The following is a 57,671-nucleotide window of genomic DNA, read 5'->3' as shown; positions in this document are numbered from 1 at the left end:
GATCGCGCTGCGGATCGGGATGTTCTGCAGGTTCGGGTCGCTGCTCGACAACCGGCCGGTGGCGGCGCCGAGCTGATGGAAGGTCGTATGCAGCAGGCCCGTGCGCCCATCGATGAGCGCCGGCAGTGCGTCGACGTACGTGCCTTTGAGCTTGGCGACCTCGCGGAACTCAAGCACCTTGGCGGCGATGTCGTGCTCCGCCGCGAGCGGCGCGAGCACGTCGATGCCGGTGGCATAGCCGGTCTTGGTCTTGCCGCCGTGCGGCAGCGCGAGCTTCTCGAACAGCACGTCGCCCAGCGCCTTAGGCGAGTTGATGTTGAACTCGTGACCGGCGATGGCATAGATCGCCGCCGACGTCTGCGCCATGACGTGCTCGAGATGCGCGCGGATGCGCGCGAGCTCGCCGAGATCGAGACGGAAGCCGGCGCGCTCCATCGCCGCGAGCACCGGCGCGAGCGGCTGTTCTATATCGCGCAGCACCACGTCCATCTCTGCCGCGGTGATGCGTTCGCGCAGGAGCGGTGCGGCGCGCAGCAGCGCGTCGGCGGCCGATGCGTGGACCGCCTCGAGCGCCGCGGACTGCTCGAAGAGATCGTTGCGCGCGGTCTGCGGCGCCGCTGGCGTGTGGATCGCGGCAGCGCCCACGAACGCGAGCGTGTCGGCGAGCGGAGGATCGACGCGGCCGCCGTCGAGCAGACCGTGAGCTAGCTGCGCATCGAACGCCACGCCGGCAAGCTCCAGATGGTTGGCGGCCGACCAACCGGCGAGCGCTTTGCTGTTGTGGACGATCTTCGTCGCGCGTTCGTCGGCCAACAGCTGCGCGAGCTGTTCGCGCACGGCGGCGTCGTGCAGCGCGAGCGCTGAAGGAATGGCATCGGCCTTGCCGGCTTCCGATGAGACGGCGAAAGCGAGCGGTTCGGGGCTGCGCCAGTCGCCGAGCTCGGGCAGCGTGGTGAGCGCCACCTCCGGGGCTCGCCGTGCCGCCGCCAGCGCATCGAGCGCCGCAAATCGGTCGGCGATCACGCGGTAGGCAGTGGGAATGATGGCGATAGCCGGCGCCGATACCTGCGCCGCTGCAGGCGAACCGCCGTCGGCAGCGTTGGTTTGCGACGCGGGTGGCGACGACCGGCCCGGCATCGAGGTCATCAGCGATCTGAACCCGAGCTCGCCGAAGAGCTCGTTGCGGGCGCTCGGATCGCCGGCGCGCAGCTCGCAGTCCTCCCAACGAAGGGGGATCGCCAGATCCCGTTTGGCGGTCGACACCTCGCGACAGGCGCGGGCTTGATCGGCGTAGCGGGTCAACAGCTCGCCGATGCGTTTGGGCGAGACGTCGGCCGCATGCGCGAGCGCTTCGTCAAGCGATCCGTACTGCGCGATAAGGCGCGCGGCGGTCTTCTCTCCGATCCCGGGCACGCCGGCCAGATTATCCGATGGATCGCCTTTGAGTCCGCGATAGTCGGGGAGCTGCTGGGGCGAGAGCCCGTAGCGTTCGCGCACCGCGGCCTCGTCGTAGCGCGTCATGTCGGAGATGCCGCGGCGCGTCACGACCACGGTCACGTTGTCGTCGACCAGCTGCAGCAGGTCAAGATCGCCCGACACGATGATCGTGCGCAGTCCCTCGCCCGAAGCGCGCGTGGCCAATGTGGCGATGCAGTCGTCGGCCTCTTCGCCCTCGACTTCGACGATCGGGATGCCGTATGCGGCGAGCACGCGGCGGACGATCGGGAATTGGGAATCCAGATCGTCGGGCGTCGCCGGGCGGTGCGCTTTGTAGTCCGGATAGGCCTCGAGGCGCTCGGGCGGTATGCCGGCGTCCCAACACGCCACCACATGCGTCGGTTTCTCGTCGTTGAGCACGCGGTTGAGCATGCGCTCGAAGCCATAGACCGCGTTGACCGGACGGCCGTCCGGCGCGGTCAAAGGCGGCAACGCGAAATACGCCCGATAGACGAGCGCGTAGACGTCGATGAGCAGCAGCGTGCGCCCGCCGGATGACATCGCTTGCCTAGGTCTGGGCTACGGCGAGTACGACAAGCGCGCGACCGTGATCCCCATTGGAACGCGGAAACCAAGCGACAGGTCGACCGGTTTGCCCGGGTCGAGCAGACCGCCGATGGCGAAATTCGGGATGTGGATATCGCCGCCGTCGAGGGCGCGGTACTGCGCCAGCGTATTCTGATCGATCAAGACGAAATGCTCGGGCGACATCGCTTGCGGGATAGGGTCGTGATTGGTATAGGTCACATCCATGACCAAGATCGCGTTGTTGTAGTCGTTGGCGTTCTGGGATGCGTAGATGTTCTCGTTGTGGAGGACGAATGAGCTGGTGTCGACCGTGATGCCGGCCAACGTGGGATTGGGCGTGGTCTTGCAGCCAACGAGCACCAGCGCGACCACGACGGCGAGGAGGAGCGCGCGTGCAGCGCGGATGTGTGAATGTTTCATAGAAGCGGGCTTTTCGGCGGTGTCATCCAGCGGGCCTGTGCGCGAGGTGCGCCCGATGCGCGCGGCGCGCAGGACCGATCCGAGAGAACGACCCGCGCCCGAAGAACACGTGTTGCGCAAGGCGGCGCGCTAACGGCGAGGCGAACGCAGCGCACGCGAGTTCGAGCATGCGTTCACCGGAAATCCTCAGCAGCGCGCGCAGCGCTCGGCGCGCGACGAAGCGGGACGCGAACGCGCGACCGTCATAGCGTGCGAGCGCGCCGCTTTCGGGCCTGGCCAGATGCTCGGGAATGACACGCACGGCGATTTCGGAGAGGCGCACGCATCCGTCGAGGCCGCCGGCGGTCAACGGCGACACTGCGCCTGCCGCGTCGCCGACGAGCAACCCGCGAGCGCACGCGATGTCTGCGAGCAGTCCGTTGGCGGGGATCAGCCCGCCGCGCCGCTCGCTTCGACGCGCGCGCGAAAGATCGAGGATGCCGCTCTCGCCGGCGAACGACCTCAAGGAATCGCTCGGCATGACCCTATCCGCGTCGCCGGCCAGCCCGACGTGCGCGCTCGTGCCGGCGTGCGCCATCCACGCGATGTATCCCGGAGCAAGGCGCGGATCGAGCACGCAGTGCAAGGCCGGCGGCGCGGCCGGCGGCGCATCTTCATACACGTCCTCGATGCCCGACAGAAACTCGCGGTTGCTCGACAACCCAAGTCCGGTCGCCACCCGCGAGCGAGCGCCGTCGGCGCCGACGATGAAGCGCACCGCGATTTCGGATCCGGTGGACAAGCGCAGCATCTGCGGCGACGTGGGAGATGCCCCAAGGTAGCGCGTGCTCGGCCTGAAGCGCACGCCGGCGCGCAGACAATCGTCGAGCAGCCGGCGGTAGATCCCGCGCATGTCGGCGATCCAGAACTCGTCGCGCGGGCTTGCGAATTCGATCGACCTGCGCCGCGGAGAATACAGGACGGCGGTGCGGATCGCAGGTCCGAGACAGGCGCTCGGCAGATCGAAATCTTCGCGTGTGGTGCGCACGAAGATGCCCGTGGTGCGCACGAACTCGTCGACCGCGCGATGGGCGTCGATGAGGAGCACGCCGACACCGCGGCGCGCCAGCCCGCGTGCGCACCACAGTCCGGCAAGTCCTGCGCCCACGACGGCGACGTCGTATCGTTCCAGGCGAAACCGCCCTCTCTTCTGGCTATGCTTTGCAACGCAAAGCTCAGGCATCATTTGCTTTGCAAGGCAAAGTAACCTGCCTGGCTGGATGGATGCGCGCGCGCCTGAGGGAAGCCCAGTGCTGATGCACATCGGCGGCTTGCCCACCCTCATGATCTTCCTCGCGCTGGCGCTCATCTTGGTGGTGGCGCCGCTGGCAAGTGCGCTGCTCGCACGGCGCGCGCGCAGCGGCGAACGCGCCAGGCACGCCCGCTACGCGCGGTCCCTGCTCATCCTGTGGTCGATGACGTGGCTCTCGATCTACGCGCTCTCGCTCTGGGGCCAGCGGCCCGCCGACGTCGGGTGGGTGCCGCCGGACAATCCGATCTACCCCTACCTGCTGGTCCTCACATTCATCGGCGTCTTGGCCGTTCTGGGCGCACGCGCGATCCGCTCGGTCGATCCAGGGTACGCGCAACGCATCCGGCTCATCGCGCCCGTGACCGCGCGGGATTGGTTGTGGTACGTGCCGGTCGCCCTGTCCGCCGGCATCTGCGAAGAATTCTTATATCGCGGCTACGCGCTGCACGTCGTCGCAGCGCTCACCCACAGCCTGGTGGCCGGCGTCGTCGTGTCGACGGCGGCGTTCGGCATCGCGCACATGTATCAGGGGCGCCGCGGCGTGATCGGCACGACCGTATTCGGACTCGTCTTCGCATTCGTCGTGGTCGTGTGGGGCTCGCTCTGGCCGTGCATGATCGCGCACGCACTGCAGGACCTCATCGGTGGCGCCCTCGTGTCGCGCCGCCTGGCCTCGATGCCCGAGGCGAACCCCGACGAGCAGCTCCCGGCCGAGCCCGCCGCCTCCTAGAGAAGCCGTGGCTGCGCCGCGGGGCCGTCGCCCTCATGCGATATATCGTCTGGAACGATGTCGCCGGTGAGCGGCGCCAGCATGCGACGCATCTCCATCGCGTTAAGCGCGGCGCGGCCCAGATGATGGTTGTTGAAGAACACGAAGGTGGTCTGCGCACCAGCGGCGACCTCGCCGATGCGCGGCAGCCACGACTCGAGCTCGCGCTCCGAATACTCGTAGGAGTAGCGTTCGTGCGACGCACGCTCTTGCCGCCACCATTTCTCGTAATTGCGCCCGTGGAAGCGCACGTACCCGATGGACGACGTCACTTCGGCGCCCGGCCGAAGCAGCGAACCGAATTGCGGTTCATCGACGTTGCACCAACCGAGATCCAGCTCGCGCAGGCGCGCGAGGATGTCGGGCCGCTGCCAATCGCGGTGGCGGAACTCGCAGACCAGCGGGAGGCGCGGCCACCACTCGCGCAGCTCCTCGAGCCGACGCCGGCCGTCCGCGGTCGGGCGGAATCCGTGCGGGAATTGCGCTAGCACGGCTCCGAGCTTATGGGCCGCAGTGAGAGGTGCGACGCACTCGGCAAAACCGGCAAGCTCGCTCGCCAGCGGCTGCGCATCCGCGGGCACGTGCGTCACGCTGCCCGGCGCCTTCACGGTGAAGGTGAACGATGCCGGTGTGCGGGCCGCCATGCGTTCGAAGAGCTGCGGCGCGGGAATAGCGTAATACGTGCTGTCGATCTCGACCGCGGTGAAGCTGCGCGCGTAGAACTCGAGCATCTGCACGCTCTTGGTGCCCGCGGGATAGAACGGCCCGACCCAATCGCGATACGAGAATCCGCAGGTCCCGACGAGGATCGTCACGCGCTGCGCATTCCGGCGATGGCGGTGTCGATCGCGGCGTGGTGCATCGCCACGCGCGCCGGCAGCGGCAACTGCGCAGGCGACTCCGGCACGAGCGAATGTTCGCTGTGGCGTTCGAACAGATAGATCGAGAAGAAGCCGACGAGCGGCGACAGCGTCTCTTCCGCGGGCTCGACGCAGCCGTCGATGAGCGCCCGGCCCTCCACGGTCGGCGCATCGCTGATCGGCAGGCCGATGGCGCGCACCGCGGCGACGATGGCCGAGCACACCGGCGCGCGGCCGCCACGCACGTGCTCGTACAGGTAGAAGCCGGGCGCCTCGCTATCTTCGTGGAGATCGATGCCGCAGTCGAAGCGCCGCCCGTCAAGCGTCCAGCGGACGAGCTCCGCCTCGTACGGCGCCCGCTCGAGCCCGAAGGTGCGGTTGAGATCGATGCCGAGGTCGTTCACGCGCGTGCCCGCGACGAAACCGATGGGGTTGACGCAGGGCAGCGCGGTGATGCCGATGTCCTGCGGCAGCGCGGGCCGTTCGAGAAACGCGACCAACGCCTCGACGCCCGCCGGTTCGTCGCCGTGGATGCCGGCGCTGATGACGACGCGGGGCCCGTGCGCCGGACCGCATTCGAGCGCGAAGACCGGCAGCGCGTAGCCCGAACGGCGCAGCACGTCGACGACCGAAAGACGTACGTCGGAGCGGCGCCCGAGCTCCTCGAGGCGCCGAATGATTTGCGTGTAGCGCCCGATCGCCATCGCACGCGGCATGACATCGGCCTTCAGTAGGTCCCGTATGCCATCCTTGAGAATACCGCGTGGCCCCACACCCGTCCGGAGGAACCGCCGCCAGTGACCTACGTGATCTGCCAACCGTGCATCGGAGTCAAAGACAAGTCGTGCATCGACGTCTGTCCCGTCGACTGCATCAAGGGCACGGACGAGGATCAGATGCTGTTCATCGATCCGAGCACGTGCATCGACTGCGGCGCGTGCGTGGCGGCGTGCCCGGTGACCGCGATCTACAACGAGACCGAAGTCCCCGAGCAGTGGAAAGAATACACCAAGATCAACGCGGACTATTTCAACAAGTAAGCCCGGGTCTTCTTAATCCTGCGGCTCGGATGTGAACTTCAAGTAGGCGTCGGCGTCCTTTGAGGATCTGCGCCCGCCTTCGACCATCGCATAGCGCAGCGCCAGTCCGCCGGCGAGCACCAGTATCGGCTTGACCACGTCCCACAGGCTCGACGTGCGCGTGCTCGGCAACGCCAGCGGCGCCGCGATGCCTGCTCCCTGCACGCCTTTTTCGAAGATGTCTTTGAGCGGCGGCTCGCGCAGCGGTTTCGCGAACTCGCCGACATCGGACAGCCAGACCGCCAGCGCGATCGCTTCCGCCAACGATGCCATGCGCTCGGCGTTCGCAAGCCGCTTGCGCGCGCGCACCGAGCCGACGCCGAACAGCTCGGCGAGCAGCGCGATGCCGGCAGCGCCGGTGGCCAGCGATGACGACGCGAACAGCGCCGGCAGAAACGGCGACTTGGCCCACATGGGGATGCTCGAATGGCTCAGCAGCACGCCCGTGTAGGACCCGACGAACAGCGCAGACGGAAGCCCCAGCAACGCCGCGGCGGTGCGCACGAAACCACCAGCCCCAGCGAGATTGACCGCGGCGGCACCGGCCGCCGCAGCCGAGAGCGACGTCATGCCCCACACGCCGGCGTTCATCGGCGACGTCGGTTTGAACACCCGCAACATATGATGGAAGCGTTCGGGGCGGCCGAGATGGCTGATCAGAAGGGGCGCGCTGATGCCCATCGCGATGGTCGAGACCGCGTAGCCGAGCTTCGCGATCTCACGGTCGTCCTTGTGGCCGCGCAGCGCGGCGAGCGACGACGCCACAAAAGCGCCCGCACCGATGCCGCCGACCCACAGATAACCGATGACCGACCAGCCCCAATCCGGCGGCTTGAGGACGGGCTGGTCGTAATAGTTGGACATCTCCATGCGCGTCAGTCCGAGTCGAACATGAGCGCCATGGTCGCCGCTACGACGATCGCGGCGCCCAGGCCCCACAGATAGCCCTTGGCCATGGCGCGCTTAGGCGAGCGCGGATAGCGCGGGAGATTGTACTTCTCCGGTTCGTCGAGCAGCAAGAAGAACGAGTTGAGGCCGCCGAGCGCGTGGTCTTGCGCGGGCATGCCGTACAGCTGGGCCTTGCTCTCGCCGCGCGCTTGCAGGACCTCGACGCGGCGCGCCGCGTACTCGCGCAGCTGATCGACCTCGCCGAAGAGGATCGAGTCCGTCGGACAGGCTTTGGCGCACGCCGGTTCCATACCGTCCTTGAGCCGGTCGTAGCACAGCGTGCACTTATGCGCGGCGCCATCCGTGTTCGGCGCGGCGTGCGCCGTCTCGATGACGCCGAACGGGCACGCGACGACGCAATAACCGCAGCCGTTGCAGATGTCCTGCTGCACGTACACGGTGTCGAATTCGGTGCGGATGAGCGAACCGGTCGGACACGCGTTCTCGCACGGCGCATCCACGCAATGCTTGCACACGTCGCTGTTGAACAGCCAGCGCATCGCGCCGCGCTCGTCTTGCTGCTCGATGAATTGGACATGGCGCCACGTCGTCGCACCGAGCGCGACGGTGTTGTCGTACGACATGCCGGTGAATTTCTGGCCGTCCGCGGGCAGCTCGTTCCACTGTTTGCAGGCGACTTCGCACGCCTTGCAGCCGATGCACACCGACGAATCGGTGAAAAAACCCATCGGCCGCGCTTGAGGCGGCGGCTCGACCCGTTCGAACGCTTGGAAAAAGCTCATGCGGATTCGGTCTTTGGCGCGACCGGTGCGGTCGTCGCTCCGGTGCGCCTGCCGGCGCGGACGTTACAGGTGATGGCCTTCACCTCGTAGATCGACACGTTAGGCTCCAGCACGAGATGGGTGAGGTCATTGGGTGTGTCGCCCTTGGTCACCCCCATGTAGCTCCAATGCACCGGCACTCCGATCTGGTCGATCAGCTTGCCTTGGATCTGCAGCGGGTGCATGCGCGGTGTGACCAGCGCCCGGCCCTCGAACTGCCCGCGCAGCGTGCTGACGGTCACCCAGCCGCCGTTCACGATCCCTTTCGCGGCCGCGAGCTGTGGGCTCAGCTCGACGAACGCTTCGGGCTGCAGCTCCGCGAGCCACGGCAGCCAGCGCGTCATCGCCCCGGTGACATGATGCTCGGTCACGCGGTACGTCGTCATGACGACCGGATAGTCGGGGTCCTCGGGCGCCGCGATCGGGTTGTCGCCCGTCTTGGCGAACGTCTTGGCGGTCGGATTTGACTGCTGTCCGTACAGCGCGTTGTGCACCGGCGATTCATAGGGCTCGTAGTGCGTCGGCATTGGACCATCTTTGAGCCCCTTGGGCACGAACAGCCAGCCACGGCCGTCCGGCATCATGATGAACGGGTCGCTGCCTGACAATGCATCCATGCCGCCCGCGCCCGGCTTGGCGGGGGTCTCCGGATCCTTGGTGGCCGGGAAGTCGGGCACGTCCTCGCCCGTCCACTTCTTTTGCTCCTCGTCCCACCAGATGTACTTCTTGCGCTCGGACCACGGGCGTCCCGACGGGTCGGCAGACGCCCTATTATAAAGGATGCGTCGATTCGCCGGCCAGGACCAGCCCCAGTTCGGGAACACGCGGCCGCGATTGTCGCGCGACGCCGCTTTATTGCGCCCGGGCTCCGGATGGATGCCGCTGTAGATCCACGAGCCGCACGCGGTCGTGCCGTCGTCTTTGAGCTCGGCGAAGCCGCCCAGCAGCTTGCCCGTCGCGATCTCGCAGCCGTTGATCTCTTGCACGACGCGGTCCAGATCGGGCTCGTCGAGCACCTTCGACCCCGGCTCGGGCTCCGCGCGATCGTACTCCCAGGTCAGCGCTTGGATCGGCGCGTCGCGTTTGAGCTTGCTGCCCGCATAGAGCTTCTTGAGGCGCTTGGCGAGCTGATGGATGAACCATGCGTCGCTGCGCGCCTCGCCCGGCGGGTCGATCGCTTTATCGCGCCACTGCACCAGCCGCTGTGTGTTGGTGAACGAGCCTTCCTTTTCCAAGTGCGAAGCAGCGGGGACGAAGAATATCTCGGTCTTGATCGCGGCCGGGTCCTCGCCGTCCGGCGCCGCATACCAGAACGCCGCCGACTCGATCTCGTAGAGATCGCGTACGACCAGCCAATCCAGATTCGACAGAGCCCTGCGCTGCAGGCGCGCGTGCGCCGAGCCGGACGCCGGATTTTGCCCCATGATCAGCATGCCCTTGATCTTGCCTTCGACCATCGCGAAGGTGGAGGCGAGATGCGAATGGTCGCCGTTGGTCTTGGCGACCCAGTCGAAGCGATAGTCGTTCTCCACGGTCGCCGCGGCGCCGTACCACGCCTTCAAGAACGACACGATGTACTTCGGGAAATTCGCCCACCAGCCGGTCGGCCGCCACGCCGCCTTGATGTATTTCTCGAGCGTGCCGTGATCGAGCAGCGCGCTGGGCTGCGGCATGTAGCCCGAGAGCAGATCGTACAGCGTCGGCACGTCGGTCGATCCCTGGATGGACGCATGGCCGCGCAGCGCCATGATGCCGCCGCCCGGGCGGCCCATGTTGCCCAGCAGCAGCTGCACGATCGCCGCCGCGCGGATGTTCTGCACGCCGTGGCTGTGCTGCGTCCAGCCGAGCGCATAGCAGAACGCGGCGGTGCGCTCGCGACCGGAGTTGTCCGCGAGGATCTCGCAGACGCGCAAGAAGCCGTCCTTGGGGACGCCGCAGATGCGCTCGACCTCTTCGGGCGTATAGCGCTCGAAGTGGTACTTGAGCAGGTTGAGCACGGTGCGCGGCTTCTTCGCCTCGGGATCGGTGACGGTATTGCCCTTCTTGTCGCGCTTGTATTGCCACGACGAGGTGTCGTAACTGCGTGTCTGTGGGTCGTAGCCCGAGAACAGTCCGTCGAGCGCCTCGCTGTCCTCGAACTTGTCGTCGATGACGGTCAGCGCGTTGGTGTAATAGTAGACGTAGTCGTGGAAGTAGCGCTCGTTGACGAGCAGCCAGCGGATGATGCCTCCTAAGAACGCTATATCCGAGCCCGCGCGGATCTGCAGATAGAGATCGGCCATGGCCGAGGTGCGCGAGAAATGCGGATCGACGTGGATGAGCTTCGCGCCGCGTTCTTTGGCCTCGAGCACGCGCGCGAACGCCACCGGGTGGGCTTCGGCCATGTTCGAACCCATGATGAGAACGGCATCGGAGTTGACGAGGTCTTGCGGGAACGTCGTCGCGCCGCCCCGGCCGAACGAGGTGCCCAGACCGGGCACCGTGCTGCTATGTCATATCCTCGCCTGGTTTTCGATCGGGATGATGCCCAGGCCGCCGCACAACAGCTTCTTGATGAGATAGTTCTCTTCGTTGTCGAGCGTCGCGCCGCCGAGCGACTCGATCGCGTAGCACGCGTTCACCGTCGTGCCGTCGGGCAGCGTCTCGACGAAGGTCTCGTCGCGCGTCTGCTTGATGCGCTGCGCGATCTGCTCCATCGCCCACTCGAGCGGCTTGGTCTCCCAATGGTCCGAATAGGGCGCACGATACTTCACGGTCGTCGTGCGCAACGGGTTGACGGCGTATTGGTACGTCGCCGCGCCCTTGGGGCAGAGCGTGCCGCGGTTGATCGGACTGTCCGGATCGCCCTCGACGTCGAGCAGGACGCCGTCCTTCACGTAGGCGAGCTGGGCGCAGCCGACCGCGCAATAGGGGCACACCGAGTGCTTGACCTGCGCGCCGCGGATGCGAGGCGCTTTCTCCACGCTCTCCCGTGAGAACGGGCGCTCGGGCGATAGCATAGGCCGCGGGTTCGGCCGTGGCACGCGACCCCCTGCGGGGGCGAACGCGTGTCCGGCCGCGGCTGACGGCGGGACAGCGTGTCGCGCGGCGCTAATTGTCCCGTCGCGGCACTCCGATGGTCTGTAATAGAGGTAGCTCCTTGGACGACTCTTCAGGAATCAAACGCAGATTCCGCAAGCTGCTCGGCTTCGTCACGGGCGAGCGGTCGCCGCTGCCTGCGCCCACCGAAACGCCGGGCGGGCCGACGCCGTCAGCCGGCGAGACGGCGGCCGCCATCGCGTCGGGCATCGAGGCGCCGCTCGAACCGGTTCCCTCCGCGATCGGCCAACAAGAACGGCCCTCACAATCACCGCCGCCTGCGCCGGCGCCCCCGCACAGCCCGATGATCTTCGCCGCGCCGGCGCCGACCGCCGAGCGCGACGACGACCTCGAACAGGTCCTCAACGAGAACCGCATCCGCTCCGTCTTCCAGCCGATCATCAATCTCGCCGACGGCAGCGTCTTCGGGTACGAAGCGCTCTCGCGCGGTCCGATCGGCACGCGCCTCGAAGGCGCCGATGCGCTGTTCGGTGCGGCGGCTGCGGTGGGCGCGACCCACCGCCTCGAACGCGTCTGCCGTTTCCGCTCGATCGCGGCGGCTGCCGGCATCCCGAGCGGCTGCTACCTGTTCTTGAACTTGAGCCCGCGCGTGCTCGAGGAGCAAAACGCGGGGTTGTCGCGCGAGGTCATCGAGCAAAGCCGTCTCGCGCAAGAGCGCGTGGTGCTGGAGATAACCGAGAAGCAGGCGATCGCCGACTTCGACCTGCTCAAGCGCGCGCTGCTCTACTATTATAGACAGGGCTTCAAGGTCGCGATCGATGACGCCGGCGCCGGGCACAACAGCCTGCGCGCGGTCACCGAAGTGCGGCCGCACTTCATCAAGCTCGACATGGCGCTGGTGCGCGACATCGACCGCGACCGCGCCAAGAACGCGCTCGTCTCCGCGATCATCATCTTCGCCAAGCGCATCGACGCCAAAGTGCTCGCCGAAGGCATCGAGACGGTGGACGAGTTGGCGACGCTCATCGAGATCGGCGTCGACCTCGGCCAGGGTTTCCTGTTAGGGCGGCCGTCGAGCGGGTTCATCGAGCCCAAGCCCGAGATCGCCGCGTTCATCCGCGAACGTTCATCCACGCTGCGCGCCGTGCCGATGCCCAAGCGCATGGCGGTCAGCACCATCACCCGCCGTGCGCCGGCGCTCATGCCGACGGCCTACACGAGCGAACTGCTCGAGATCTTCGATCGCAATGCCGACCTCGACAGCGTCGTGCTCACCGAATTCGGCGCGCCGGTGGGATTGGTCAGCCGGACCAAGCTCTACGAGCGCCTCTCGCAGCAATTCGGATACTCGCTCTACTCGAAACGCGCGGTGCGCTTGGTCATGGACGACTCGTATCTGGCCGTCGACGCGAAGGACTCGATCGAAGAGGTGGCGCGCAAAGTCACGCACCGGCGCAGCACCGAGATGTACGACGAGATCGTCGTGCTCGAAGACGGCGTGTACGCGGGCGTTGTCTCCGTACGCGACCTGCTGCACACGATGACCGAGTTCCAAGCGACGATGGCGCGCAACACCAACCCGCTGACCGGTTTGCCCGGCCGCATCCCGCTGCAGCAAGAGATCGACCGGCGCTGCGAATCCAACACGCCGTTCGCGGTGCTGCACATCGATCTGCTCAACTTCCGAGCGTACAACGAGCGTTTCGGCATCGAGCGCGGCGATGAGGTGATCGCGCTGCTCGCCGAGACGCTGTCCACCGTGGTCGCCGAGTCGAACGACCGGCAGGCGACAGTCGGCCATCTGGGCGGCGTCAATTTCCTCGCCGTGTGCGATCCGGCGAACGTCGAGCGCCTCGGACGCGCCATCATCGAGGCCTTCGGGCGCAGAGCCGCCCCGCTCCATGTGGCGCGCGACCTTGCGTCAGTCGAACATGGGAACGCTGTCCCGCCGAGCATCGGCTTGGCACTCGTCGGCATCACCGCGACCTCGCCACCCCTGCCGAACCTGGCGAGCCTGCAGGGCAGAACGGCACGCTACAAACGGGTCGCCCGGGCCGCGGGCGGCAACGCGTTCGTGCTCGACGGGCAGCTTATCGCCGGCCGCGTTGTGAGCTTCCCGCAAGAAGTCGGTTGACCGCTCTCCGAGCTTGCGGCTTGACAGCTCCTCGACCATAAACGTATCATTATCTCTTGGGGGGCCATTTCCAGAAGGACGGCGGGGGCTGCACGCTCCGAAATGTCCATTTTTGGTTTTCTCTTCAAGAAAAAGCCCGGTGGCTCTGGTCTAAAGCCACGGCTCTCCTCGCGTCTCGCGGTGAGCGAACCTGTCCGTTTGATCATGCCGTGGGGCCAAGAACAACCCGCCATCTTACAAGACGTGTCGGCCGGCGGCGCCTGTCTGCGCACCCACCAGCGCCTGCGCGTCGGCGAACAGATCGGCATTTCCATGTATTTCGGCTTCCAACAACGTTACGATATGCAAGCGCGCGTCGTGTACGCCCAAGGCGGTAATGGCGGCTTCCATGCGCGCTATGGCGTGCGTTTCGTCTGGATCAGCGATGAAGAGCGCCATCGCTTGAACGAATATGTGACCGAGCGTGTCAGCGCGAGCCAGTTCGGCGTGCGCGCGTTCTCAGCCAACCCGACTCCCGAAAATCTTCCCCGACCGTAGAGCAGCGGGCACGTTGCTCGCGGACCGCTTGCGCGACGAGGCATCGCCCGTCGTGCTCGGCATCGCGCGCGGCGGCGTCTTGGTCGCGGCGCCGGTGGCACATGCGCTTCGCGCGCCGCTCGACGTGTGCGTCGTACGCAAGGTCGGCCATCCATCGCAACCGGAGCTGGCGATGGGCGCCGTGTCGGCCGCCGGCGACGTGGTCCTCACCGAGCACGCTCGCGACGTGGCATCTGACAAGCTTGACGAGCTCATCGCGGGCGCCCGCGCGCGTGCCGACGCGCTGGAGTTCGAATTGCGCGGCGGGCGGGCGCCGATCCATCTGGCGGGGCGGACGGCGATCCTCGTCGACGACGGCATCGCGACCAGCGCGACCATGTTATGCGCGCTCGAAACCGCGCGCAATCGCGGTGCCGTGCGCGTGGTGTGCGCGGTTCCGGTCGCACCCGGCGATTTCTTGGAGAGGCTGCGGGCGAAATGCGACCGCCTCGTCGTGCTTGTGCCCGCACGCGAATGGCATTTCGCGGTCGGGCGATACTACGCCGACTTTCGCGAGGTCTCGGATCAAGAGGTGCGTGCGGCGCTCGCGGCCGAACCTGAGCCCTCGTGACACCGTCGCAAGCGCTGTGGACATACGCCGGCGCGAACCACGCAGCGTTAGTGCACGCCGTGCTCGTGCATGCCGGTCTGAGCCTTTCCGCGCTGGCGATCGGGTGCGGCCTGAGCATTCCGCTCGGCATCTGGACATCGCGCCATCCGGCCGGTTCGAGCGTCGTCACCGTGATGACCGCGTTGCGTGCAATCCCGAGCCTGGCGGTGTTGGCCTTGGTGCTGCCGGTGCTGGGTCTTGGCACCAAACCCGCGCTGGTGGCGCTGACGCTGCTGGCCATCCCGCCCATTCTCATCAACACCGATGTCGGCTACCGCTCCGTCGACCGAGCTGCGGTCGAGGCGGCCCTTGGGATGGGCATGCTGCGAGAGCAGATCCTGCGCCGCGTCGAGACCCCGCTCGCCGCGCCCGTCGTGCTCGCCGGCGTGCGCACGGCCGCCGTCGAGGTCATCGCGTCTGCGACGCTCGCCGCGTTCATCGGCGGAGGCGGCCTGGGCGACCTCATCGTCGCCGGCTTGCAGAACGACGACATCGGCGAACTGCTCGCCGGCGCGGTCTGCGTCGCGCTGCTCGCTCTCGCGGCGGAAGCGCTGCTCGGCTTCACGCAACGCCGTCTCACCGCACCGGCGCTGGCAAACGCATGATGCCCAACCGGATCTCGCGGCGCGCGGCGCTTGCCGGACTCACGGCGCTGGCGCTCGCGCCGGCGGCGTGCGCTCGCCGCAACGCGGTCAAGGTCGGCTCGAAGAACTTCACCGAGGAGCTGATACTCGGGCAGATGTACGCGGCGCTGCTCGAGCACGCCGGCCTTCCGGTCGAGCGCCGCCTCGATCTGGGCAGCACCCAGGTGATCATGCCGGCGCTTGCGCGCGGCGACATCGATCTGTATCCAGAGTATACGGGCACGGCCTTGCTCGTCGTGCTCAAAGCGGCCCCGCTGTCGGACCGGCGCGCCGTCTATGATCTGGTAAAAACGCAATACGCGCAGCGCTACGACCTCGTGCTGCTCGACCCGGCGCCGATGAACGACACGCAGGCGCTGGCCACCACGCAGGCGCTCGCGGCGAAATACGGGTTGCGCGACTTGAGCGATTGCGCGCGCGAGGCGCCGAAGCTGCGCCTGGGCGCGCCGCACGAGTTCCTCGAGCGGCCCGACGGTCTGCCCGGACTGGTCAAGGCGTACGGCGGGTTCGCCTTCGCACGCGTCGTGCCGGTCGACATCGGGCTCAAGTACAAAGCGCTTGAGACCGGAGCGGTCGACGTGGTCGTCGCTTTCGGCACCGACGGCCAGATCGACACCGACCACTTGGTCGTGCTCGACGACGATCGGCATTTCTTCCCGCCCTACGCGGTCGCCCCGGTGGTCCGCGCCGTGACGCTGCAGGCACATCCGCAGATCGCTCCGACGCTCAACCGCCTCGCGCCGCTGCTGACCGACACGGTCATGCGCCGTCTCAACCAGCAGGTCGACGGACAACGTCAGGAGCCGGACGACGTGGCGCGGGCATTCCTCACGCAAGCCGCGCTCATCTAGGCCATGCCAGACGCCACGCCGGCGATCGCTTTCGACCACGCCGTCAAGACCTATCCCGGCGGCGACCACGCGGTCAACGACGTCAGCCTGGAGATCGCGTCCGGCACGTTCGCCGTCCTTGTCGGGCCTTCGGGCAGCGGCAAGACGACGCTGCTCAAGACGGTCAACCGCCTCTACGACCTCACGGCCGGCCGAGTGCTGGTGGATGGTGTCGACGTCACGAGCGTGGATCCGGTCCCTTTGCGGCGCGGCATCGGTTACGTGATCCAGCAGGTCGGGCTGTTCGCGCACATGACCGTCGCGGACAATATCGCCGTCGTGCCCTCGCTGCTGCATTGGGACCGCGCGCGCATCGCCGCGCGGGTCGACGAGCTGCTCGCGCTCGTGCACCTCGAACCGCAACAGTACCGCTCGCGCTATCCCGCGCAACTCTCGGGCGGCCAGCAACAGCGGGTCGGGCTGGCGCGCGCGTTGGCGGCGGACCCGAAGATCCTGTTGATGGACGAGCCCTTCGGCGCGCTCGACGCCATCGAGCGCGAGCGGCTTCAGGCTGAGCTCGCGGCGCTCCATGCGCGGCTGCACAAGACCGTGCTGTTCGTGACGCACGACGTGGATGAAGCCCTGCGCCTCGCCGATGTGCTCGTGGTGATGCGGGGCGGGCGCATCGAGCAGGCGGGCACGCCGCTCGAGATCATCACCGGGCCCGCTAACGTGTTCGTCGCCGCGCTGCTCAACGCCGACGACGTGATGCGCCGTTTTTCCGTGATGAAGGTCTCGGCCGCGATGTCCGCAGCGGGGTCGTCGACGCCTGCGAGCGGGCATCGCATCGGCGTGGACCGCGATTTGCGGACGGCGCTGTCATTGATGATGCAGGCAGGCGTCGAGTCGCTGCTCGTGGTCGATGCGCGCGGCTCGCCGCTAGGTTCGCTGACGCTTGCCGATATCCGAAGAGCCGCGCGGCCGGCGACGGCGAAGGCCTGACGTGCACTATATCTTCGCGCATCCCGACATCGTGGCAAAGGCGCTCGGCCAGCATATCTGGCTGAGCTTCGCAGCGCTTGCGGTCGCATTGGCGTTCGCGATCCCCGTCGGCGTACTGGCCGCGCGCTCCAAGTTCGCCCGCACGCCGATCTTCGCGCTGCTGGGCGCGATCTACACGATTCCGAGCCTGGCGCTGTTCGCGCTGCTCATCCCGGTGCTGGGCTTGGGTTTCACGACCGCGCTGGTGGCGCTAGCGGCCTACGCGCAGATGATCCTTGTGCGCAACATCGCTGCGGGCATCGACGGCGTCGATCCGGCCGCGCGTGAAGCCGCGCGCGGCATGGGTATGGACGGGTGGCAGGTTTTCTGGCGCGTCGAGCGCCCCTTGGCCATGCCGGTAGCGCTAGGCGGTGTGCGCATCGCGGCCGTGTCGATCATCGGCATCGCCAACGTCGCTGCGTGGATCGACGCGGGCGGCTTGGGCACGCTCGTGCTCGGAGGCATCCAGGCGGACTATCCGGATAAGGCGGTCGCAGGCGCGCTTGTGTCAGCGGCGCTCGCGCTCACGGTTGATTTCCTGTTGCGGCGAGCAGAGGCGAGATATCGCCGCCACCTGGTGGCGCCAAGCTAACGTGCGACGAGGAGATTCGATGTGAACGTGCTCTCGGCGTCCTTCCACGTCTTGGCGACCTCGAAGCCGGTCGCATGGGCGAGCGCCTTGATCTGATCGGCGTCGTACTTGTACGACGACTCGGTGTGGATGCTCTCGCCCGGATCGAAATGGACGTTCATCCCGAGGTTGTCTATCGCGAGGTCTTGCGCAGCGTCGCTGACGAGGTGCATTTCGACGCGCCCCTCGGCGGCGTTGTACGAAGCGCGGTGCCGGAACGCGTCGAGGTCGAAATGTCCGCCGAGTTCGCGGTTGATGCGCAGCAGCAGGTTCTTGTTGAACGCAGCGGTGACGCCAAGCTTATCGTTGTATGCGCTTTCGATGATCGCGATGTCTTTCTTCATGTCCGCGCCCATGAGCAGCGAATCACCCGACCGCAACGTCTCGCGGACCGCGCGCAGCGTCCGCTGGGCCTCGTAGGGCTCGAAGTTTCCGATGTTCGAACCGAGGAACAGGACGAGCGTGCGTTCGACGCCGTTGCGCGAGAAGCGGCGCAGACCTTCATGGTAGTCCGCGACGTGCGGATCGACCGTGATCGCCGGATATTCGGCGTTGAGCGCGTGCACGGTCTGATCGAGCGCTGACCGCGAGATGTCGATAGGGCTGTAGCGCAGCGCCCCCTGGCGCGCGAGCGCCGCGTCCAGCAGCAGGCGGGTCTTGGTCGCGGTGCCGCTACCCAGCTCGACGATCTCCAGCGAGTCGCCGACCGACGCGACGATGTCGCGCGCGTGCGCGCGCAAGATCGCGCCCTCGGCGCGGGTGAGGTAATACTCGGGCAGGAGGCAGATGACTTCGAAGAGCGCCGATCCGAGGTCGTCGTACAGGTATTTGGTCGGCAGCGTCTTCGGGTGCGCGCTTAGCCCTGCGCGGACCTCATCCCCCAAACTCATCGCCGCTGGTTCTCGCCAGGCCTATCGAACTCGCCCCGGTTGCGGGACGCTAGAGGGAGCTCGTCAGCGGCGGTTGCACGGTCACGCTGGCCAGTCGCCATCCTTGCGGGGTTCTGATGGCGCGTTCATACACGACAGATCGCGTGACCAGCGTGTCTTGATTGGCAACGTCTTCCTTGAATTGGGCGGGTAGGGACACGTCGGCGGCGTCGGGGCTCAACAGCCTGATATTAAGGGAACCATAATCCGGCAAGACGCTCCACGTCGCTGATTGGTACATGGCTGCCAGCTGGCTCATGGCCGCGTCGTGACCGCGCAGCGTGAGCGGTCCATCGGCCCACGTGAAGTCCGGCGAGTCGAGCAGCAGCGCGCCGATCACGTCGAGGTCATGCGAATTCTGTGCGTCGTTGAAGCGCACGACGAGCGCGCGCACGTCCTGCCACGCCTTTGGCGGATCGTCGCTTGCGCGCGCTACGGCAGGCAGCACGAGCGACGCTGCCAGACAGGCGAGGATGGCGGATGCGATTTTCTTCATATCAGCATTGTACCCGCGCGCCGCAGGTTTGAGTGCGTGGCTGATTGGGAAGCGGGGTGCCGGCTGTGGCCTTACGGCGTCGTGCCGTCGAGGGTCTTTAGGAAGACCCAGAAGTGCTCGTCTCGCACGTAGCCCTCGGATGTGTAGAGCGCTTGGGCGGCTTTGTTGTCGAAGGCCGTGCTCAGCGTCAGGCCCGCCGCGCCGGTTTCGTGCGCGTGCCGCTCGGCGCGCCGCATGAGCAGGCGGCCGACGCCGGCTTTGCGCGAACCGGGATGGACGTAGAGGTCGTTGAGCAGCCAGAGGCTGCGCATCGCCACGGACAAGAACAGTGGATACAAGTGCACGAAGCCGACCGGCACACCATCATCGAACGCGATGAACAAGGCGGATTCGCGCCGGCTCCAGCGCTCGTGGAGAAACGCGAACGCGCCGTGCGGATCGGAGGGCGCCTTGTAGAACACGCGGTACGCATCGAACAGCGGCGCGACGAGCCGGATGTCGTCCAACGATTCCGCCGGCCGGATCCCGACGGAACCTTCGTGGCTCAGCTCTGCTTGCCGTTCTGCGACATCAGATAGTCGACGAGCAACGGGATGTCCGCATCAGCGATGGGGGCGCCGAATGCCTTTTGCATCTTCGTCACCTCGGCCGTCCACTGAGCTTTGGTCAGCGGTGGCTGCGTGTAGACGTAATCTGCGGAATGGCAGATCAAGCACTTCGATTGCGCGAGCGCGACATTCGGACCGTCGTTGAACGTGATGTCGGGCGGCGGCAATGTGATGGAGCCGTTCGAATCGGCACGAGTCACGCCGACGCCCACGACTGCCAAACCGGTTGCGAACACCAGCGAGAGAACCGTAAGCTTTTTCATGATGCCGACGCCTCCACGCGGACGGTCTCCACCGTGTTGCGCAGATAGCCGCCGGGATTCCATACCGGGTTATCCAAACGTTGCGCCTCGCCGATGGTGTTCATCGCCAAGGATGCAAGCGCATACTGCGTGCCGGCTTGCGGGGTGAAACGTGCCTGCCATGGCCGAAAAGCGTACTTGCCATAGTCTTTGCCCAGGGTTGCCGGCGTCCAGTGCCCGCCGCCATCCGCCGAGAACAAGACGCTCTGAATGCCGTATCCGCTGTCGAAGGCGATACCTTTGACCGTCAATGCGACGCTGGGCGCGACGCGCGCGCCGTCAGCCACGCTGGTGATGAATGAGCGCACCGTGAGACGAGTGATCGGCACCGTCTTGACCGTCGCGCCCGGTTGCTGGCAGCCGCAGGGATCCGCCGGAATGCGATACGCCGTCTTCATCCAAAAGTTCTGATCCGTCTCGGAGAGCACTTCGATGTCGTTGAGCATTTTCGTCCAGTACGTCGCGAAATATCCTGGAACGACCAGACGCACCGGATAGCCGTTGAGCACCGGCAGGTCTGCGCCGTTCATGGAATAGGCGACGATGACGTCATCGCCCATCGCCACGTCTATGTCGAGCGCCTTGACGAAGTCCGGAGTGGCGGGAAGCACCGGCGTCTCCGCGCCGTTCAGGCGGACTTGCACTGCGCCGTCGCGCACGCCCGCCTTGGCGAGGATGTCTTTGAGGCGTACGCCCTTCCATAGCGCGTTGCCCATTGCGCCGTTGGCCCACTGGCCGCCGGCCACGCGCGGGCTGAAGAAGCCGCGGCTGTTGCCGGAACATTCGCACACAGCGGCGATCTCGACGGCATCAAAACCGGCCTTCAGGTCAGCGACGCTGAGCTGCAGAGGCGTCGTCACCAAACCGTGAACGTTGATGCGGAATGCGTTGACGTCTATGTCGGTCGGCACGCCGGCGAGATGCCAGCGCACGAAAAACGCATCATTAGGCGTGAACTCGCTCTCGTTGAAGATCGAGAACGGCGTCTCCAGCTGCACCGGCCGTGTGGTCAGGACGATGAGCGGCCGCTTTTGCGGATACGTCGCCACCGGCCGAGCGCCGTTGGCAAACGGAAGCGTGACCGTTTGCGCGAGCGCGGGAGCACCGAGCAGCGTGCCGCCCAATGCCGCGCCCCCGATGAGGAACTCGCGCCGACCCATGCCTGGAAGGTATGGCATCACTGGACCTCCTCTCGCGGTATCCCCGCCGTTCGCGGCGCCTCGCAAGGCGGCTCCCACGTGCGGGACGGCGGAGGCCGTCAGCGAGGTGCGGTGATCGCCGCCAGCATGTCGGGCGTCCCTTGCGTGCGCTCGAGGTGCGGGAAGCGCTCTCCGCCATGGTAGTCGATTGAGATCAGCGCGAACGTCTTACCGCTTTGCACGATGAGCGTAATCGGTGCGGTCGTGCCGCGCGACGCCTTGACCGCCGCATGCAAGCTATCGGCGCTGAACGCGCGCCAATTCACCGCCACGATCTTCATCCCGGCACCAAGACCCGCTATCGCTGCCGGCGATCCCGTCAGCACGTTGCCCACTTCGCCGGGCGATGAATCGTCATTTTCCGATCGCACGACGACGCCGATCGAATAGCGCAGATCGATCGTGTTGCGCGCCTCCTCGACGATCTCGTCAGTGGCGTTGGGCACGTCGTTGAACGTCAATCGATACCCAGCTCGAGCGAGCCACTCGGACGGCGGATGTTTCATCACCGTGTAGACGCGCGTCTTGAAGAACGCGTCCCAGTCATACGGCTGCACCGCGTTGAGCGCCGCCACGACGTCGCCGTATGTGTAGGTCCGGACCATCGGCGGCGTGCTCGGCGGACCGAAGAACCCTTTCATGAACGTGTCGAGCGACTTCGAACCGTTGCTCGCTTGGCGGATCAGCGTGTCGGCGTCGAGCCACACCAATTCGCCTTCGTCGTAGAAGTCGTCGGTGGTGCGCCGTTCCTGGGTCCACTGCCTGGGTGCTTCATACAGATACGGCGCGGCAACGGCGACCTCGCTCAACGGTGTCGTCAGCCTGCCTGGCTCGTAGTCCAGTCCGGCGTACAGGCCGGCCAGGTAGTCCGGATATTCCTTGGGGTCGCGCAAACCGCTGCGGTACGAGAGCACATCACCGATGTATTGGTTCAGGCCTTCGTAGATCCACAGCAGATCGGTCTTCTCCGGCTCTTGATAATCCGTCGTCGTCAGGTCGGCGGGCCTACGGTACTTGCCGTTCCACGAATGCGAGAACTCATGCGGTAAGAGGTCGGCGCTAGAGTCAAACGCCTTCGGATCGGTCAGATACGTGTCGATCTCCCGGTTGTCGCTCGACTCGTGGTGCTCGATCCCTTCGGGCGCGATCGCGTCGCTGAGCGTGAGCAAGAAATGGTAGTGCGTCCAGTGACGCGCGCCGTACAGATCGTCGGCCTGTGTCACTAGGTTCTTGAGCTTGGCGACCATGTCGGCGTCGAAATCGAGATCGGCAGGAGTGGCGGCGAAGATGTGGATCTCATTCGTCGCATCCGGCTGATCCAAAAGAGTCGCTTGGCGGACGTAGCGCCCAGCGTCCAGCGGCGAATCGACCAACCTCTCCAGGCTGATGGTTCCGAAGTCAACGCGCGGGCCGTTGCGCGCCGGCGACGGCAACGCGGTGTCGTACTGCCATCCTTGCGGGAGGATGATGCTTGGCGTCACCGGGATGTCGCTGACCGGCGCCCCAGCCGGATAGAGCAGCGCGCGGTTCCAGTTCAACACGAGGATGTCGGGCGTCCCTATGACGTCGTCTTGCGTCATGAGAAAATCGAACGAGACGGCCAGCGATGTGACGCCCGCAGGCACGCGGATATGGAACGCGTACTGGTCGACGAGATCGCGCTGCCAGGACAGTGTCGCCCCGCCGCCTTCGACGTGAAGCGCGGCGAGATCGTTCAAGGGTCCGGTCGGCCCGTGCTCGCCGGGTATCCATTTCGGATAGTACAGGGTGAGATCGCCGGCGGTCACCGGGATGGTCATCTGCGCGTGGATGATGTTGCGCGGCGCTTCGCGCGCATCGACGAGCAGCGTCATCGGCTGCCGTGCCGCGCGCGCCGTGCCGCAGCAGAACAAGACAAGAACCGCGACCACCGCGACGCGCGCCAGGATCCGGCATCGCATCGGGGCCACCTAGGGGTAGATGCCGCGCAGTTTGGTCGCTTCGGCCACCCGGCCGACAGCCACCACGTAGGCGCCGTGGCGCATGTCGGTCTTATATTTCTTGGCCTGTTCGAACGTCTCGCGGAACGCGCGCACCATCTTGCGGCGCAGGCGCTCGTTGACTTCGTCCTCTTCCCAGAAGTTCTCTTGCAGGTCTTGCACCCACTCGAAGTACGACACGCTGACGCCGCCCGCATTCGCCAAGATGTCGGGCAGCACCATGATGCCGCGCTCGTGGAGGATCTGATCCGCTTCGGGCAGCGTCGGTCCGTTGGCAGCTTCGGCGACGATCTTGGCTCTGATGCGCGACGCGTTCTCGCGCGTGATGACTTTCTCGAGCGCTGCCGGGACGAGCACGTCGCAGTCGTATTCCAAGACGTCTTTGTTCGAGATGCGGTCGCCGCCGGAGAAACCGGTGACCGTGCCTGTCTCTTGCTTGAACGCGGTGAGGCCCGCGATGTCCAGCCCCTTCGGGTTGGCCACGCCGCCGCGGCTGTCTGAGACGGCGACGACGCTGAAACCGTCCGCCGCCATCAGCTCTGCCGCATACATGCCGGCATTGCCGAACCCTTGAATGGCGACGCGCGCGCCGTCGTGTTTGATGCCGAGCTCCTTGATCGCTTCATTGGTGACGTACAGGCAGCCGCGCGCCGTCGCCTTATCGCGCCCGAGCGAGCCGCCGATCGCGATCGGCTTGCCGGTGACGACGCCGGGGATCGAGTATCCCTTCTGCATCGAATACGTATCCATGATCCATGCCATGATCTGCGGCGTCGTATAGACGTCCGGCGCGGGGATGTCTTTCTCGGGTCCGATGATGATCGAGATCTCGCTGGTGAAGCGGCGCGTCAGGCCCTCGAGCTCTTTGAGCGACATCGCTTTGGTATCGCAGATCACGCCGCCCTTGGCGCCGCCGAACGGGATGTTGGCCAGCGCGCACTTCCAGGTCATCCACATCGCCAGCGCCTTGACCTCGTCGAGGGTCACGTCCGGATGGAAGCGAATGCCGCCTTTGCCGGGACCGCGCGAGAGATTGTGCTGGACGCGGTAACCCTCGAACACTTTGAGCTTCCCGTTGTCCATGCCGACCGGGACCGACACCGCCAAGACGCGCTTGGGCTCGCGCAAGTAGGCGTGGATATTCTCGTCGAGGCCGATGAGCGCCGCGACTTCATCGAGTTGGCGCTGCGCCATCTGCCAGACGTTTTGCTGGGATTGGACGGCGGACCGATCGAGCGTGGACGACATGAACTCCCCTTTGCGCGTAGGACGATCGCATGAGTGCGTGCCGAAGACAGGACTTGAACCTGCACGTCCTTTCGGACACAAGTACCTGAAACTTGCGCGTCTGCCAGTTTCGCCACTTCGGCTTGAGGACAGAAATGGTTTTCCTCACGGCCCTTTAACGCCTGCCGGAGACGCCGCCATGCAGCGTCACGTTCTATCTTTATGAAGGTCTTTTCTCGCATGACTGCTCGCTCGCTCGCCGCCGCCTTCGTGCTGGCGTTGCCCGCCATGCCCGCGTTCGCGGCGCAACCGGTGCCCTACTTACCCGTGCCGCACGACGCGGCGGTCATCTTGGAGACGGGTTCGACGAACTCGCCCGGGTATCGGATCGTCGTGCAGCGCAGCGGCGAGGTCGAGTACGTCGAAGGCGCGGTGCGTCGCACCGCCGCGCTGCGCGAGAACACGGCCGGCGCGTTCTTCGCGGACCTGCAGTCGGCGATGCCGCTCTCGGCGCTGCGAGCGGGGCGCTGCATGAAGAGCGCGTCATTCGGGAGCTCGACCTTCGGCTGGTGGCGCGGCCAGCGTTCGCCTGATCTGCAGTGCGCGGCCGATCCGCGAGGCACCGCGCTGTACTCGAGCATCAGCGCGATCGCCCTCGAGCTCGGAATGGGGCAACGCCGGATCCCGCTGATGCCCAATGAGCCGCGCCGTCCGATGCCCGAATCGAGCCCGACGCCGTCGACGCCCTGACGCGTACTAGAATTCCGTTCCGCTGGTGAAGTGGAAGTCGTCGATGCGCGCCGCCGGCAGCACGTGGCCTTCGCTGCGCACGAGCTCGCTCGCCAGCTCGCAGCGCCCGAGCGCGCCGACGATCGATTCGTTGAAGCGCATGTTCTTCAAGCCGCACTCGATCTTGCCGTTCTGGATGAGGAAGAGCCCGTCGCGCGTCATCCCGGTGATGACCGTCTGCTTCTGATCGACCAGCCTGATATACCAGGTCCGCGAGACGAGGACGCCCTTCTCAACGCCGGCGATGATATCGCTGCGCGTGCGCGCCCCCGGATCGATGACGACGTTCAGCGGCAGCGGTCCGTCAGCATTCGGCGCAGGCAGTGCGTGGCCGGTGTTCACGTGATCGAGCTTGGCCGCATAATACGAATCGTAGACGACGTCTTGGGCGACGCCGTTCTCGACCAGGGTCACCGGCCAGCGCGGCGCCCCTTCGAAGTCGAAGGGGATGCCCAGGCCGAGCGGCTGTGTGAAATCGTCGCGGATGGTGACGTTGGTCCCCATCACCTGCGCGCCGAGCTTGCCGCTCATGAACGACGAGCCTTGCTCGAAGGGCTGCGCGCCGAACGCGATCCACGACAGATACACCAGGAACTCGCGGAAGGCCGGCGGCTCGAGGATCACGGTGTACTTGCCGGGCTCGAGCACGTGCGGCTGCGCGCCGTCGACCGCTTTTCGCGCGGCGGTCTCCGCAAGCGTCGCCGGCGAAAGATCGGCGAAGCGGCGCGCATATCCCTCGGCGTATCCGCTCGAGGTCTCGCCGATCGCTTTGATATTGATGGCGCTGTCGGAACCGCGGAAGAAGCGGCGCACGCCCTTGGAATTCGCCACCGCGATGGTGTCCGAGCGGCTTGAGACGTAACCCGCCGCGTAGAGATCGTGGCGCCGCATGACGCGCACGATCTGCGCGACCGCGTCGGCGCGCGCGTCCGGCGCCAGCGATCCGGTCGCGGCGTCGTAGGTGGAAGGGATGTCGTCGCACGGACTTGTGTCATCGGGCAATCCGGGGAAATCGTGATCCTCGGGCGCCAGGCGCGCCATCTCGCCGGCGCGCGCGACGACCTCGGCGACGCTGGCGGCATCGAGCCGGTTGGTGGACGCGACGCCGATGCGCTTGCCGACGACCGCGCGCACCGAGAGCTGCCAGTTACGCTCCACCATGCTCTCGTGGATGTAGTTGTGCGTGTAGCGGGTGAGCGCGCTCTCGCTGCCCATGAACAGCGCTTCGGTCTCGTCCGCCTTCGAAGCGTGCAGCGCCCGATCGAGCGCCTCTTGCACCGCGTCTTGGTCGACGACGAAATCAACCGCCATAGCCCACTCCCACAGCGACGTTGCGGAAGCGCGCCGGCGCCGACCCTTGGCACGATCGCGCGGTCTGCAACGGCTCGCCCTTGCCGCAGTTCGGCGTGCCCCAGGCCACCCAGGTCGAGCGGTCGCCGATCGCATCGCAGGAAGCCCAGAACGCCGGGGTCATGCCCGCGTAGGTCGGGTTCTTGAGCAGCCGGCCTTTCTTGCCGTCCACGATCTCGTAGCCGATCTGGCAGCCGAATTGGAAGTTCAGCCGCTTGTCGTCGATCGACCACGAGCGGTTGCTTTCCATATAGATGCCGTGTTTGACGCCGTCGAACAGCTCTTCCAGGGAGGCAGCCTCGCCAGGCATCAGATTGACATTGCCGATGCGGATCATCGGCAGGCGGCCCCAGTACTCGGCGCGCACCACGCCCGCCAGATCGACCTTTGCGGCGTCCGCGGTATCGCGCCCGGCCATGTAGCCGACGAGGATGCCGTTGCGGATGAGGTCCACGCTGGCCGCCGGCGTGCCCTCGTCGTCGTAGCCTTCAGTCGCCAGCGCGAGCGGGCACGTCATGTCGCAGACCACGGTCACGATATCGCTGCCGTAGCGGAAGGCGTTGAGTTTGTCCAGCGTGGCAAACGACAGACCTGAGAAGTTGGCTTCCCAGCCGAGCACGCGGTCTAATTCGAGCGCGTGGCCGATCGACTCGTGGATCTGCAGCGACATCTGGTCGCTCGAAAGCACGATATCCATCGTGCCGCTCGGACTTTGATCGGCGCTCAGCAGCGCGACCGCCTCTTCGCCCGCGCGGCGCGCGTTTTCGAGCAGCTTGGCGTTGTTGATGATCTCGTAGCCGCCGGTCTGATACAGTCCGGCCGTTCCCGGATAGAGCCGGTCTTGCACGTCGCCTTCGCCGACCGCGAGCGCGGAGAGCGCGGTGCCGCATTGCACGAGATCCTGTTCGATGCGGCTGCCCTCGGTGCTGGCGAAGCATTTCTTGGTGCGCCACACGTCGATCCAAGAGCGTCCGACCGTCACGCCGGGAGTCGCGCGGATCTCCTTGTCGACCGCGAGCAGGTAGGCGACGCGGTCGGATGTCGAGACCGTCGCCGGGTCGATCGCCACCGGCGTCTTGTAGCTGTCGACGAACTTGCCTGCGGGCTGCATGTCGATGCGGTGCGTCTGGACGGCGCCGCTCGCGCGGGCGATGTCGGCCGCCAGAGCCGCGACGCGGTCGATCTCGGAAGGTTCGATGAGCGCGCTCGACGCGAAACCCCACGCGCCGTCCACCAGCGCGCGCACGGAAAAGCCGCTGCTCTCCGAATCGTTGAGTCCTGCGACGACGCCGTTGCGCACTTCTGCGTGCTCGTCGCGCACCACGCCGAAGCGGACGTCGGCGTACTGCGCCCCCTTGGCGGTGGCGGTGTCAAGCGCGCGCTGCGCCTCGGCCTCGAATTGCACGGTGGCTACCCCGAACGCAAGAAGGCGAGCTTGCGCTCGTCCCTTCAGGAAACACGGCGGGCGTTCGGGCGCGCAGGCCGCCGGTCCCCCGACAACTAAGGAATACGTAGATGTTCAGGCTAGAGAACGAGGAGATCGACCCAGGGAACGGAGCGCCGAACCTCAGCGAGCTCCAAGAGCGAGCGGCACTGGTCCCAGCGGTCGACAAAGCCTTCCGCCTCCTCACCGCCTTGAGCGAATCCGCCGAGCCGCTCGGGGTCTCTCAGCTCTCGCGCACCCTCGGGCTGGGCAAGAGCACGGTCCATGGCTTAGTGACGACCCTCGAGCGACTGGGTATCATCGAGTCGCCCCTCGGCGCCAAACGCTACCGGCTGGGGCCCGGCCTTTTCGCTTTGGCCTCGCGCTCGGCGGCCCAGCGCGACCTGCGCGATATCGCCAGGCCGGCGCTGGAGCGCCTCGCAGCGGTCACCGAGCAGACTAGCTTCCTGGGCGTGCCGGCCGAGGACCACGTGACCATTCTGGACCTCATCCATGGCCGGCCCACGATGTCCATCTCCGCGCCCATCGGCTCGGCGATCCCCCTCCTGGCGGGCGCCGTCGGCAAAGCGGTCGTCTCCGCCTGGGATGAGCAGCGGCGGGCCGAATTCTTCGGCCAAGGCCGGTTGCCGGCGTTCACGCTCAACACGATCCGCGATGTTCCGCACTACATGGAAGCTGTCAAAGCCGCGGCGGACGACGGCGCCGCGACCGATATCGACGAGTACGTCGACGGCATGCGCGCCGCAGCGGCACCGATCTTCGGCCCGGACCACGAGCTGATCGCGGTGATCTGGGTAGCAGGTTTCTCACGACACGTCGACCGCGAGCGACTGGCCGAGATGGCCAACGAGGTGGCCAAGGAGGCCGCCGATATCAGCCGACTCCTAGGCGCGTAGCTGCGTGGCTCTGCTGCTGTGCCTGCTCGCCGCGCTTGCGTCCGCGCTGCTGACGCCGCAGCCCCCGATCCGCATCCCAAAGATCCCCGGTTCGTTCGACTACATGATCGTCGACGCGCCCCGGCACCGGCTGCTGGTCGCACACACCGGCAGCCGCGCGTTGGCGATCCTCGATCTGGACGACGGCGCCGTGAAAGCCCAGCTCTTCTTGAGCGGTGCGCCGCATGGCGTCGTCGTCGACGGGAAGCGCGACGCGTATCTGGTCGGCACGAGTATCGTGCCGCAGGTCGTCGTCATCAGCCGCGAGTCCTTGCAGATCAGCGGCACGATCCGCATGCCCGGTCCAGTCGACGCTATCGCGCTCGACACCAGGCGCGATGTCCTGTACGCGGACGAGGACAACGGCCAGTCGATCTGGCTGCTGGACCGCCGCGGGCGCATCGTGCAGACGCTCGCGACGCCGCAAGACTCGGATAAGTCCGACTACGATCCGGCCGCCGATCGTCTGTATCAGAACTTCACCACGATCAACTCGACGTACGTCATCGACGCCGCGACGGCGCGCGTGGTGGCGCGTTGGAGCACGCTGCCCGCGACGAAGCCGCATGGGATCGCGCTCGACGCGGCAGCGCAACGGGCCTACATCGCCGGTACCAACGGCGAGCTTGTGGCGCTCGACACGAGAACGGGGCGCGTCGCCTCGACGGCCGCAATCGCGCGCGACGTGGATCAGATAGCGTTCGACGCCACACGGCAACGGATCTACGCGGCCAGCGGCGACGGCTACGTGTCGGTCGTCTCCGTCCACGCGGGCGATCTCACGCGGTTGGGCGACATCGGCGTGCCGCTGGGCGCGCACACCCTCGCGCTCGACCCCGCGACCGGCGCGGTGTGGATATCCTACGGCACGCAGCGCGACGACTACGTGATGAAGCTGACGCCCCCGTAGACGCGAGGCGCTTAGAGCGCGCTTGCCACGATCGCGTCTTCGAGATCGGCGATGAGATCGCGCTCGCCCTCGATTCCGACCGAGAGCCGCAGCAATCCATCGGTGACTCCGCGCGCCTCACGGACGTCCTTGGGGATCGAGCCGTGCGTCATGGTCGCCGGGTGGCAGATCAGCGACTCGACGCCGCCCAGGCTCTCGGCCAGCGAGAACAGCTTCGTGCTCGACGCGAGGATGCGCGCGCGATCGGGCGATCCTTTGAGCGTGAACGACACCATGCCGCCGAAGCCGCGCATCTGTTCGGTCGCGAGCTGATGCTGGGCGTGCGAGCGAAGCCCCGGATAGTAGACCCGCTCGACATCGCGATGGCCGGCGAGAAAGTCGGCGATGGCGCGCGCGTTGCGCTCGTGCTCGCGCATGCGGATCGCCAGCGTCTTGGCTCCGCGCAGCGTCAAGAAGCAATCGAAGGGCCCGGGGACGCCGCCGACCGCGTTCTGGTGGAACTTGATCACGTCGTGCAGATCGGGCCTGTTCGTCGCCACGAATCCGCCGAGCGCGTCCGAGTGCCCGCCGATGTATTTGGTCGTCGAATGCACGGCGAGATGCGCGCCGAGATCGAGGGGATTTTGCAGGTACGGGGTGGCGAAGGTGTTGTCCACCGCCAAGAGCGCGTCGCGCGCGGCGCAGAGCTGCGCCACTGCGGCGATGTCGACCAGATGCAGCAGCGGGTTGGTGGGAGTCTCCAGCCAGACCAGTCTGGTCTTGGGACTCATCGCCGCAGCGACGCGAGCCGGGTCGGTCGCATCCACGTAGGTGAACGTCAGGCCGTAGCGGGTGAGCACCTTGTCGAAGAGGCGGAACGTGCCGCCGTAGAGATCATCGTTGACGACCACGTGATCGCCGGCCGAGAGGAGGTTCATCACCGCCGACGTCGCCGCCATGCCGCTGGCGAAGCTCAGCCCGAAGCTCGCGTTCTCGAGCGCCGCGAGGCAGCGCTCCAGCGCCACGCGCGTCGGATTGACGGTGCGCGAGTAGTCAAACCCCTTGTGGCGGCCTGGCGCGGCCTGGGTGTAGGTGGTGGTCTGATAGATGGGCACGATCGTCGCGCCCGTGGTCGGATCGGCGTCCTGGCCGACGTGGATCGCCTTGGTCGCAAACTCCATGAGGCCCCTTACTGGTTGGATGAGAGGTACGAGATGATGTCCATCTTGGTCAGGACGCCGGTCGGCAGCCCTTTGCGCGAAACCACCACGGCGCCATGCCCAAGCGATAGCTCTTTGTACGCGCGCTCGACCTGGTCGAACTCGTCGAGCACCGGGAAGGGGCGCGCCATGACATCTTTGACAGGCTGGTGCGCGACGTCGGCGCGGTCGTAGATGAGCTGCATGACCGCGACCTCATTGATGCTGCCCACCATCTCGCCTCCGTTCACCACCGGGATCTGCGAGATCTGGAACTCACGCATCAACTCGATGCCGCGCTTGACCGGATCGCCGGGCGCCAGCGTGATCAGCGGCGGAAGCTGCCCTTTGGCGCGCAGCACGTCGCCCACCGTCGCCCCGTGCCCCTGCTCGCCGAGGAACCCGTTGGCGCGCATCCATTCGTCGTTGAAGATCTTGGTGAGATAACCGCGCCCGTTGTCGGGCAGCAGGACGACGACGATCGCGCTTTCGGGCAGCTCGCGCGTGACGCGAGCGGCGGCCACCAGCGCAGTGCCTGACGAGCCGCCCACCAGCAACCCTTCTTCGCGGCATGCGCGCCGCGCCATCAAGAACGAATCCTTGTCCGAGACCCGCTCGATGCGGTCGATCGCCTTGAGGTCGACCGTGGCGGGCAGAAAGTCTTCGCCGATCCCCTCGACCTTATACGACTTGGCGGTATCGCCCGAGTAGATCGACCCCTCCGGATCGGCGCCGACCACCACGATCGAAGCGTTTTTCTTCTTTAGATAGTGTGCCACGCCCGAGATCGTCCCGCCGGTTCCGATGCCGCTCACGAAGTGCGTGATCTTGCCGGCCGTCGCTTCCCATATCTCCGGGCCGGTGGTCAGCTCGTGGGACTTGGGGTTGAGCATGTTGGCGAACTGGTTGGGCTGGAACGCGCCCGGGATCTCGCCCGCCAGCTTGGCCGCGACGGCGTAGTACGACTCCGGGCTGCTGGCCGGCACCTTGGTGGGCGTGATGACGACCTCTGCGCCGTAGGCTCGCAGCAGCCGGACCTTCTCATCGCTCACCTTGTCCGGCATGACCAGGATGCAGCGGTAGCCCTTGATGGCGGCGACCATCGCCAGGCCGGTCCCCGTGTTGCCCGACGTCGCCTCGACGATCGTGCCGCCGGGGCGCAGCAGACCGCGGGCCTCGGCGTCGGCGATCATGGCCAGCGCGGGCCGGTCCTTGACCGAGCCGCCGGGATTGAAGAACTCGACCTTGGCCAGCGCCAGACATTTGGCGTCGATGACGCGGTGCAGCCGCACCAGCGGCGTCGCGCCGACCGTGTCCAGCAGGTTCTCGTAGTACCGCATGCCGTTGTCGCGCAGCGGCCCGAACCGCGATTCGGCGTTGACGTCAGTCTGCACGGATGGCTGCCCTCACGAACTGCGGCCCGCCAAGAACGCTTCGGTGCGGCGGTCGGCCGGCTTGTTGAAGATGAGCGGCGTATCGCCCGACTCGACGATCTCGGCGTCGGCCATGTAGATCGTGATGTCCGCGAGCCGGGCAGCCTGCTGCAAGTCGTTGGTGGCGATGATGATCGTGTGATCGCGCCGCAATCGAGCGATCACATCCTCAACCGCCAGTGCGGCGATCGGGTCGAGCAGCGCCGTGGGGTCGTCGAAGAGCAGCACGTCGGGATCGACTGCCAGCGCACGGGCGATACATAGGCGCTGCTGCAAATCGTCCGGCAGCGACGACGCCGGCACGCCCAGGTCGCCGCCTAGCCGGTCCCAGAGGGAGGCTCGGCGCAGCGCGCGCTCGGCCGCGTCGCGGAGGATGCGTTCGTCGCGCACCCCTTGCGCGACCAAGCCGAAGGTGGCGTTGTCTTCGACGCTGCTCGGCAGCATAGTGGGATGAGCGAACACCATGCCGACGCTGCGCCGCAGGCGCGCGGTATCCACGCCCTGTCCAAGGATCTCCGCACCGTCGATCTTGATACTGCCCTGCACCCGCGCATCGGGGTTGAGATCGTGCATCCGGTTGAGCGCGCGCAGCAACGTGGTTTTGCCGCAACCACCGGCGCCGATCAGCGCGGTCGTCGTCTTCGATGCGACGTCGAATGTCACGCCGCGCAGTGCCTGTGTTTCGCCATACCAGACGCTGACTTTGTTGACTTCGATCTTGGTCTCGAGCGGCGCGCGTTCGGCCATTAGCGGCCCTCCTGTGGCATGCCCGCGTCGGCACCGGAACGCAGCCGGGCAGCGCCCTGGAGCAGCCAGATCAAGATGGCGAGCAGCAGCGCTCCCGCGGCGGTCGCGCCGTATCCGCTGACCGCGCCCGCGCGTATCCACACGTGCACCGCTAGGGGCCACGCGTATATCGGCGCCGCCCCCGTGCTGTTCGGGACGTTCGCGCCGGCGATAATCGCGATCGCGCCCGCCGCCCCGATGATCTGCGTCGCCACGATCGTCACCGCCCCCCAAAGGCCGCTCATGGCGCGCGGCAAAAGCACGTGGCGCACGGTGAACATCGGCGTCGCGCCCAGCGCCGTGGCGGCTTCGCGGATCTTCGCCGTGCGCTGGGTGAGCACGCTCAGCGCGAGGCTCGTCATCAGCGGCATGTTGATCACGGCGAGCAGGACGGCTGCCCCGGTGAGCGTCGGCCGCCAGCCGGCGGCGGTCGCGGCGACCGCGACCGAGAATGCGACGATCACCGTCGGCACGCTCCCCACCAGCCCCAACGCGCCGCGCATGCCGAAGGCGGCAGAACCGAATATGCGCACATCTGCTACGGCGATGGCTGCGAACACGCCGACGACCGCGGCCAGTGGCAGCGCCAGTGCGGTGACGTAGGCCGTTGCGAGCAGCGGATGCAGCACGCCCGCTGGATCGAACGGATTCAGAGCCCGCGCACCGCCGGTGAGGGCCGCTACCGCCAGCCAGCCGACGATCGCGACGACCGATAGGCATAAGACCACGGCGCACGCCGCGAAGACGACGGCCGGCAGCGGTGCGGCGCGCGCGGGCTGATCCGCCGGCTGCAGAGCGCTCACGGCCATGGCACGTGCCCGACGGCGCGGCGGCCGAGGACGACCGCGGAAATCGTCATGGCGAGCAACAGCAGTGCGGCCGGCGCCATTCCGAGCAGAGCATCGGAGCGGGTGGAGGCTCCTACCTGCAGCAGCGCGCTGGCAAGCGTTCCGGGCAGAAACGCCATGCCGAACGCTTCAGCTTTGACCGCGGCGGCGCTGAAGACGATCTGCAGGGCCGTCGCCTCACCGAGCGCCAGCGCGAACGACGACCACCAGATTCCGGCGATGTTGCGCTGCAACGCGGGGAGCACCGCTTGCGTCGCCGCGCTGACGGGATCGGCGCCGGCGGCCGCGGCGACGACGCGCAGGTCATCCGGCAAGCCGGAGAGCGCGCGACGCGTCTGGACGAAGACGACCGAAGCGACCATCACGATGATGACCATCGATGCGATGGCGATCGTCACCCCTACGTTCGGCAGCAGCGGCGTGACGAGCAGCGCGCCGGCAGCCACCACACCGAAGCCGACAGCGGGCACCGCATGCAGCGCTCCGACCAGCGCTTTGATCGTCTGACGCAAGCCAGGTGACGCGATCTCGACCGCGTACAGCGCCGCGCCGACCCCGAGCGCAGTGCCCATAGTCGCGCCGACCAATCCGAACCCGACCGAGCTCAGCAGCAGCCAGAACGCCGCATCTGCGGGCATCGACACGCGTTTGAACAAGGCCGCTAGCGTCGCGGCGACCAGGGCGATGAGGACGAGCGGCGCGATGGACACCACGGCGGCCGCGCAGACGCGCGCCGCTGCGATGAGCAAGCGCTCGACGCCGGGTGACACGCTCGTGGCCTTAGCGGGCCTCCCCAGTGCCCCCTTTTCCGGCCGCTATCGGTCGTCCGGACCGGCGGCCAGCACGACTCCCAATGAGCGCAGATACGCTAGATGTGCGTGCAGCGACGACGTGCCGTTGATCGACGCCCACTCTTGGTTCGGTATGCGGATCGAGCCGGGTCCGTCAAGCATGATCGATGTGCTTTTCGGCTTGCCCGGATTGCGCGTCATCGGTATGTTCGAAGGAAGCGAATCGTAGCGCGCCACGGCCGGCGAGCTCGCAAGTCCGTCCAGCAACGGCGTCGACATCGCGTCGTAGATGTTCAGCGGATCCAGGCCGAAGAGCACTTCGACCGTCCGCAAGACGGACGTGATGCTGTAGCGGGTGTGGTCGACGTACCCGCGGCGCACGTATGGTCCGATGAACAGCGCCGGCTGGCGATGCGAGTCGACGTGATCGCCGGTGCCCTGCGGATCGTCGGTCGTCACGAACACGACGGTATCGCGCCAGTCCGGCCGCTTCGAGAGGCCGGCGATGATCTGTCCCAACGCCACGTCGTTGCTCGCGACGTACGAGGCGGGCGTGTAGAACCCCGGGTCGGTGCCGGCCGTGTGGTCGGTGGGCAGCGTCAGGTACGAGTATTGCGCAAGCCCGTTCTTGTTCACGTCGTCAAGGAACATCTTCGCGCGCACGGTGTCGAGAATCGCGAAGTCGATGTGCGCGCCTGGATAGTCGCGCGACGCATGGGCTGCCAGCCCGGGCGCGATGCGGCCGCTCGGCTGCATCGTCATCTGCTCGCCGTAGACGCGGAAGGACACGCCGCGGCTGCGCAGCTCGTCGATGAGCTCCCCGCGCGGACCGAAGACGGCGCTGACGTTGACTCTCGGTCCGTGAGGCAGCGCGGATAGATCTTGGAACCAATCGAAATCCATCGTCGCGACCGGGATGGCGTCCTCTCCGTACAGGTAGACGGGCCAGATCGATCCCGCCACCCGCGCGTCGCCCTTGGTCGCCGCATCATCCGGCGTGTGGACATTGCGCTCGAGGTAGTCATTCGCCAGACCCTGCGTGGTCCACGAATGCCCGAAATCGCTTTTCTCGCCGTTGCCCATGAAATTGTCGAGCAGCACGTACCGGTCGGCGAGCGCGTGCGCGTTGGGCGTGAACTTGCGCCCATACAGGCACAGCAGCGGATCAGAATTCGCCGCCGGTACATCGCCGAACACCTCGTCGAAGTGCTTGTTCTCGCGCACGATGAACACGAAATGCTTGATCGAAGGGAGCGCCGCTGCCGCGACCCGCGCCGAGGCGCCGATGCGATCGTCGCGCGCGACGATGGCAGACCACTGCGCGAAGCGCGCCGGCTCGACGACGAGGTGCTGGACCAGACCCGTGTAGACGCCGTTCCACTCCGATCCGGGATCCGGCTGCGATCCCAAACCCTGGGCGCTGACGATGAAGAGCTGCGGCTTGATGCGCGGGTCGTCGTCGATCGTCGGGCCCGCGACGAAGACGACCGCCATCGGATACCAAGCCGCCGGGATGCGCCCGGCGACCTTGCCGCTGTCGAGGTCGACGACCGCGACGTCGTTGAAGCCGGATTCAGCCACGAACAGGTGCGTGCGGTCGGCGGAGAGCGCCATCCCAGAGGGCGTCTGGCCGGGCGGCTGATCGGCCGTCAAGCCGAGCTCGAGGCGGCGCGTCACCTTCAGCGCACCCCCGTCGATCACGCAGACGTCATGGCCGTCGGCGTCGGCGACGAACGCTTTATCGCCGTCGACGAGCAGCGCGGTGGGGTGCGGTCCGGTCGAGATATGCGTCGCGCGCGCCGCGCCGGCGGGCCACGCGTCCACGTGATCCGAGTCGTACAGCGTCGCGACGATCGTGCCGCGCACGAAGCCGACCTCGAAGGGTTGGCCGCTCGCCGCGAGCCGGGTCAGGACGGCTCCCGTTTGCGCGTCGAGCACGGCGACTTCGCGATCCGCGGTTCTCGCGACGAGAATGCGATGCGTCGCCGGATCCTCGGCGATGCCGTTGAGCAGGCCGCCGACCTGCAGGTCGGCGCCCTTGGACGTCAGCGGGGCCGTGGCGGAACTGGCGTCGTAACCGAACTGCGCGATGGCGCCGCTGTAGCCGCGCGAGACGTAGAGCCCGTCCTTGGTCCAGGTCATCGCCGTCGCCCAGGGCACGGCGAGGCGTTGGACGAGCTGCGTATGCTCGCCGACGGCGATGACGTCGATCGCGCCGCCGTCTTGCGAAAGCACCGCGAGCAACGCGCCGTCCGGCGAGAGCGTTTCTGACGAGGCGAAACCTTCGACCGGCGTGGTGAAGCCCGCCGGCGTCACGGAGCGGCCGTCGGGCAGGGTCGCGGCGGCGGCTGCCGACGTACCGATCGCGATCACCCAGGCTGCAAGAGTGAAGGCCGTTCGTCCGCACCTACGACCCATGCGCGCCCCGGCCGGCCGGTGCGATGAGCTGGATCTGCGGGGTCAGCATGGCGCGCACGCGGTGGTGGCCGACGACGACCGGACGCGCGCTTGCGGCCAGCACGCCGACGGTCGCGAACACGGCGATGCCGGCGACGGTGCCGCGGATGAGCCGTGCCAAGAGATCGTCACGTTCGAACATGCTGGACTCCTCACGAGCTCGGGCTCGAGCGCAGGTGCGGCATAAAAGCTCCGCCGCGCCGGGGGGATAGCCGGTCGCGGCGGCGGGCGACGCCGGCGGGTCGCAACCACCGGCGCCTGTGGCACGATGTCTACTTCAACTTGTAGCTGTAGATGAACTCGATAGTGCGCGGCGTGTTCCCGAACCATTCGGTCGCACCGGCGCCGATCAGGGGCGTGTAGTCGGACGGTCCGGCGAACTGGTTGAGCGCGTGCGGCACGCCATCGCCGATCAGGCCCATGGGGAACGTCATCTGCTGGAACAGATTGTCGACGACGACGTTGAACACGCCGCGCTGGCCCGTGTTGACCGAGGCGATGAAGTTGGTGTAGTTATATGCGGGCGCGTTCTTCGGATTGTTCGCATCGACGAAATAGGTCTCGCTGCGCAGCTCGACGATCTTGGCGAGCGTGAGGTCGAGCGCGAAGTTGGCCTTATGCAGCGGGATGCCAGGGAACTGTGACCCGGGCACCGTCGTCAAGTTGCCTTGCAGGACGCTCAGCGGAACGCTGAGCGGCTCGCTCGAGTTCGTCGCGTAGCCGTAGTCGATGAAGAAGCTGGGCGTGATGCGCTGGCGGCCCTGTAGGTCGATGCCTTCGGCCTGGGCGGTGCCGATGTTCACGACGCCGTCGACGCCCAGGAACGCCAACGCTTGCGTCGGCGTTCCGCCGCAGCTCGTGGTGTAGATCGTCTGGTACGCTGCGAGACTGGCAAGGCCTCCGGGTCCGAAGAAGCTCGACGGAAAGCTCTGCACCGGTATCGTCTGCGTGTAGAGCGCGTTCCAGATCGGCTCGGAGTACAGCGAGAGCTGGAAGGCCGAGTCGCCTTCGCCAAAACGGTGCCCCCAACTGAACTCCGTGTCGCTGGCGCGTTCGGGCCCGGCGTTCGGGTTGCCGCCGCTGCCGATCGAATTGAGCGTGCCGCAGCGCACGTTGCCTGCGAGCGAACCCGGGGCAGACGCCGAGAAGGGCGAGTCGACGTCGTCGAGCGTCGGCTGCGTGCTGGTGTATCCGAACGCAGCCCGGAACACGTCGTTGGGCTTGGTCCCGACAAACGCGATGCGCGGATCGATGAACGAGGTGTTGGTCAGCGTCGAGTGCTTGAAATACGCGCTGACATATGTGGTGATCGGCGAGCTCTCCGGATGCCACGAGTCGCGGAAGAAGGCGCTCGTCTCGTCGGCGATGTTGCCCGTGACGGGGGGGCCGAGCGTCGCGTTGCGGCTCGCCGTGTTGTTGTAGTACGCGCCCAAGCCGAACTCGTTGTTCTCGCCGACGATGTTGTAGGTGCCGACGACGCCGCTGTTAGTCACACCATTGTTGTACCAATACGGGTTGGACGCGAGCGTGCACGACGGATTGCAGCCGGCGCCAAGCGGTGTCGCCGGCGGCACGAGTAGATACGGCAACTCATTCGTGCGGTCGTACGTGTGGTAGTAGACGTCCGAGAAGCCGTCGATGTTCAGCGTGTTGTGGCCCATCTCGGCATCGAAGCGCAACTGATAGTCTTGGTTGTTGAACGCTTGCCACGCAGGGCCCGCACCCTGCCAGCCGTAGTTGATGTTCGCCCACTGAGTCGGCGTCACGCAGGTGACGCCCCCGTCTGGCGTCACGCCGTCGAGTCCATACCCATAGGCGTTTCCGCCGGTGCCGGTACCGACGAACTGGCCCGCGGGGCAGTCGGGTGGATTGAGCGCGTTGAACGGCGGTGCGTTACCGGCCGGCGAGTAGCTCGCGAGATGATTGTTGCCTTCTGCCATGGCGGTGTCCATCGGCAGGAAGTCGCCGTCACCGTTGCCGGTCTTGTTATCCCAGTAATAGCTGGCCAGTGCGACCGCCGTGAGGTGCGCGTTGTTGCCGAGGCCATAGCGCAGTTTGTACAGCTCCGAGCGGTTCGCGATGTTCGAGTTGACGGGATAGTTGTCAAAGGCTGCGACCGCCGGCGCGACGGCGGGGTTGACGCTGGGGTCGAACGCCGCTGCCGGCTGGAAGAACACCGTGTTTCTGATCGAACCGTTCATGCCTTGCGTGCCGAGCGCCACGGCGTACCCCCAGCGATCGCCGTAGAGCGAACCGGTCGCGGTCAACGCGCTCGTCAGCTTGTTGAAGGTGCCGTAGCCTTGGGTGTACACGATCTGCTGTTGCCGCGTCGGGTCCAGCGTCTGCATGTCGACGACGCCGCCGATCGCATCGACGCCGTACAGGTCGCCGCCGCCGGCGCCGTAGACGACGTTGACGGCGCGCAGCGCGAATGATGGGCTTATCTCGTAGTTCAGGCCGCCCTGTCCTAACGCGACCGGATGACCGTCGATCAGCGATACCGTTTCGAGCTCGCCGATGCCGCGGATCGCGAGCGTCACGTCGTCGCCGAAGCTCGGGGAGTCGCTGCTGACATTGTCGACGCCGCCCATTGCGCGCAGCGCGTCGCCCGTGCGCGTGATGCCTTGACGCTGCAGCGTGTTGCCGGATACTTGCTTATAGATGACGGTGGCCTTTTGGAGAGACGCCGCAGCGGTGACGGTCGTCCGGCCGAGCGTGCGGATCTGGCTGTTCTGGGTCGTGCGCTGCATGGCGAGGACCAGCGGCAGCGAGAAGCTTCCGCCGACGGTGAACTCCTCGGAAACCGTATTGTCCCATCCCGCGAGCACCATCTGCAAGCTATACGTTCCCGCGGCGAGTCCGTCGAACTGGAAGCGGCCGAGGTCATTGGTGGTCTGCGTCGCGCTTGTCGGGCCAACCGTCGTGAGCTTGACATTGACGAGCGGAAGGCCGGTGGCGGCGTCCACGACTTTGCCCTTGATCGAGTACGTGTCAGCCGACGCGATCGCCGGCGCAAGAAACAAAAAGGCCGCGGCGAGCAAGCCGGCGGCAACGGAAATCCGCTTCAACAACATAGGCTCTTTCCAGGACGGCGATTACATGGCGAACGCGTGGCTGCCGGCCTACATAAATGGTCCACGGCAACGCGAGGGTGGACGCGTGCGGTTTCCGTCCTGGTACGATGCTACGGGGAACGGATTAAGCTCGGATTATCCCTGCATTAACCGAATCGCCCGGTGATGTAATCTTCTGTTCGCTTTTCTTTTGGCGTGGTGAACATCTTCGACGTGGTGTCGAACTCCACCAATTCGCCCGTCGCGGACTCGCCCGAGAGCATGAAACCGGTGAAGTCCGAACAGCGCGCCGCTTGCTGCATGTTGTGGGTCACGATGACGATCGTATAGGCGCCGCGCAGCTCGCGCATCAGCTCCTCGATCTTCACGGTCGAGATCGGGTCGAGCGCCGATGCGGGCTCGTCCATGAGCAGCACTTCGGGATCGACCGCCAACGCGCGTGCGATGCACAAGCGCTGCTGCTGGCCGCCCGATAACGACGTGCCGGCCTTTTGGAGCTTGTCCTTGACCTCGTCCCACAGCGCCGCGCGGCGCAGACTCTTCTCTGCGATCTCTTCCATCGTGGCGTCCCCGGGCGGTTTGCCGGCCAGACGGACGCCGGCGAGCACGTTGTCCTGGATGGTCATCGTCGGAAACGGATTGGGGCGCTGGAACACCATGCCGATGCGCCGGCGCGTGTCCGTGGGATCCACGCCGGACTCATACAGATTGTGCCCGTCAAGCAGCACTTCGCCCTCGACGTACGCATTCGGGATCACCTCGTGCATACGATTCAGGCATCGCAGCAGCGTGGACTTGCCGCAGCCGGACGGGCCGATGAGCGCCGTGATCGCGCCGGGCTCGAAGTGCATGTTGACGTTCTTGACGGCGAGGTGCTTGCCATAATACGCGTTGAGGCCCACGACCTCGAGATTCGTCGCGGTGTTCGTCGTCCCGGTTGCGGGCATCGTCACGGACGTTACCATCTGTCCCTCTCCATCTTCCACGTCAGTTCGCCGACACGCGGCCCGAGAACGCGAATCGGGCGATCAGATTCAGCGTGAACACCAGCGCCACGAGGACGAGCGCGCAACCCCACGCGATCTGCACCCAGTCCGCGTACGGCGAAATCGCATATTGGAAGATGATCAGCGGCAGGGCCGCGGTCGGCGACGCCAGACCGTGCGGCCAGAACTGGCTGCCGAAAGCGGTGAACAGCAGCGGCGCGGATTCGCCGGCGACACGCGCTATGGCTAGCAAGACCCCGGTGACGATGCCCGCGCGCGCGACCGGGACCGTGACCATGAGCGTCGCCTTCCAGGCGGGGATGCCGAGCGCCAACGCACCCTCGCGGATCACGCCCGGCACCAGGCGCACCGCTTCCTCGGTCGTGCGCACGACGATCGGCAGCATGATGACGGACAACGCGACGGCCGCGGACTGCGCCGAGAAGTGGCCGCTCGGGATGACCACCAGCGCGTAGGCGAACATGCCCACCGCGATAGACGGCATACCGGTGAGCACGTCGCTGTAAAAGCGCACAGACGCTGCCAACTGGCCGCGTCCGAACAGCGCCAGATAGATGCCGGCCATGACGCCGATCGGCACCGCGAAGAGCGACGCCATGCCGATGATCTCGAACGAACCGACGATCGCATTGGCGACGCCGCCACCGGTCATCCCCACCGGCAGCGGCAGCTTCGTGAAGAAATCCCAGTTGAGCGCCTTATAGCCTTTGCCGACGACGTAGAGCACAACGGTCACGAGCACCGCGCCGCACGCCACCGCGCACAACGCGCTGATGACGATCATGAAACCGCTCCAGGCCTTGCGGATCGGCGTCGACTTGAGATCGATCATCAGCGGCTGCCCCGCCCGCTTGCGTTCCACACGAGCAAGCGCGCGAACACGTTCACGATGAGGCTGACGACGAACAGCAGCAGCCCGATCTCGATCAGCATGGAGATGTAGACCTTGCCGGTCGCCTCGGAGAACTCGTTGGCGAGCACGCTCGCCATCGTGTAGCCCGGCGCGAATAACGATGCGACGATCTGCGGCTTGTTGCCGATGACCATAGCCACGGCCATCGCTTCACCGAGCGCGCGGCCCAGGCCGAGGACGAGCGCGCCGATGACGCCGGAGCTCGCAAACGGCAACACGGCCTTGGTGAGCATCTCCCACTTGGTCGCCCCGAGCGCCAGCATGCCCTCGCGCTGGTCGTTGGGCACGGCTTCGAACACGTCGCGCGATATCGCCGCGACAGTCGGCACCACCATGATGGCTAGGACGAGGCCGCCCGCGAGAAAGCCGACGCCGTAGATCGGTCCCTGGAACGCCGGTAAAAACCCGAGTGTTTTCTGCAACGAAGGTCCGATAAAAAGTCTGATCGCGGGCGTGAGCGCGAATAGTGCCCACAACCCGTACACGACGCTCGGCACGGCCGCAAGCAGTTCGATGAGCATCGCGACCGGCGTCGCAAGCCTTCGCGGCGCAAGCTCGGCGAGGAACAAGGCCGCGCCGATGCCGATCGGCCCGGCGACGAGCAGCGCGATAGCCGACGTCACGATCGTGCCGTAGATGAACGTCAAGACGCCGAAGTGGCCGCCGCCGGGATCCCACAGCATCGTGAAGGCGTTCAAGCCGACCTGGGAGATCGCCGGCCACGATCGCTGCAGCAAGACGAGGAACAGCGCCACCACGATGGCCAGCACGAGCCATGCGGACAGATAGAGCAAGAACATGAACACGCGATCGCCCACCGGAGAGGAGTGCACGCGTGCGACCCGAGCGGCGGCTGTCGGACTCGCGGTTACCAGCTCGGCACTGTCTTGCGACATCGTTCCCGTCTTTGACATCTCGAATGAGCGAGGCGGTGGGGGCTCAGGGTTTGTCGCCTGGCGCCGCACCGCCTTTTCGCTTGTGCGCAACGGGTCTCGGTCAGTTGTGAATCGATCCGATGGCCTTGAGCGCCACCTGCTGGACGTTATCCGGCAACGGGACGTAGTTCACTTTCTCCGCATATTGCTGACCGCCGGTGACCAGCCACTTGAGCATATCGGTGAGCTGCTTGCCGCGCGCCGGGTCAGCTTGGTTCTTCCACACGAGGATCCACGAATATCCGGCGATGGGATAGCTGTCTTTACCGCTCATGTCGGTGATGGAGAAATCGGTCGCGCTGACCTCGGGCTTCTGCGATGCGGCCGCTCTGATCGAGTCGATCGACGGCAGCACGTAGTTGCCGTCCTTGTTCTGCAGTGCGACATACGAGATGTCGTTCTGCAGCGCGTATGCGAGCTCGATGTAGCCGATAGCGCCGGGCGTGTTGCTCAGCTGGCCCGCGACGCCTTCGTTGCCCTTTGCGCCGACGCCGGTCGGCCAATTGACGGACTTGCCCGCACCGACCTTGGATTTCCAGTCAGGGCTGACCTTCGACAGGTAGTCGGTGAAGTGGTAGCTCGTGCCGCTGGCGTCGGCGCGGTGCGCCACGAGGATCGCCAGCGCGGGGAGTTTCACGCCGGGATTCACGGACGCTATCTCCGGGTCGTTCCAATTCGTGACCTTGCCCAGAAATATGTCGGCGAGCGTCTTGGACTGCAGTTTGATATGCTTCGGAGCGCCCGGCACGTTGTACGCGATCGCGATGCCGCCAAGCGTATCGGGCAGCTGGACGACGGCGCCATTGGCGGCTACGGCAGCGTCGATCTCGGCCTTGGTCATGGGGACGTCGGATGCGCCGAAGTCGACCGTCTTGGCGGTGAACTGGGAGATGCCGCCGCCTGAGCCGATGCTCGCGTAATTGACGGTGATACCCGCGTGCTCTTGGCTATACGCGTAGAACGCGCGCGAGAAGAACGGGTACGGGAACGTGGCGCCGGCGCCGAGGAACTGGGTGTCCGCGAGGGCGGCCACCGGGACGACAAGGCCGGCGATGACGCCGGCTGCGACGATGGATTTGAGGGTGAGAGTCTTCACTGCTTTTCGTGCGCTCCTACACGCGAAAAATCGCGCGGCCGTTAAAGTGACAAATGCACCATCCCGACCCTATCGTAGGGGCTTGAAGACGACGTTAAGACAGCCTTAAGCCCATGTTAAGGGCCCAGAACCAGAGCGAAATCGCCTGTGTCCGGGGTTAGGAAGCGGCCGTATCGCCGATCGTGCGCGAGCCAAGCGCTTCGGAATGGGCGATCGCTTGGTTGATCTCGACGACCGAGCGCTTGAGATGTTTCGGGACGCCCTCGACCATATAGACCACACGTTCGCAGATATTGGTGGCGTGATCGGCGATGCGTTCGAGGTAGAGCGCGACGAGGATGAGGTTGCTGCCGCGGCTGATCGCGCGCGGATCCTTGGCCATGAATTCGATGAGCTCTTTGAAGACGGCCCGGTAGAGCCGGTCGACTTCGTCGTCTTTCTCCGGCACCTTATGCGCGATGTCCGCGCTGTGCTGGGCGAAGGCATCCAACGATTCGCGCAGCATCTCGCGCGCCGTCGTGGCCATCAGCGGGATGTCGATGAACGGCTTGAGCTGCGGCTCGGTGGACAGGTTCTTGGTGATCTGCGCGATGTCGCAGGCGTGGTCGCCGATGCGCTCGAGGTCGATGATGATGTCGAGCATCGCCGCGATCGTGCGCAGATCCGATGCCATCGGCTGCTGCAGCGCCAATAGGTTGAGACAATTGGTCTCGATGCGCACGCACAGGTCGTCGACGATGTCATCGCCCTCGAGGATCTCGTCGGCGAGTTTGACGTCGGAACGCGTCAGCGCATCGACCGCCTTGGCGGTCGCGTCCTCCACGAGACTGCCCAGCCGCAATGTGTCCTGCTGCGTCTCGTCGAGTATCCGATGGAAATTCTCGCGGCCCAAACGCCCGCTCCCTCTAGGGTAGAAAAAGGTCCCTTAGCATTATAGGGCGATGCGGGACGTTTGTAAACTATGAAGGGCTTAAATCTTGAAACGGCAGCGCAATGTCGTGCCCACTCCCAGTTGGCTTTCCGCCACCACCGTGCCGCCGTGCGACTCGACGATATGCTTGACGATCGCGAGCCCGAGGCCAGTGCCGGTCGAGGATCGCGCGCGCGACCGATCGACGACGTAGAAGCGCTCGAAGATGTGCGGCAACGCCGATGAGGGGATACCTGGACCGTCGTCGGCGACGCTGAGCACGGCGTGTCCGTCGTCACTTCTGACCGCGACCTTCACGTGGCCGTTCGGCGGCGTGAGGCGCAGCGCGTTGTCGAGCAGATTGACGACGACCTGTACGAGCTTGGCGCGATCGCCGAGCATCACGATGGGCTCGTCCGGGGTGCGCACCTGCAGATCGATGTGCAGCTGTTTGGCGCGCAGCGCTTGCGTGGCGACGACTTCGCGGCACACCTCGCACAGATCGACGGGACTGAAGGGGACGGCAAGCGTACTGCTCTCGAGCTTGGCGAGGCCCAACAGATCTTCGACCAGCGCGATCATGCGGTCGGTCTCGCGCGCGATGTCGTTGAGGAATCCGGCTTGCGTCGTCGCGTCGACGCCGCCCTGCAGCGTCTCGACGATGATCTTCACCGAGGTCAGCGGCGTGCGCAGCTCGTGCGAGACGTTGGACACGAAGTCGCGCCGGATCGCCTCGAGCTCGCGCACCCGCGTGATGTCGTGGACGACGGCCACCGCTTCGCGGGGCGGTTCGGTGCCGCGCAACGGGCGCGTGGTCAGCTCGAGCTTGCGCTCTGTACCCGCGTTGTAGGTGAGCTCAGCGGTCTGCTCGACGCCGCCGCGCAGCGCGTTCCAAAGCCTTCGGTCCAGCTCGAAGCTGCGCACGGATTCGATCAGCGAGCGGCCCAGCGCGCGCGCGCGCGGCACGCCGAAGATCTCGGCGGCCGCCGGATTGAACACCGTGACGCGGCCATCTTCGCCGACCACGATGACGCCGACCGGCAGCGCATCGACCAGCGCATCGAAACGCTCGACGAGGGCGCTATTGCGGTCGGTGAGCGCGGAGTGCGACGAAACGCCCTCAGTCTTGCGCGGCTTGCGGAATTGGTCGAAGAGCGGCATATCCGCTCGTACGCTTGGCTAATCTTTGAACAGATACCCGCGGCTGCGGACGGTGAGGATGTATTTGGGATCGCTTGGGCTGTCCTCGATCTTCTCGCGCAGCCATCGGATGTGGACGTTCACCGTCTGCAAGTCGCCGTAGAAATCGTAGCCCCACACGCGATCGAGCATCGCTTGGCGCGTGACCACGCGGCCTTTGTTCTCGAGCAACACCTGCAGCAGGCGGAATTCTTTGGGGGCGAGCTCGACGATCGCGCCCGCCTTCGTCACTTTGTGCCGGCCGGCGTCGAGTTCGATCTCGCCGCCTTTGAGGACGCCCGTCTCGGCCGGCAATGGCGCCACTTGGAGGCGGCGCAGGTGTGCCTTGATGCGCGCGAGCAGCTCGTACACGGAGAACGGCTTGGTGATGTAGTCATCGGCGCCGATCTCGAGCGCGAGCACCTTGTCGATCTCTTGGTCTTTCGCGGTGAGCATCAGCACGGGCGTGGTCGAGCGCTTGCGGATCTCGCGGCAGACTTCGATGCCGTCAAGCTCGGGGAGCATGATGTCGAGCACGATGAGGTCCGGCTTCTCGAGCTCCGCGACCGACAACGCGCGGCGCCCGTCGCCGGCCGTGCACACCGAGTACCCGTTCTTCTCGAGATTGTAACGCAAGGTCTGCAGGATGGTCGCCTCGTCGTCGACGACGAGGATCTTTGCAGCCGGCGCCGCCTTCACGTCTGCCATGTCGTCGCGCGCCGCGTTCGCCGGGCTCCCCGTGCGTGACCTTTATGCGTCAGTACCGAGGCACGACGGCGTACGCATGGTACGCCCACGAATACCATATGCCGTAGGCGTTTGCGATGACCGACCATGCGATCAGGGCGTACGAGAACGCGAACTTGGCGCGCTCGAGGCCGCGCGCGACCAGCGGGATCATGAAGGGCGTGAAATCGAGCGAGTGGCGCATGCCGAACTGCTCGAAACCATTCACGTAGTAGAGCAGCGACGGGATCGCGGTGAGCACGACCGCCGACCACAAAAACCACGTCTCGCGGCTGCGTGCCGGCGCGAGGAACGCGAGCGCGAGCGCCGGGCTCGTGAACGTCAGCGCGACGCCGTACCCGGTCGGTTTGAGCCACGGCGGATACGGCGTGAAATCCGGCGGCAGCATGAAGAAGCTGTACAGATTGACGGCCAGAAAGTTCAAGCCGAACGGGCTGCCGGTCTTCGATCCGACCGGATCCTCGTGGAACCACGTCGTGTAGCCGATGTCGTTGAACGTGTGCCAGCGGCCGTAATTGTAGAGCGCGAAGAGGATGAAGAACGGCAGCGCGCCGAGCGCCGCCTGGGAGAGAGCGCGCAGGCGCTCGCCTTTCGGCGTTTCGAGCGCGAGCCAGACGACGAACGGGATGCCGGCGAGCGCCATCGGAAAGCGCGACAGCGCGAGACACGAGAACAGCACGCCGAGCAGCCACGGCCTGCGCCGGCCATACCACTCGGCTAGTGCGATCAACGCGAACATCGCGCCGGCGATGTGCGCGTACATCCACAGCGAGCCGAACGCTGCGCACCACCAATAGACCGTGCCGAAGCCGACGAACACGGTCGTCCAGATCTGCACCTCGCGCGAGACGCGCATGCGCTCCAGCATCACCCAGCACGCGCAAACCCCGATGGCTGCTGCGATAGCGCAGACGACCGCCTGGTTCGCATCAAGCCCGAAGATCAGCACGGACGGGATGCACAGAATGGCCGGGATCGGTCCTTCGATGACGTAGTGCTGGCCGTTCCATGCCAGCGCTTCGATCGCCGGGCCGGGCCAGTCGATCCATAACCTGCCGTGCGTGAAGGCGTACGCGAGGCGGACGAAGTTGTCGTAGTACGCGTGTCCGCCGCCCGTGGAGAGCCAGAACAGCGCGAGCGCGACGACGAACACGATCGCCGCCGACCATCGCGACACGAAGGCCCTCATCCGGCCGACGCTCCCACCGGGTGCAGCACCTCTTGCGGAATCGCAGCGGGGAACGAATAGTCGCTGAACTTGATGATGTGTTTGAACTGATCCGAGCCCATCGTGCACTGCGCGGACACGCTTGACGGAAGCACGTACGGCCCGAACAGCGCGAATTCGATCTGTCCGGAGCCGTCGCAGTCGCGCGTCGTCACCGTGAACTGCTCGCGCAGCGGCACGCCGGTCCCGGGTTCGATGGCCAGCTCGGTGATCGCGAATTGGGCCGGCGCGAGCCGTTTGGCCCGATACACGTAGGCTTTGTGGCCGTTCACCAGGGCGCTGCCCGCGAACTCCACGTCGTAGCCGCTTCCCGGCACGTCGAACTGGTCGGCGAAATACGGCCAGCTGGCGCGCACGAAGGTCTGCGTCTGCGGGGGCCGCACCGGGGTATCGTTGATGGCGATCGTGTCGTTGCGCTGGTTGCCGTCTTTGTCGCGGTACACGCGGTGCACGCCGCTGACGATGCGCGTGGGACCGGTCCGCACCTCGCTGTACGTGAACACCATATTGGCGGGTTTTTGCAGCGCGCTCATGAGCGCGTGATATTGCGCGAGCGCCTTGGCGGCCGCGCCCGACGGCGACGGCGCGGCGACTGCTGCCGCGGCCGGCGCGAGCGCCCAATGCACGATGACGATCGCGAGCGCGAGACGCAGCGGCACGCGCGTGCGTGCGTCAGCCACGAACAGCTTTCTCGATCGCGCCGGGGACCGCGGCTAGCGCGGCGCCGATGCCTTGCGCATTCTTGCCCGCTCCTTGCGCCATCGCTGGACTGCCGCCGCCCTTGCCGTCGACCAACGGCAGGATCGCTGCGAGCACGTCTTTGGCGGATAGCCCTTTCTTGGTCAACGCATCGCCGGCCGCGACGACGACCGAGACTTTGCCGTTCTCGCGCGCCGCGACCACGACCAGACCATCCGGGAGCTGGGCGCGGATCGACTCCGCGAGGTCCTTGGCGCCGACGCCCGACTCTTCGTCTGCCGATACCGTCACGTAGCGCACGCCGGCGATCTCTTTCGCGTCAGCGACGTATTGCGCGGCGCGCTGCGAGGCGAGCTGGCTTTGCAAGGCTGCGACCTTGCGCTCGAGGTCGCGTTGGCGCTGCGACAGCCGCGAGACCGCTTCGGGCACCCGATCGCTCGGCGTCGAAAGCGCCGCGCCGACCTCATCCACGGTCTCGCGGACGGATTCGACATAGCGGTCCGCCGATTCGGACACGACGCCCTCGACGCGTCTGATGCCGGCCCCGATCGCCGACTCGCTGAGCAGCACGAAATGGCCGATCTCGCCGGTCGACGACACGTGGGTGCCGCCGCACAGCTCGATGCTCGGACCGAACGTCACGACGCGCACGACGTCGCCGTAGTCCTCGCCCTTCATGTAGGTCACGCCGCGGGAGAGCGCCGCTTCGAACGGTATCATCTCCTCGCCGATGCGATAGTCGGCGCGTATCAGCTCGTTGACCCTGCCGGAGATCTCGGAGCGCTGCTGGCGCGTCAGGGCGCCGACCGGCGAGTCGAAGTCGAAACGCGTGCGCTGCGGGAAGACCGCGCTGCCGCGTTGAGCGACCGCGTCGCCGAGCGCGTCCTTGAGCGCGCGTTGGAGCAGATGCGTGACCGTATGGTGGCGCCGTATCTCGCGCCGCCAGTGCGGATCGACCAGCGCGTCCACGCGATCGCCGGCCGCGAGAGCACCGGCGTTCACCACGCCCTTATGCAGGATGCGCCGGTGTGTCTTGTCCTCCCACTGCGTATCGCGCACGTCGAACGACGCGCCGCCGGCAGCGATCGCGCCGCGGTCGCCGGCCTGTCCGCCGCGCTCGGCGTAGAACGGCGTCTCATCGAGCACGATGACTCCCTCGGCGCCGGTTTCAAGCCGCTGCACGGGCGCGCCGCTCGAGTCGAACAGCGCGATGATGGTCGCCGCGTTCTCCAGACGGTCGTAGCCGACGAACTTCGATTGCGGCGCGTCGCTCGGTCCTGAGGACGCGACGCGCACCTCGCCGCGTTTAGCCAACGCGTCGGCGCGCGCGCGTTCCCGCTGCGCGGCCATGGCCGCGTGATAGCCCGCCATGTCGATCGCGATGCCCGCCTCGGCCGCGATCTCGCGCGTGAGATCGACCGGAAATCCGAACGTGTCATACAGCTCGAACGCGTCGTCGCCCGGCAATTCGCGCGCTCCTGTGGCGCGCAGCGCGTCGAGCCGTTCGGTCAGACGAGCCGAGCCGCGCGCGAGCGTCGCGCCGAACTGTTTCTCTTCCGCTTCAAGCGCGCGGCGAACTCGCTCGTCCGCGCCGGCGAGCTCGGGGTAGCCGTCGATCAACGTCGAGATCACGACCGGCGTCAGCTGAGAGAAGAAGCCGTCCGGAAAGCCGAGCAGTTTTCCGCCGCGGATCGCGCGGCGCGCGAGAAAGCGCAGCACGTAGCCGCGATCGGTGTTGCTTGGCACGACGCCGTCGGCTACCAAGAAGATGCACGCGCGCGCGTGGTCGGCGATGATGCGCTTGTGCACGCCGCGGTCCTCTTCGGACAGCCGCGATTTTCCGACCGGCGGCAGCGCCGCGATGATCGTCTGGTACAGATCCGTGTCGAAGATCGACGTCTTGCCGGCCAGGATCATGCACAGGCGCTCGAAGCCCATCCCGGTGTCGATGCACTGTTTGGGGAGCGGGTGCAGCCGCCCGTCAGAATCCCGGTCGTACTGCTGGAACACCAGGTTCCAGAACTCGATGTAACGATCGCAATCCGGACAACCGACGCCGCACGTCGGTTTAGCGCAGCCTACCTCAGGTCCGAGGTCGTAGAAGATCTCCGAACACGGGCCGCAGGGGCCGGTCGGACCCATATCCCAGAAATTGTCCTCGCGCATGCGCGTGATGCGCTCGCGCGGCAGGCCGATGTCGCGATGCCAGATATCGGCCGCTTCGTCGTCGTCGAGGTACACGGTCGCGTAGAGGCGGTCGGCCGGCAGCGCAAGCGTTTTCGTCAGGTATTCCCACGCAAATGCGATCGCTTCGCGCTTGTAGTAATCGCCGAACGAGAAGTTGCCGAGCATCTCCAGGAACGTGCCGTGCCTGCCGCTGCGCCCGACGTTGTCGATGTCGTTCTTGCCGCCCGCCACGCGCAGGCAGCGCTGGACGGTGACGACGCGCGGTGCCGGCGGCGGAGCTTCGCCCAAGAACTGCGGCACGAACGGCTCCATGCCGGCGATGGTGAACAGCGTCGTCGACAGCGCGTCGGGCACAAGGCTCGCGCCCGGCACATGACGATGGTCACGAGCGACGAAAAAGTCGACGAACGACTGACGGATCTGGGCGGATGTCATCCCGTAGGACTAGTTTGCGTGATCGGGGCGCGACTCTTCTTGGGCGAGGCCCTTCATCTTGGCGAGCGCGCGCTGTTGCAGGCGCGAGACGTGCATCTGCGAGACCTGCAGGCGCCGGGCGATGTCCGACTGCGAGGCGTTTTCGTAGAACCGCAGGTAGAGGATGACGCGCTCGCGGCGGTCGAGGCGCGCGAACGCCCGTTCCAGCAGATCGCGATCTTCGGCCAACTGCATCGCGGGGTCGGCGGCGCCCAGATAATCGCGCAGAGTCGCGCTCTTGCCTTCGCCCTCACCGGCGAGGTCGACGTCGAGCGAAAGCGGCGCATACGCCTGCCCGAGCTCGTGCGCTTCGATGACTTCTTCTTCGCCGGCCCCGAGCGCAGCGGCGAGTTCGGCGATCGTGGGCGGCCGGCCGAGCTCCACCGACATCGTGTCGACGGCGCGATTGACCGCGGCGTTGAGCTCCTGCAAGCGGCGCGGCACGCGTATGGCCCAGCCCTTGTCGCGGAAGTGGCGCTTGATCTCGCCGATGACGGTCGGCGTCGCGTACGTGGTGAACTCCAGACCGCGCTCCGGCTCGAAGCGGTCGATGGCTTTGATGAGCCCGAGCATGCCGACCTGGATCAGGTCGTCGAGCGGTTCGCCGCGATTGGCGAAACGCGACGCGAGGTAGCGCACCAGATTGAGATGCTCGATGACGAGCTGCTCCCGCACCTGCGGATCGCGCGACGCCGCGAACGACGCGAAAAGCGACCGCACGCGCTGCTTGTCGAAGCGCACGGTTTGACGGTCGGCGTTGGGAGCTCTAGGCTCCGCGCTCACGCGAGCCGGACGCAGGACGGACGTGCTTGGTCATCGTCAGGCGGGTGCCGCGCCCCGGATCGACCTCATAGGTCACGTCGTCCATCAAGGTTCTGATGAGGAACACGCCGAGTCCACCCTCTTGCGGCTCGCCGAGACGGCGCGGTGCGACGGTGGCGCCCTTGAAGCCCTTGCCTCGATCGCGGACCATCACGACGAGCTTCTCCGGATGGATCGTGCAGATGATGCGCACTTCGCCGCTGTCGTCGGCGTGCTGGATGCAGTTGGTGTATGCCTCTGCCACCGAGAGCTTGAGGTCTTCGATGTCTTCGATGGAAAACTCGAGCCGGCTGGCGATGCCGGCGACGGCGAGCCGGGCGACGCCGACCCACTCGGCCTTGCTCGGCAGCCGCAGCTCGATGGTGTTGTTCGCGAGGGCCTCGTCTGCGGGCGAGATCATAGCGCCGCGCTTGCGCTCGCTTCCGAATCGTAGATCCCGAAGATCTTCACCAGGCCGGTGATATCGAAGATCTTCTTGATCTGCGGATTGGTGCAGATGAGGTTGACCGTTCCGCTGTGCTCGCGCACGCGTTTGAGGCCGCCGATCAGCACGCCCAAGCCGGTCGAATCGATATAGCGCACGTTCTCGAGGTTGATGATGAGATCGTAGTGGCCTTGATCGATCAGCTCGCTGATCGTCTCTTTGACGCGCGGCGACGTATAGACGTCGATCTCGCCGTTGAGGTCGACGACCCGCACGCCGTTCTTGCCGGGGATCTCTTTGACGTCCACGTTGATGTCCACGCTGGACCTACCCGTTCGAAAGCTCGTCGATCTTGGATTGCGCGGCGTGCTTGGCCGCGTTGACCGCGCTGTCGGCGCGTTTGGCGGTCGATTCATACGCGACGCGCGTGCGCTTGGCCAGATCGTCCGCTTGCTTGCGCAGGTCGTCGGCCAGTTGATTGGCGAGATCGCGCAGGTCCGAGGCGAGGTCCATCGCTTTGCCGCGCGCCTCTTGCGCCTTGCCGGTGATCAATTCGCGCGTCTCTTCGCCCGTTTGCGGCGCGAGCACCAGCGCGAGCACCGCACCGGCGAACGCGCCGATCACGAGGCCCGAGAGAAAACCTACTCCTGAATTGCTGCGATCGTTGTCCATGTCGTCTCCTTCAATTCGATCCGTTGTCTTTGCCGCGCGACTTGGTGAGGAAGGCGCGCGCCCCGGCGCTGACGCCGGCGATCAGGCTCGCGATCTTCGCGACCGTCGGCGCGATGCTCGAGCTGGCCGCGTCCGTCGCCTTGTCCACCGCGCCGGCGGCGCGCTCTGCGACCGCGGTGACCCGGTCGACGCGGGCGACCATGCTGTCGACGCTGTTGGCGATGTTGCCGACCGAGTCCATCGTCTTCAAAATGGGCACGTCGAGCTGGTCGAGCTTGCCGTCCGCTTTGGCCAGCGTGGCCTGCGACTGCGTCAGCAGCATCCCCAGGCGGATGAAGACGTACAGCAGACCGCCGCCGATGGCGAGGCTCGCGATCCCGATGGCCAACCACATGAAATCTTGCGTGCTCATATGAGGACCTCAGTCATTCTCGGGCGCGTGAGGGACCTCCCCCAGGTACGAGTGCAGCCGACAGCGAGCGTAACCTCTCTATCATACCCGGGAGATGCGAAAGCAAACTCGCGATATCGGCTTTGGTCGTGCCCCGGCCGAGCGAGAAGCGGACCGTTCCCCGGGCTTGCGCAGCGTCCAATCCCGCGGCGGTAAGCACGTGCGACGGCTCGAGCGACCCCGACGTGCACGCGCTGCCCGTCGAGACCTCGAAGCCGACCACGTCCAGGGCGAGCACCATCGTCTGGCCGTCGATGCCGTCGAAGCGAAGGCTCGCGTTATTGGGCAGCCGCTCGCTGCGCGAGCCGTTGAGCGCCGATCCAGGGATGCGCGCGAGCACGCTCTCGATCAGCTCGTCGCGCAGGGCGCTGGTCGCCGCTGCGTGGCGCGCGACGCTGCGCACCGCCAGATCGAGCGCGGTCGCCAAGCCGACGACGCCGGCGACGTTCTCGGTGCCGGCGCGCCGGCCGCCTTCTTGTCCGCCGCCGTGGATCAGCGGCGCGGGGTGAACGCCGGAGCGCACGTACAGCGCGCCGACGCCCTTTGGTCCCTCGAACTTGTGCGCGGACAGCGACAGCGCGTCGACGCCGAGCGCCTTCACGTCGACGCCGATGTGCCCGACCGTCTGCACGGCGTCGGTATGGAACAGCGCGCGGCGCGCGTGCGCGATCGCGGCGAGCCGCTCGATGCGCTCGATCGTGCCGATCTCGTTGTTGGCGTGCATCACGCTCACCAACGTCGCGCCCGCGTTCGCCTCCAACGCCCCTGCGAGCGCATCCTCGGAGACGAACCCGTCGCGGTCGACCGGCAGTGTCGTCACGGTGTGGCCGCGCGCGCGTACGACGTCGGCCGCATGCAGCACGGCATGATGCTCGATGGCGCTGATGATCAGATGTCCGCGGCCGGCGCCGGCCGCCACGAGGCCGAACAGCGCAAGATTGTCGGCCTCCGAGCCGCTGCCGGTGAAGACGATCTCGGCCGGTCGCGCGCCGATCGCAGCGGCCGTGCGCTCGCGCGCCTCGTCGAGCGCGCGCCGCACCCGCTGGCCCGATGAATGCGGGCTTGACGGGTTGGCGTACTCCGCGCGCAGATACGGCAGCATCGCGTCGAGCGCCTCGGCGCGCAGCGCCGTGGTGGCGGCATTGTCGAGATAGACGGCCATGCGCGTCGTTTCGCGGCGGGGTCGGGCGAACCCCGGCGCCGAAGCCCTGTGCCCGTGACTTCTGACGACATGTCCGCGGCGGCCGGGCGTTGCCTGGTCGTCCTCCCGACCTACCAAGAGGCCGACAACATCCGCGCCACCGTGCAAGCGGTGCTCGCTGCGTCGCCGCGCTTGGATGTGTTGGTGGTAGACGACGCGTCCCCTGACGGGACCGCCGCGCTGGTCACGGCGATGCGATCGCGCGATCCGCGCATCGCGCTGGTCAGCAGGGCAGGCAAACTCGGTCTGGGCACCGCGTATATCGCCGGCTTTCAATACGGCCTCGACGCCGGCTATGCGGCGATCGCGACGATGGACGCCGACGGCTCGCACGATCCGGCGGCGCTGCCCGTCATGCTCGGGTACATCGACGCGGGCGATGCCGATCTCGTCATCGGCTCCCGCTACGTGCGCGGCGGCTCGGTCGAGAACTTCTCGATGGCGCGCAAGATGAACAGCGCGGTCGCCAATGCGATGGCGCGCATGCTGCTCGGACTACGCGTGCGCGACTGCACGTCGGGCTTTCGACTGTACTCGAGCGGGTTGCTGCGCCACATGCGCCTCGCCAAACTCAAATCCACCGGCTACTCGATGGTGCCCGAGCTGCTTTTCGAATCGGCGTCGTCCGATGCGCGCATCGTCGAGGTGCCCATCTCGTTCCGCAATCGTGAGCGCGGCGTGTCGAAGGTGACGGTGGGCGAGATCCTGAGCTGGATGCGCACCGTGGCCGCGCTGCGGCGTTAAGCGCATGACTGACGAACCGCGGCTGTTCGAGATCGCGCCGCCATCTTCGGAGAGCGGCGACGAACCGTTGCCGGCCGGTGCGCCGCTCGCCGCGCGCATGCGGCCGCGCGCGTTGGACGAGTTCGTCGGCCAGCAGCGCATCATCGGCCCGGGCACCGCGCTGCGCACCGCCGCCGAGCAACGCAAGATCCCCTCGCTCGTGCTGTGGGGCCCGCCGGGCAGCGGCAAGACGACGCTCGCGCGGCTGCTGGCAAAGGCGGTCGGCGCGCGCTTCGTCGGCCTCTCCGCCGTCACCGCGGGCGTCGCGGACCTGCGCCGCATCGTCGCCGACGCCAGGCGCGTGCGCGCGCGCGGCGGCACGATCGTCTTCATCGACGAGATCCACCGCTTCAACAAGGCGCAGCAGGACGCGATCCTGCCGTTCGTCGAGCGAGGCGACATCACGTTCATCGGCGCGACGACCGAAAATCCATCGTTCGAAGTGAACAGCGCGCTACTGTCGCGCAGCCGCGTCTTCGTCCTCGCACCGCTCGGGCCGGATGAGATCGGCACGATCGTCGATCGAGCGATCGCCGACCGCGACCGCGGACTGCCTTGCGCCGTGCGCCTCGCGCCGGAAGCGCGCGCCAAGCTTATCGCGCTCGCCGACGGCGACGCGCGCTCGGCGCTCAACGCCTTGGAGCTGGCCTCGGAGATCGCGGCCAGTCGCGGCACGCCCGCGCCGGTGATCGAGCCGCGCGACGTCGAGGAGGCGATGCAGCGGCGCGCGCTGCGTTACGATCGCGCCGGCGACGAGCACTACGATCTTATCTCGGCGTTCATCAAGTCCGTGCGCGGCAGCGACCCGGATGCCGCGGTGTATTGGCTAGCCCGCATGCTCGAGGCAGGCGAGGATCCGATGTTCATCGCCCGCCGGCTGGTCATTCTGGCAGGCGAAGATGTGGGGCTTGGCGATCCCCAGGCGCTGCCGATCGCGACCGCCGCGCACTATGCCGCGCACGCCATCGGGATGCCCGAAGCGATGTTCCCGCTCGTGGAGGCGACGCTCTATCTGGCGCGGGCGAAGAAGAGCAACTCGGGCTTGCGGGCATATGCGGCTGCGCGACAGGCGATCGAGGAGACGGGCACGCTGCCGGTGCCGCTGCACCTGCGCAACGCTGCCACCGGATTGATGAAGCAGCTCGGATACGGCAAGGACTATCAGTACGCGCACGACTTCCCCGATGCCAAGATCGAGCAGCAGCATCTGCCCGACGAGCTCAAAGACCGGACGTTCTTCGAACCCTAAACGGTATGGAGCGGGTCGAGTTTACTCGACCGTGCTAATGCGGCGTTGCGGTCGGCGGGGAAGTCGCGGTGGGCGACGGCGTGGGCGCGGGCGTGGGTGATGGCGAGGCGTACTGCGCCGGCATGGACTCGTTCTGGAACGGCGAGGGCGCTTGCGGGGAGAGATTGCCGCTGGGAGTCGGGAACGGCGTCGGCGTCGACGACGCGTTGGAGAGCGGGAAAATCGCCATGATCCCGCCCAGCATCTTGAAGTAATCGCTCTGCGTGTTGTAGGTCAATTC

General features: G+C 66.4%; 56 protein-coding genes and 1 tRNA gene (2 of these 57 cut by a window edge). 14 read left to right on the top strand and 43 right to left on the bottom strand.

Annotation, left to right across the window (positions count from 1 at the left end; all coding sequences use genetic code 11):
- The 3 genes in view from polA to VKF82_00580 are tightly spaced (at most 22 nt apart) and all read right to left on the bottom strand, a layout consistent with a single transcriptional unit that may run on beyond the window.
- Positions 1-1,998, bottom strand: the 5' portion of a protein-coding gene (gene polA, locus VKF82_00590; protein ID HME80550.1) for a DNA polymerase I. It extends 750 nt beyond the left edge of the window; only the first 1,998 of its 2,748 coding nucleotides appear in the window; the start codon lies at positions 1,996-1,998; its stop codon lies beyond the left edge, outside the window.
- Positions 1,999-2,016: 18 nt separating this feature from the next.
- A complete protein-coding gene (locus tag VKF82_00585; GenBank protein ID HME80549.1) occupies positions 2,017-2,445 on the bottom strand; it encodes a hypothetical protein in 429 nt (142 codons plus the stop codon).
- Positions 2,446-2,467: 22 nt separating this feature from the next.
- The gene (locus tag VKF82_00580; GenBank protein ID HME80548.1) at positions 2,468-3,667 is read right to left on the bottom strand and encodes an NAD(P)/FAD-dependent oxidoreductase; all 1,200 of its coding nucleotides are present in this window, start codon (positions 3,665-3,667) and stop codon (positions 2,468-2,470) included.
- Between the two features lie 73 nt (positions 3,668-3,740).
- Between VKF82_00580 and VKF82_00575 the strand changes: the two genes are divergently transcribed.
- Positions 3,741-4,466: a type II CAAX endopeptidase family protein gene (locus VKF82_00575; GenBank protein HME80547.1), complete on the top strand. Its 726-nt coding sequence runs from the start codon at positions 3,741-3,743 to the stop codon at positions 4,464-4,466.
- Here the strand turns inward: VKF82_00575 and VKF82_00570 are convergent.
- Together VKF82_00570 and VKF82_00565 are read right to left on the bottom strand one after the other, a co-directional pair.
- The gene (locus tag VKF82_00570; GenBank protein HME80546.1) at positions 4,463-5,320 is read right to left on the bottom strand and encodes a DUF72 domain-containing protein; all 858 of its coding nucleotides are present in this window, start codon (positions 5,318-5,320) and stop codon (positions 4,463-4,465) included. The two genes, VKF82_00575 and VKF82_00570, sit on opposite strands and share 4 nt — an antisense overlap.
- A complete protein-coding gene (locus VKF82_00565) occupies positions 5,317-6,081 on the bottom strand; it encodes a M14 family metallocarboxypeptidase (protein HME80545.1) in 765 nt (254 codons plus the stop codon). The genes VKF82_00570 and VKF82_00565 overlap by 4 nt, the downstream gene beginning before the upstream one ends.
- An 81-nt stretch (positions 6,082-6,162) precedes the next feature.
- Between VKF82_00565 and VKF82_00560 the strand changes: the two genes are divergently transcribed.
- Entirely contained in the window at positions 6,163-6,405 is a 243-nt protein-coding gene (locus tag VKF82_00560; GenBank protein ID HME80544.1) for a 4Fe-4S dicluster domain-containing protein, read from the top strand.
- 12 nt (positions 6,406-6,417) lie between these two features.
- Here the strand turns inward: VKF82_00560 and nrfD are convergent, their stop codons facing one another.
- Genes nrfD through fdnG form a run of 3 tightly spaced genes read right to left on the bottom strand, consistent with a single transcriptional unit; the run spans position 6,418 to position 11,173 of the window.
- On the bottom strand, positions 6,418-7,314 hold the full coding sequence (nrfD, locus tag VKF82_00555; protein HME80543.1) for an NrfD/PsrC family molybdoenzyme membrane anchor subunit: 897 nt from the start codon (positions 7,312-7,314) through the stop codon (positions 6,418-6,420).
- 5 nt (positions 7,315-7,319) lie between these two features.
- Positions 7,320-8,135, bottom strand: coding sequence for a 4Fe-4S dicluster domain-containing protein (locus VKF82_00550; GenBank protein ID HME80542.1), 816 nt, complete (start codon positions 8,133-8,135; stop codon positions 7,320-7,322).
- The gene (fdnG, locus tag VKF82_00545; protein ID HME80541.1) at positions 8,132-11,173 is read right to left on the bottom strand and encodes a formate dehydrogenase-N subunit alpha; all 3,042 of its coding nucleotides are present in this window, start codon (positions 11,171-11,173) and stop codon (positions 8,132-8,134) included. Before fdnG ends, VKF82_00550 begins: the two co-directional genes overlap by 4 nt.
- A 140-nt stretch (positions 11,174-11,313) precedes the next feature.
- Between fdnG and VKF82_00540 the strand changes: the two genes are divergently transcribed.
- The 7 genes from VKF82_00540 to VKF82_00510 all read left to right on the top strand — a co-directional run bounded on the left by VKF82_00540 (position 11,314) and on the right by VKF82_00510 (position 17,640).
- The gene (locus tag VKF82_00540) at positions 11,314-13,347 is read left to right on the top strand and encodes a GGDEF domain-containing protein (GenBank protein ID HME80540.1); all 2,034 of its coding nucleotides are present in this window, start codon (positions 11,314-11,316) and stop codon (positions 13,345-13,347) included.
- Between the two features lie 102 nt (positions 13,348-13,449).
- Complete coding sequence (locus VKF82_00535; protein HME80539.1) at positions 13,450-13,884, top strand: PilZ domain-containing protein; 435 nt, start codon at positions 13,450-13,452, stop codon at positions 13,882-13,884.
- Positions 13,885-13,897: 13 nt separating this feature from the next.
- Positions 13,898-14,494, top strand: coding sequence for a phosphoribosyltransferase family protein (locus tag VKF82_00530; protein ID HME80538.1), 597 nt, complete (start codon positions 13,898-13,900; stop codon positions 14,492-14,494).
- Positions 14,491-15,138 carry an ABC transporter permease gene (locus VKF82_00525; protein ID HME80537.1) on the top strand — a complete coding sequence of 216 codons (648 nt, stop codon included), beginning with the start codon at positions 14,491-14,493 and terminating at the stop codon, positions 15,136-15,138. The genes VKF82_00530 and VKF82_00525 overlap by 4 nt, the downstream gene beginning before the upstream one ends.
- A complete protein-coding gene (locus VKF82_00520; GenBank protein HME80536.1) occupies positions 15,135-16,028 on the top strand; it encodes a glycine betaine ABC transporter substrate-binding protein in 894 nt (297 codons plus the stop codon). The genes VKF82_00525 and VKF82_00520 overlap by 4 nt, the downstream gene beginning before the upstream one ends.
- Positions 16,029-16,031: 3 nt before the next feature.
- Positions 16,032-17,009, top strand: a complete 978-nt coding sequence (locus VKF82_00515; GenBank protein HME80535.1) for an ABC transporter ATP-binding protein — start codon at positions 16,032-16,034, stop codon at positions 17,007-17,009.
- Between the two features lies 1 nt (position 17,010).
- The gene (locus VKF82_00510) at positions 17,011-17,640 is read left to right on the top strand and encodes an ABC transporter permease (protein HME80534.1); all 630 of its coding nucleotides are present in this window, start codon (positions 17,011-17,013) and stop codon (positions 17,638-17,640) included.
- On the opposite strand, the gene egtD is transcribed toward VKF82_00510, so the two are convergent.
- The 8 genes from egtD to VKF82_00470 form a co-directional block, all read right to left on the bottom strand.
- A complete protein-coding gene (egtD, locus tag VKF82_00505) occupies positions 17,637-18,569 on the bottom strand; it encodes an L-histidine N(alpha)-methyltransferase (protein ID HME80533.1) in 933 nt (310 codons plus the stop codon). The two genes, VKF82_00510 and egtD, sit on opposite strands and share 4 nt — an antisense overlap.
- Positions 18,570-18,618: 49 nt before the next feature.
- Positions 18,619-19,104: a nuclear transport factor 2 family protein gene (locus VKF82_00500; GenBank protein ID HME80532.1), complete on the bottom strand. Its 486-nt coding sequence runs from the start codon at positions 19,102-19,104 to the stop codon at positions 18,619-18,621.
- Positions 19,105-19,175: 71 nt separating this feature from the next.
- The gene (locus VKF82_00495; GenBank protein ID HME80531.1) at positions 19,176-19,610 is read right to left on the bottom strand and encodes a GNAT family N-acetyltransferase; all 435 of its coding nucleotides are present in this window, start codon (positions 19,608-19,610) and stop codon (positions 19,176-19,178) included.
- 38 nt (positions 19,611-19,648) lie between these two features.
- Positions 19,649-19,975, bottom strand: coding sequence for a hypothetical protein (locus VKF82_00490; GenBank protein ID HME80530.1), 327 nt, complete (start codon positions 19,973-19,975; stop codon positions 19,649-19,651).
- Positions 19,972-21,192 carry a molybdopterin-dependent oxidoreductase gene (locus tag VKF82_00485; protein HME80529.1) on the bottom strand — a complete coding sequence of 407 codons (1,221 nt, stop codon included), beginning with the start codon at positions 21,190-21,192 and terminating at the stop codon, positions 19,972-19,974. The genes VKF82_00490 and VKF82_00485 overlap by 4 nt, the downstream gene beginning before the upstream one ends.
- Before the next feature lie 80 nt (positions 21,193-21,272).
- Positions 21,273-23,153 (bottom strand): PDZ domain-containing protein, encoded by a 1,881-nt coding sequence (locus tag VKF82_00480; GenBank protein ID HME80528.1) that lies wholly within the window; start codon positions 23,151-23,153, stop codon positions 21,273-21,275.
- A 9-nt stretch (positions 23,154-23,162) separates the two neighbouring features.
- Entirely contained in the window at positions 23,163-24,440 is a 1,278-nt protein-coding gene (locus tag VKF82_00475) for a Glu/Leu/Phe/Val dehydrogenase (GenBank protein HME80527.1), read from the bottom strand.
- Between the two features lie 38 nt (positions 24,441-24,478).
- Positions 24,479-24,562, bottom strand: a tRNA-Leu gene (locus VKF82_00470).
- A gap of 97 nt (positions 24,563-24,659) precedes the next feature.
- On the opposite strand from VKF82_00470, the gene VKF82_00465 reads away from it, so the two are divergent.
- The gene (locus VKF82_00465) at positions 24,660-25,169 is read left to right on the top strand and encodes a hypothetical protein (GenBank protein HME80526.1); all 510 of its coding nucleotides are present in this window, start codon (positions 24,660-24,662) and stop codon (positions 25,167-25,169) included.
- Positions 25,170-25,175: 6 nt separating this feature from the next.
- Here the strand turns inward: VKF82_00465 and VKF82_00460 are convergent, their stop codons facing one another.
- Both VKF82_00460 and VKF82_00455 read right to left on the bottom strand, forming a co-directional pair.
- Entirely contained in the window at positions 25,176-26,519 is a 1,344-nt protein-coding gene (locus VKF82_00460) for a TldD/PmbA family protein (protein HME80525.1), read from the bottom strand.
- Entirely contained in the window at positions 26,509-27,963 is a 1,455-nt protein-coding gene (locus VKF82_00455) for a TldD/PmbA family protein (GenBank protein ID HME80524.1), read from the bottom strand. Before VKF82_00455 ends, VKF82_00460 begins: the two co-directional genes overlap by 11 nt.
- 110 nt (positions 27,964-28,073) lie before the next feature.
- Here VKF82_00455 and VKF82_00450 point away from each other — a divergent pair, with 110 nt between their 5' ends.
- Both VKF82_00450 and VKF82_00445 read left to right on the top strand, forming a co-directional pair.
- Positions 28,074-28,898 (top strand): IclR family transcriptional regulator, encoded by an 825-nt coding sequence (locus VKF82_00450; protein HME80523.1) that lies wholly within the window; start codon positions 28,074-28,076, stop codon positions 28,896-28,898.
- A gap of 4 nt (positions 28,899-28,902) precedes the next feature.
- Positions 28,903-29,847: a hypothetical protein gene (locus VKF82_00445; protein HME80522.1), complete on the top strand. Its 945-nt coding sequence runs from the start codon at positions 28,903-28,905 to the stop codon at positions 29,845-29,847.
- An 11-nt stretch (positions 29,848-29,858) separates the two neighbouring features.
- Here VKF82_00445 and VKF82_00440 read toward each other — a convergent pair whose 3' ends face one another.
- From VKF82_00440 to VKF82_00325, 24 genes are all read right to left on the bottom strand, one after another.
- Positions 29,859-31,007 carry a cystathionine gamma-synthase gene (locus VKF82_00440; GenBank protein HME80521.1) on the bottom strand — a complete coding sequence of 383 codons (1,149 nt, stop codon included), beginning with the start codon at positions 31,005-31,007 and terminating at the stop codon, positions 29,859-29,861.
- Between the two features lie 8 nt (positions 31,008-31,015).
- A complete protein-coding gene (locus VKF82_00435) occupies positions 31,016-32,419 on the bottom strand; it encodes a cystathionine beta-synthase (GenBank protein HME80520.1) in 1,404 nt (467 codons plus the stop codon).
- Between the two features lie 12 nt (positions 32,420-32,431).
- Positions 32,432-33,205 carry an ATP-binding cassette domain-containing protein gene (locus VKF82_00430; protein HME80519.1) on the bottom strand — a complete coding sequence of 258 codons (774 nt, stop codon included), beginning with the start codon at positions 33,203-33,205 and terminating at the stop codon, positions 32,432-32,434.
- Positions 33,205-34,047: a hypothetical protein gene (locus tag VKF82_00425; protein HME80518.1), complete on the bottom strand. Its 843-nt coding sequence runs from the start codon at positions 34,045-34,047 to the stop codon at positions 33,205-33,207. The genes VKF82_00430 and VKF82_00425 overlap by 1 nt, the downstream gene beginning before the upstream one ends.
- A complete protein-coding gene (locus VKF82_00420; GenBank protein HME80517.1) occupies positions 34,044-34,862 on the bottom strand; it encodes a hypothetical protein in 819 nt (272 codons plus the stop codon). The genes VKF82_00425 and VKF82_00420 overlap by 4 nt, the downstream gene beginning before the upstream one ends.
- 45 nt (positions 34,863-34,907) lie before the next feature.
- Positions 34,908-37,256, bottom strand: coding sequence for an alkaline phosphatase family protein (locus VKF82_00415; protein HME80516.1), 2,349 nt, complete (start codon positions 37,254-37,256; stop codon positions 34,908-34,910).
- 34 nt (positions 37,257-37,290) lie between these two features.
- On the bottom strand, positions 37,291-37,482 hold the full coding sequence (locus tag VKF82_00410; protein HME80515.1) for a hypothetical protein: 192 nt from the start codon (positions 37,480-37,482) through the stop codon (positions 37,291-37,293).
- A 130-nt stretch (positions 37,483-37,612) separates the two neighbouring features.
- Positions 37,613-40,408 (bottom strand): TonB-dependent receptor, encoded by a 2,796-nt coding sequence (locus tag VKF82_00405; protein ID HME80514.1) that lies wholly within the window; start codon positions 40,406-40,408, stop codon positions 37,613-37,615.
- Between the two features lie 152 nt (positions 40,409-40,560).
- On the bottom strand, positions 40,561-41,361 hold the full coding sequence (pstB, locus tag VKF82_00400; GenBank protein ID HME80513.1) for a phosphate ABC transporter ATP-binding protein PstB: 801 nt from the start codon (positions 41,359-41,361) through the stop codon (positions 40,561-40,563).
- 40 nt (positions 41,362-41,401) lie between these two features.
- Complete coding sequence (pstA, locus tag VKF82_00395; protein ID HME80512.1) at positions 41,402-42,253, bottom strand: phosphate ABC transporter permease PstA; 852 nt, start codon at positions 42,251-42,253, stop codon at positions 41,402-41,404.
- Complete coding sequence (gene pstC / locus VKF82_00390; protein HME80511.1) at positions 42,253-43,230, bottom strand: phosphate ABC transporter permease subunit PstC; 978 nt, start codon at positions 43,228-43,230, stop codon at positions 42,253-42,255. Before pstC ends, pstA begins: the two co-directional genes overlap by 1 nt.
- Before the next feature lie 100 nt (positions 43,231-43,330).
- The gene (pstS, locus tag VKF82_00385) at positions 43,331-44,365 is read right to left on the bottom strand and encodes a phosphate ABC transporter substrate-binding protein PstS (GenBank protein HME80510.1); all 1,035 of its coding nucleotides are present in this window, start codon (positions 44,363-44,365) and stop codon (positions 43,331-43,333) included.
- A gap of 157 nt (positions 44,366-44,522) precedes the next feature.
- Positions 44,523-45,257 carry a phosphate signaling complex protein PhoU gene (gene phoU, locus VKF82_00380; protein HME80509.1) on the bottom strand — a complete coding sequence of 245 codons (735 nt, stop codon included), beginning with the start codon at positions 45,255-45,257 and terminating at the stop codon, positions 44,523-44,525.
- Between the two features lie 78 nt (positions 45,258-45,335).
- The gene (locus tag VKF82_00375) at positions 45,336-46,436 is read right to left on the bottom strand and encodes an ATP-binding protein (GenBank protein ID HME80508.1); all 1,101 of its coding nucleotides are present in this window, start codon (positions 46,434-46,436) and stop codon (positions 45,336-45,338) included.
- 18 nt (positions 46,437-46,454) lie between these two features.
- Positions 46,455-47,162, bottom strand: coding sequence for a response regulator transcription factor (locus VKF82_00370; GenBank protein ID HME80507.1), 708 nt, complete (start codon positions 47,160-47,162; stop codon positions 46,455-46,457).
- A 49-nt stretch (positions 47,163-47,211) separates the two neighbouring features.
- A complete protein-coding gene (locus VKF82_00365; GenBank protein HME80506.1) occupies positions 47,212-48,378 on the bottom strand; it encodes a hypothetical protein in 1,167 nt (388 codons plus the stop codon).
- An 8-nt stretch (positions 48,379-48,386) separates the two neighbouring features.
- Positions 48,387-49,109: a hypothetical protein gene (locus tag VKF82_00360; GenBank protein ID HME80505.1), complete on the bottom strand. Its 723-nt coding sequence runs from the start codon at positions 49,107-49,109 to the stop codon at positions 48,387-48,389.
- Complete coding sequence (gene alaS, locus VKF82_00355; protein ID HME80504.1) at positions 49,102-51,750, bottom strand: alanine--tRNA ligase; 2,649 nt, start codon at positions 51,748-51,750, stop codon at positions 49,102-49,104. The genes VKF82_00360 and alaS overlap by 8 nt, the downstream gene beginning before the upstream one ends.
- Before the next feature lie 9 nt (positions 51,751-51,759).
- On the bottom strand, positions 51,760-52,572 hold the full coding sequence (locus VKF82_00350) for a SigB/SigF/SigG family RNA polymerase sigma factor (GenBank protein HME80503.1): 813 nt from the start codon (positions 52,570-52,572) through the stop codon (positions 51,760-51,762).
- Positions 52,556-53,011, bottom strand: a complete 456-nt coding sequence (locus VKF82_00345) for an ATP-binding protein (GenBank protein ID HME80502.1) — start codon at positions 53,009-53,011, stop codon at positions 52,556-52,558. Before VKF82_00345 ends, VKF82_00350 begins: the two co-directional genes overlap by 17 nt.
- Complete coding sequence (locus VKF82_00340; GenBank protein HME80501.1) at positions 53,008-53,355, bottom strand: STAS domain-containing protein; 348 nt, start codon at positions 53,353-53,355, stop codon at positions 53,008-53,010. The genes VKF82_00345 and VKF82_00340 overlap by 4 nt, the downstream gene beginning before the upstream one ends.
- A gap of 7 nt (positions 53,356-53,362) precedes the next feature.
- Positions 53,363-53,707 (bottom strand): YtxH domain-containing protein, encoded by a 345-nt coding sequence (locus tag VKF82_00335; protein ID HME80500.1) that lies wholly within the window; start codon positions 53,705-53,707, stop codon positions 53,363-53,365.
- Between the two features lie 10 nt (positions 53,708-53,717).
- The gene (locus tag VKF82_00330; protein ID HME80499.1) at positions 53,718-54,119 is read right to left on the bottom strand and encodes a hypothetical protein; all 402 of its coding nucleotides are present in this window, start codon (positions 54,117-54,119) and stop codon (positions 53,718-53,720) included.
- A gap of 13 nt (positions 54,120-54,132) precedes the next feature.
- A complete protein-coding gene (locus VKF82_00325; GenBank protein ID HME80498.1) occupies positions 54,133-55,320 on the bottom strand; it encodes an aminotransferase class V-fold PLP-dependent enzyme in 1,188 nt (395 codons plus the stop codon).
- Between the two features lie 54 nt (positions 55,321-55,374).
- On the opposite strand from VKF82_00325, the gene VKF82_00320 reads away from it, so the two are divergent.
- The gene (locus VKF82_00320) at positions 55,375-56,103 is read left to right on the top strand and encodes a polyprenol monophosphomannose synthase (GenBank protein ID HME80497.1); all 729 of its coding nucleotides are present in this window, start codon (positions 55,375-55,377) and stop codon (positions 56,101-56,103) included.
- 4 nt (positions 56,104-56,107) lie between these two features.
- Positions 56,108-57,391 carry a replication-associated recombination protein A gene (locus VKF82_00315; protein HME80496.1) on the top strand — a complete coding sequence of 428 codons (1,284 nt, stop codon included), beginning with the start codon at positions 56,108-56,110 and terminating at the stop codon, positions 57,389-57,391.
- 34 nt (positions 57,392-57,425) lie between these two features.
- On the opposite strand, the gene lptC is transcribed toward VKF82_00315, so the two are convergent.
- A protein-coding gene (lptC, locus tag VKF82_00310; GenBank protein ID HME80495.1) for an LPS export ABC transporter periplasmic protein LptC crosses the window boundary here: on the bottom strand, positions 57,426-57,671 show its end. 1,602 nt of this gene lie beyond the right edge of the window; 246 of the gene's 1,848 nt are visible here — the last part of the coding sequence; the start codon falls outside the window, past its right edge — the gene reads right to left on this strand; its stop codon occupies positions 57,426-57,428.

This window comes from Candidatus Eremiobacteraceae bacterium (assembly GCA_035314825.1).
Lineage (GTDB): Bacteria > Vulcanimicrobiota > Vulcanimicrobiia > Eremiobacterales > Eremiobacteraceae > JAFAHD01.
Note: the sequence above shows the minus strand (reverse complement) of the source record. Positions and strands in the feature narration are given on the sequence as shown.

Excerpts from the sequence above, each read along its gene's own strand:
- VKF82_00585 (HME80549.1), bottom strand. The coding sequence starts at position 2,445 with ATGAAACATTCACACATCCGCGCTGCACGCGCGCTCCTCCTCGCCGTC.
- VKF82_00580 (HME80548.1), bottom strand. The coding sequence starts at position 3,667 with ATGCCTGAGCTTTGCGTTGCAAAGCATAGCCAGAAGAGAGGGCGGTTT.
- VKF82_00575 (HME80547.1), top strand. The coding sequence starts at position 3,741 with ATGCACATCGGCGGCTTGCCCACCCTCATGATCTTCCTCGCGCTGGCG.
- VKF82_00565 (HME80545.1), bottom strand. The coding sequence starts at position 6,081 with ATGCCGCGTGCGATGGCGATCGGGCGCTACACGCAAATCATTCGGCGC.
- nrfD (HME80543.1), bottom strand. The coding sequence starts at position 7,314 with ATGGAGATGTCCAACTATTACGACCAGCCCGTCCTCAAGCCGCCGGAT.
- VKF82_00550 (HME80542.1), bottom strand. The coding sequence starts at position 8,135 with ATGAGCTTTTTCCAAGCGTTCGAACGGGTCGAGCCGCCGCCTCAAGCG.
- VKF82_00535 (HME80539.1), top strand. The coding sequence starts at position 13,450 with ATGTCCATTTTTGGTTTTCTCTTCAAGAAAAAGCCCGGTGGCTCTGGT.
- VKF82_00520 (HME80536.1), top strand. The coding sequence starts at position 15,135 with ATGATGCCCAACCGGATCTCGCGGCGCGCGGCGCTTGCCGGACTCACG.
- VKF82_00515 (HME80535.1), top strand. The coding sequence starts at position 16,032 with ATGCCAGACGCCACGCCGGCGATCGCTTTCGACCACGCCGTCAAGACC.
- egtD (HME80533.1), bottom strand. The coding sequence starts at position 18,569 with ATGAGTTTGGGGGATGAGGTCCGCGCAGGGCTAAGCGCGCACCCGAAG.
- VKF82_00500 (HME80532.1), bottom strand. The coding sequence starts at position 19,104 with ATGAAGAAAATCGCATCCGCCATCCTCGCCTGTCTGGCAGCGTCGCTC.
- VKF82_00490 (HME80530.1), bottom strand. The coding sequence starts at position 19,975 with ATGAAAAAGCTTACGGTTCTCTCGCTGGTGTTCGCAACCGGTTTGGCA.
- VKF82_00485 (HME80529.1), bottom strand. The coding sequence starts at position 21,192 with ATGCCATACCTTCCAGGCATGGGTCGGCGCGAGTTCCTCATCGGGGGC.
- VKF82_00480 (HME80528.1), bottom strand. The coding sequence starts at position 23,153 with ATGCGATGCCGGATCCTGGCGCGCGTCGCGGTGGTCGCGGTTCTTGTC.
- VKF82_00475 (HME80527.1), bottom strand. The coding sequence starts at position 24,440 with ATGTCGTCCACGCTCGATCGGTCCGCCGTCCAATCCCAGCAAAACGTC.
- VKF82_00465 (HME80526.1), top strand. The coding sequence starts at position 24,660 with ATGACTGCTCGCTCGCTCGCCGCCGCCTTCGTGCTGGCGTTGCCCGCC.
- VKF82_00460 (HME80525.1), bottom strand. The coding sequence starts at position 26,519 with ATGGCGGTTGATTTCGTCGTCGACCAAGACGCGGTGCAAGAGGCGCTC.
- VKF82_00450 (HME80523.1), top strand. The coding sequence starts at position 28,074 with ATGTTCAGGCTAGAGAACGAGGAGATCGACCCAGGGAACGGAGCGCCG.
- VKF82_00440 (HME80521.1), bottom strand. The coding sequence starts at position 31,007 with ATGGAGTTTGCGACCAAGGCGATCCACGTCGGCCAGGACGCCGATCCG.
- VKF82_00430 (HME80519.1), bottom strand. The coding sequence starts at position 33,205 with ATGGCCGAACGCGCGCCGCTCGAGACCAAGATCGAAGTCAACAAAGTC.
- VKF82_00410 (HME80515.1), bottom strand. The coding sequence starts at position 37,482 with ATGTTCGAACGTGACGATCTCTTGGCACGGCTCATCCGCGGCACCGTC.
- pstB (HME80513.1), bottom strand. The coding sequence starts at position 41,361 with ATGCCCGCAACCGGGACGACGAACACCGCGACGAATCTCGAGGTCGTG.
- pstA (HME80512.1), bottom strand. The coding sequence starts at position 42,253 with ATGATCGATCTCAAGTCGACGCCGATCCGCAAGGCCTGGAGCGGTTTC.
- pstC (HME80511.1), bottom strand. The coding sequence starts at position 43,230 with ATGTCGCAAGACAGTGCCGAGCTGGTAACCGCGAGTCCGACAGCCGCC.
- VKF82_00375 (HME80508.1), bottom strand. The coding sequence starts at position 46,436 with ATGCCGCTCTTCGACCAATTCCGCAAGCCGCGCAAGACTGAGGGCGTT.
- VKF82_00370 (HME80507.1), bottom strand. The coding sequence starts at position 47,162 with ATGGCAGACGTGAAGGCGGCGCCGGCTGCAAAGATCCTCGTCGTCGAC.
- alaS (HME80504.1), bottom strand. The coding sequence starts at position 51,750 with ATGACATCCGCCCAGATCCGTCAGTCGTTCGTCGACTTTTTCGTCGCT.
- VKF82_00345 (HME80502.1), bottom strand. The coding sequence starts at position 53,011 with ATGATCTCGCCCGCAGACGAGGCCCTCGCGAACAACACCATCGAGCTG.
- VKF82_00335 (HME80500.1), bottom strand. The coding sequence starts at position 53,707 with ATGGACAACGATCGCAGCAATTCAGGAGTAGGTTTTCTCTCGGGCCTC.
- VKF82_00330 (HME80499.1), bottom strand. The coding sequence starts at position 54,119 with ATGAGCACGCAAGATTTCATGTGGTTGGCCATCGGGATCGCGAGCCTC.
- VKF82_00325 (HME80498.1), bottom strand. The coding sequence starts at position 55,320 with ATGGCCGTCTATCTCGACAATGCCGCCACCACGGCGCTGCGCGCCGAG.
- VKF82_00315 (HME80496.1), top strand. The coding sequence starts at position 56,108 with ATGACTGACGAACCGCGGCTGTTCGAGATCGCGCCGCCATCTTCGGAG.